General features: G+C 54.0%; 51 protein-coding genes and 1 pseudogene (2 of these 52 running past the window's edge). 25 read left to right on the forward strand and 27 right to left on the reverse strand.

Features of this window, described 5'->3' with window-relative positions; genetic code table 11:
• The 3 genes in view from ABWV47_RS05005 to ABWV47_RS05015 are tightly spaced (at most 50 nt apart) and all read right to left on the reverse strand, a layout consistent with a single transcriptional unit that may run on beyond the window.
• Positions 1-39 carry the beginning of a Bug family tripartite tricarboxylate transporter substrate binding protein gene (locus ABWV47_RS05005; protein ID WP_353308999.1) on the reverse strand. It extends 909 nt beyond the left edge of the window, so 39 of the gene's 948 nt are visible here — the first part of the coding sequence; it begins with the start codon at positions 37-39; its stop codon lies beyond the left edge, outside the window.
• A gap of 12 nt (positions 40-51) precedes the next feature.
• On the reverse strand, positions 52-1,026 hold the full coding sequence (locus ABWV47_RS05010) for an MBL fold metallo-hydrolase (protein ID WP_353309002.1): 975 nt from the start codon (positions 1,024-1,026) through the stop codon (positions 52-54).
• Positions 1,027-1,076: 50 nt separating this feature from the next.
• Positions 1,077-2,552, reverse strand: coding sequence for an FAD-binding oxidoreductase (locus tag ABWV47_RS05015; protein ID WP_353309005.1), 1,476 nt, complete (start codon positions 2,550-2,552; stop codon positions 1,077-1,079).
• A gap of 126 nt (positions 2,553-2,678) precedes the next feature.
• On the opposite strand from ABWV47_RS05015, the gene ABWV47_RS05020 reads away from it, so the two are divergent.
• The 4 genes and pseudogenes from ABWV47_RS05020 to ABWV47_RS05035 form a co-directional block, all read left to right on the forward strand.
• Entirely contained in the window at positions 2,679-3,344 is a 666-nt protein-coding gene (locus tag ABWV47_RS05020) for a GntR family transcriptional regulator (RefSeq protein ID WP_353309008.1), read from the forward strand.
• Between the two features lie 488 nt (positions 3,345-3,832).
• Complete coding sequence (locus ABWV47_RS05025; protein WP_353309010.1) at positions 3,833-6,382, forward strand: response regulator; 2,550 nt, start codon at positions 3,833-3,835, stop codon at positions 6,380-6,382.
• 325 nt (positions 6,383-6,707) lie between these two features.
• The gene (locus ABWV47_RS05030; RefSeq protein WP_353309013.1) at positions 6,708-7,658 is read left to right on the forward strand and encodes a helix-turn-helix domain-containing GNAT family N-acetyltransferase; all 951 of its coding nucleotides are present in this window, start codon (positions 6,708-6,710) and stop codon (positions 7,656-7,658) included.
• Between the two features lie 757 nt (positions 7,659-8,415).
• Positions 8,416-8,710 (forward strand): annotated as a pseudogene (locus tag ABWV47_RS05035) (integrase core domain-containing protein); the annotation flags it as partial.
• An 80-nt stretch (positions 8,711-8,790) separates the two neighbouring features.
• Here ABWV47_RS05035 and ABWV47_RS05040 read toward each other — a convergent pair.
• Genes ABWV47_RS05040 through ABWV47_RS05060 form a run of 5 tightly spaced genes read right to left on the reverse strand, consistent with a single transcriptional unit; the run spans position 8,791 to position 14,235 of the window.
• The gene (locus ABWV47_RS05040) at positions 8,791-10,011 is read right to left on the reverse strand and encodes a hypothetical protein (protein ID WP_353309015.1); all 1,221 of its coding nucleotides are present in this window, start codon (positions 10,009-10,011) and stop codon (positions 8,791-8,793) included.
• The gene (locus ABWV47_RS05045; protein WP_353309018.1) at positions 10,008-10,724 is read right to left on the reverse strand and encodes a TfuA-like protein; all 717 of its coding nucleotides are present in this window, start codon (positions 10,722-10,724) and stop codon (positions 10,008-10,010) included. The genes ABWV47_RS05040 and ABWV47_RS05045 overlap by 4 nt, the downstream gene beginning before the upstream one ends.
• On the reverse strand, positions 10,721-11,938 hold the full coding sequence (locus ABWV47_RS05050) for a YcaO-like family protein (protein WP_353309021.1): 1,218 nt from the start codon (positions 11,936-11,938) through the stop codon (positions 10,721-10,723). Before ABWV47_RS05050 ends, ABWV47_RS05045 begins: the two co-directional genes overlap by 4 nt.
• Before the next feature lie 22 nt (positions 11,939-11,960).
• The gene (locus ABWV47_RS05055; protein ID WP_353309024.1) at positions 11,961-12,509 is read right to left on the reverse strand and encodes a hypothetical protein; all 549 of its coding nucleotides are present in this window, start codon (positions 12,507-12,509) and stop codon (positions 11,961-11,963) included.
• 22 nt (positions 12,510-12,531) lie between these two features.
• A complete protein-coding gene (locus ABWV47_RS05060; protein ID WP_353309026.1) occupies positions 12,532-14,235 on the reverse strand; it encodes a BTAD domain-containing putative transcriptional regulator in 1,704 nt (567 codons plus the stop codon).
• Positions 14,236-14,654: 419 nt separating this feature from the next.
• Here ABWV47_RS05060 and ABWV47_RS05065 point away from each other — a divergent pair, with 419 nt between their 5' ends.
• The 12 genes from ABWV47_RS05065 to ABWV47_RS05120 all read left to right on the forward strand — a co-directional run bounded on the left by ABWV47_RS05065 (position 14,655) and on the right by ABWV47_RS05120 (position 27,991).
• Entirely contained in the window at positions 14,655-15,098 is a 444-nt protein-coding gene (locus tag ABWV47_RS05065; protein ID WP_353309029.1) for a hypothetical protein, read from the forward strand.
• 142 nt (positions 15,099-15,240) lie between these two features.
• On the forward strand, positions 15,241-16,458 hold the full coding sequence (locus tag ABWV47_RS05070) for a hypothetical protein (protein WP_353309032.1): 1,218 nt from the start codon (positions 15,241-15,243) through the stop codon (positions 16,456-16,458).
• 2 nt (positions 16,459-16,460) lie between these two features.
• Complete coding sequence (locus ABWV47_RS05075; protein WP_353309035.1) at positions 16,461-17,078, forward strand: hypothetical protein; 618 nt, start codon at positions 16,461-16,463, stop codon at positions 17,076-17,078.
• 54 nt (positions 17,079-17,132) lie between these two features.
• Positions 17,133-19,043, forward strand: coding sequence for a LodA/GoxA family CTQ-dependent oxidase (locus tag ABWV47_RS05080; RefSeq protein WP_353309037.1), 1,911 nt, complete (start codon positions 17,133-17,135; stop codon positions 19,041-19,043).
• Positions 19,043-20,101, forward strand: a complete 1,059-nt coding sequence (locus ABWV47_RS05085) for an NAD(P)/FAD-dependent oxidoreductase (RefSeq protein WP_353309040.1) — start codon at positions 19,043-19,045, stop codon at positions 20,099-20,101. The genes ABWV47_RS05080 and ABWV47_RS05085 overlap by 1 nt, the downstream gene beginning before the upstream one ends.
• A gap of 17 nt (positions 20,102-20,118) precedes the next feature.
• Positions 20,119-21,447: a peroxidase family protein gene (locus ABWV47_RS05090; protein ID WP_353309043.1), complete on the forward strand. Its 1,329-nt coding sequence runs from the start codon at positions 20,119-20,121 to the stop codon at positions 21,445-21,447.
• Positions 21,448-21,513: 66 nt separating this feature from the next.
• A complete protein-coding gene (locus tag ABWV47_RS05095; RefSeq protein WP_353309046.1) occupies positions 21,514-23,154 on the forward strand; it encodes a hypothetical protein in 1,641 nt (546 codons plus the stop codon).
• Positions 23,155-23,173: 19 nt separating this feature from the next.
• Positions 23,174-24,262 carry a DUF8225 domain-containing protein gene (locus ABWV47_RS05100; RefSeq protein WP_353309049.1) on the forward strand — a complete coding sequence of 363 codons (1,089 nt, stop codon included), beginning with the start codon at positions 23,174-23,176 and terminating at the stop codon, positions 24,260-24,262.
• Between the two features lie 63 nt (positions 24,263-24,325).
• A complete protein-coding gene (locus ABWV47_RS05105) occupies positions 24,326-25,450 on the forward strand; it encodes a hypothetical protein (protein ID WP_353309052.1) in 1,125 nt (374 codons plus the stop codon).
• Between the two features lie 120 nt (positions 25,451-25,570).
• The gene (locus ABWV47_RS05110) at positions 25,571-25,843 is read left to right on the forward strand and encodes a hypothetical protein (protein ID WP_353309055.1); all 273 of its coding nucleotides are present in this window, start codon (positions 25,571-25,573) and stop codon (positions 25,841-25,843) included.
• Complete coding sequence (locus ABWV47_RS05115) at positions 25,840-27,150, forward strand: radical SAM/SPASM domain-containing protein (protein WP_353309058.1); 1,311 nt, start codon at positions 25,840-25,842, stop codon at positions 27,148-27,150. Before ABWV47_RS05110 ends, ABWV47_RS05115 begins: the two co-directional genes overlap by 4 nt.
• Positions 27,151-27,778: 628 nt before the next feature.
• Positions 27,779-27,991 (forward strand): hypothetical protein, encoded by a 213-nt coding sequence (locus ABWV47_RS05120; protein ID WP_353309060.1) that lies wholly within the window; start codon positions 27,779-27,781, stop codon positions 27,989-27,991.
• Between the two features lie 706 nt (positions 27,992-28,697).
• On the opposite strand, the gene ABWV47_RS05125 is transcribed toward ABWV47_RS05120, so the two are convergent.
• The 3 genes from ABWV47_RS05125 to ABWV47_RS05135 all read right to left on the reverse strand — a co-directional run bounded on the left by ABWV47_RS05125 (position 28,698) and on the right by ABWV47_RS05135 (position 30,061).
• On the reverse strand, positions 28,698-29,162 hold the full coding sequence (locus tag ABWV47_RS05125) for a toll/interleukin-1 receptor domain-containing protein (RefSeq protein ID WP_353309062.1): 465 nt from the start codon (positions 29,160-29,162) through the stop codon (positions 28,698-28,700).
• 361 nt (positions 29,163-29,523) lie between these two features.
• Positions 29,524-29,802, reverse strand: coding sequence for an HNH endonuclease signature motif containing protein (locus ABWV47_RS05130; protein WP_249712859.1), 279 nt, complete (start codon positions 29,800-29,802; stop codon positions 29,524-29,526).
• A 34-nt stretch (positions 29,803-29,836) separates the two neighbouring features.
• Entirely contained in the window at positions 29,837-30,061 is a 225-nt protein-coding gene (locus ABWV47_RS05135; RefSeq protein WP_249712861.1) for a DUF2188 domain-containing protein, read from the reverse strand.
• A gap of 197 nt (positions 30,062-30,258) precedes the next feature.
• Between ABWV47_RS05135 and ABWV47_RS05140 the strand changes: the two genes are divergently transcribed.
• From ABWV47_RS05140 to ABWV47_RS05150, 3 genes are read left to right on the forward strand one after another with little or no spacing between them, the layout of a single operon-like run.
• Positions 30,259-30,576: a helix-turn-helix domain-containing protein gene (locus tag ABWV47_RS05140; protein WP_353309594.1), complete on the forward strand. Its 318-nt coding sequence runs from the start codon at positions 30,259-30,261 to the stop codon at positions 30,574-30,576.
• Entirely contained in the window at positions 30,573-31,094 is a 522-nt protein-coding gene (locus ABWV47_RS05145; RefSeq protein WP_353309065.1) for an ImmA/IrrE family metallo-endopeptidase, read from the forward strand. Before ABWV47_RS05140 ends, ABWV47_RS05145 begins: the two co-directional genes overlap by 4 nt.
• A gap of 10 nt (positions 31,095-31,104) precedes the next feature.
• On the forward strand, positions 31,105-32,511 hold the full coding sequence (locus ABWV47_RS05150) for an exonuclease domain-containing protein (protein WP_353309067.1): 1,407 nt from the start codon (positions 31,105-31,107) through the stop codon (positions 32,509-32,511).
• Between the two features lie 99 nt (positions 32,512-32,610).
• Here the strand turns inward: ABWV47_RS05150 and ABWV47_RS05155 are convergent, their stop codons facing one another.
• The 3 genes from ABWV47_RS05155 to ABWV47_RS05165 are packed head-to-tail and all read right to left on the reverse strand — an operon-like array spanning position 32,611 to position 33,834.
• Positions 32,611-32,934 carry a type II toxin-antitoxin system Phd/YefM family antitoxin gene (locus ABWV47_RS05155; RefSeq protein WP_353309069.1) on the reverse strand — a complete coding sequence of 108 codons (324 nt, stop codon included), beginning with the start codon at positions 32,932-32,934 and terminating at the stop codon, positions 32,611-32,613.
• Positions 32,822-33,391, reverse strand: a complete 570-nt coding sequence (locus ABWV47_RS05160; protein WP_353309071.1) for a metallophosphoesterase — start codon at positions 33,389-33,391, stop codon at positions 32,822-32,824. Before ABWV47_RS05160 ends, ABWV47_RS05155 begins: the two co-directional genes overlap by 113 nt.
• A gap of 20 nt (positions 33,392-33,411) precedes the next feature.
• A complete protein-coding gene (locus ABWV47_RS05165) occupies positions 33,412-33,834 on the reverse strand; it encodes a hypothetical protein (RefSeq protein ID WP_353309073.1) in 423 nt (140 codons plus the stop codon).
• Between the two features lie 195 nt (positions 33,835-34,029).
• Between ABWV47_RS05165 and ABWV47_RS05170 the strand changes: the two genes are divergently transcribed.
• Positions 34,030-34,287, forward strand: coding sequence for a helix-turn-helix domain-containing protein (locus ABWV47_RS05170; RefSeq protein ID WP_353309075.1), 258 nt, complete (start codon positions 34,030-34,032; stop codon positions 34,285-34,287).
• Between the two features lie 250 nt (positions 34,288-34,537).
• On the opposite strand, the gene ABWV47_RS05175 is transcribed toward ABWV47_RS05170, so the two are convergent.
• On the reverse strand, positions 34,538-36,820 hold the full coding sequence (locus tag ABWV47_RS05175; RefSeq protein WP_353309077.1) for an adenosylcobalamin-dependent ribonucleoside-diphosphate reductase: 2,283 nt from the start codon (positions 36,818-36,820) through the stop codon (positions 34,538-34,540).
• Between the two features lie 155 nt (positions 36,821-36,975).
• On the opposite strand from ABWV47_RS05175, the gene ABWV47_RS05180 reads away from it, so the two are divergent.
• Positions 36,976-37,407 (forward strand): DUF1489 family protein, encoded by a 432-nt coding sequence (locus ABWV47_RS05180; RefSeq protein WP_353309080.1) that lies wholly within the window; start codon positions 36,976-36,978, stop codon positions 37,405-37,407.
• A 154-nt stretch (positions 37,408-37,561) separates the two neighbouring features.
• On the opposite strand, the gene modC is transcribed toward ABWV47_RS05180, so the two are convergent.
• The 5 genes from modC to ABWV47_RS05205 all read right to left on the reverse strand — a co-directional run bounded on the left by modC (position 37,562) and on the right by ABWV47_RS05205 (position 43,700).
• Positions 37,562-38,647, reverse strand: coding sequence for a molybdenum ABC transporter ATP-binding protein (gene modC / locus ABWV47_RS05185; protein ID WP_353309083.1), 1,086 nt, complete (start codon positions 38,645-38,647; stop codon positions 37,562-37,564).
• Complete coding sequence (gene modB, locus ABWV47_RS05190; protein ID WP_353309086.1) at positions 38,644-39,336, reverse strand: molybdate ABC transporter permease subunit; 693 nt, start codon at positions 39,334-39,336, stop codon at positions 38,644-38,646. Before modB ends, modC begins: the two co-directional genes overlap by 4 nt.
• Entirely contained in the window at positions 39,336-40,136 is an 801-nt protein-coding gene (modA, locus tag ABWV47_RS05195; RefSeq protein ID WP_353309088.1) for a molybdate ABC transporter substrate-binding protein, read from the reverse strand. The genes modB and modA overlap by 1 nt, the downstream gene beginning before the upstream one ends.
• A gap of 217 nt (positions 40,137-40,353) precedes the next feature.
• Positions 40,354-41,970 (reverse strand): hypothetical protein, encoded by a 1,617-nt coding sequence (locus ABWV47_RS05200; RefSeq protein WP_353309091.1) that lies wholly within the window; start codon positions 41,968-41,970, stop codon positions 40,354-40,356.
• 41 nt (positions 41,971-42,011) lie between these two features.
• Positions 42,012-43,700, reverse strand: coding sequence for a DUF3131 domain-containing protein (locus ABWV47_RS05205; protein ID WP_353309093.1), 1,689 nt, complete (start codon positions 43,698-43,700; stop codon positions 42,012-42,014).
• Positions 43,701-43,878: 178 nt separating this feature from the next.
• Between ABWV47_RS05205 and ABWV47_RS05210 the strand changes: the two genes are divergently transcribed.
• Together ABWV47_RS05210 and ABWV47_RS05215 are read left to right on the forward strand one after the other, a co-directional pair.
• Positions 43,879-45,861 (forward strand): ATP-binding cassette domain-containing protein, encoded by a 1,983-nt coding sequence (locus tag ABWV47_RS05210; protein WP_353309096.1) that lies wholly within the window; start codon positions 43,879-43,881, stop codon positions 45,859-45,861.
• On the forward strand, positions 45,842-47,053 hold the full coding sequence (locus ABWV47_RS05215; RefSeq protein ID WP_353309099.1) for an HlyD family secretion protein: 1,212 nt from the start codon (positions 45,842-45,844) through the stop codon (positions 47,051-47,053). The genes ABWV47_RS05210 and ABWV47_RS05215 overlap by 20 nt, the downstream gene beginning before the upstream one ends.
• Before the next feature lie 115 nt (positions 47,054-47,168).
• Here the strand turns inward: ABWV47_RS05215 and ABWV47_RS05220 are convergent, their stop codons facing one another.
• The 5 genes from ABWV47_RS05220 to ABWV47_RS05240 all read right to left on the reverse strand — a co-directional run bounded on the left by ABWV47_RS05220 (position 47,169) and on the right by ABWV47_RS05240 (position 53,796).
• Entirely contained in the window at positions 47,169-48,482 is a 1,314-nt protein-coding gene (locus ABWV47_RS05220) for a DUF3131 domain-containing protein (protein WP_353309101.1), read from the reverse strand.
• Positions 48,475-50,280 carry a glycosyltransferase family 2 protein gene (locus tag ABWV47_RS05225; RefSeq protein WP_353309104.1) on the reverse strand — a complete coding sequence of 602 codons (1,806 nt, stop codon included), beginning with the start codon at positions 50,278-50,280 and terminating at the stop codon, positions 48,475-48,477. The genes ABWV47_RS05220 and ABWV47_RS05225 overlap by 8 nt, the downstream gene beginning before the upstream one ends.
• Before the next feature lie 68 nt (positions 50,281-50,348).
• The gene (locus ABWV47_RS05230) at positions 50,349-51,146 is read right to left on the reverse strand and encodes a hypothetical protein (protein ID WP_353309106.1); all 798 of its coding nucleotides are present in this window, start codon (positions 51,144-51,146) and stop codon (positions 50,349-50,351) included.
• Positions 51,146-52,642: a sugar phosphate nucleotidyltransferase gene (locus ABWV47_RS05235; protein ID WP_353309108.1), complete on the reverse strand. Its 1,497-nt coding sequence runs from the start codon at positions 52,640-52,642 to the stop codon at positions 51,146-51,148. The genes ABWV47_RS05230 and ABWV47_RS05235 overlap by 1 nt, the downstream gene beginning before the upstream one ends.
• 14 nt (positions 52,643-52,656) lie before the next feature.
• Positions 52,657-53,796 (reverse strand): acyltransferase, encoded by a 1,140-nt coding sequence (locus ABWV47_RS05240; protein WP_353309596.1) that lies wholly within the window; start codon positions 53,794-53,796, stop codon positions 52,657-52,659.
• 161 nt (positions 53,797-53,957) lie between these two features.
• Between ABWV47_RS05240 and ABWV47_RS05245 the strand changes: the two genes are divergently transcribed.
• Together ABWV47_RS05245 and ABWV47_RS05250 are read left to right on the forward strand one after the other, a co-directional pair.
• Positions 53,958-54,500, forward strand: a complete 543-nt coding sequence (locus tag ABWV47_RS05245) for an OmpA family protein (RefSeq protein WP_353309110.1) — start codon at positions 53,958-53,960, stop codon at positions 54,498-54,500.
• 831 nt (positions 54,501-55,331) lie between these two features.
• A complete protein-coding gene (locus ABWV47_RS05250; protein WP_353309113.1) occupies positions 55,332-56,165 on the forward strand; it encodes a family 16 glycosylhydrolase in 834 nt (277 codons plus the stop codon).
• Positions 56,166-56,172: 7 nt separating this feature from the next.
• Here the strand turns inward: ABWV47_RS05250 and ABWV47_RS05255 are convergent, their stop codons facing one another.
• Positions 56,173-56,313 (reverse strand): hypothetical protein, encoded by a 141-nt coding sequence (locus tag ABWV47_RS05255; protein ID WP_353309115.1) that lies wholly within the window; start codon positions 56,311-56,313, stop codon positions 56,173-56,175.
• 157 nt (positions 56,314-56,470) lie between these two features.
• Positions 56,471-57,671, reverse strand: the 3' portion of a protein-coding gene (locus ABWV47_RS05260; protein WP_353309118.1) for a methyl-accepting chemotaxis protein. 542 nt of this gene lie beyond the right edge of the window; 1,201 of the gene's 1,743 nt are visible here — the last part of the coding sequence; the start codon falls outside the window, past its right edge — the gene reads right to left on this strand; the stop codon is at positions 56,471-56,473.

Here is a 57,671-nt window from a genome sequence, read left to right on the forward strand (position 1 = left end):
TGCTGTGCTGATCGCCTTTAGTTTTGACGTAAGTTTCATTCGTTTTCCTCCCTAGTTTTCGTCTTTCGTTTGCTTACCTTCTTCGATGGCCAAACGTTCAACGGCACCCGCGCGCAAAAACTCAATTTGCGAAATGAGTCCGTCCGGGTCGACCATCACGTTGGTTTCTCCTTCCGCCCGAGCGGCAATGGCCTGGCGGTCCTCATCAAGATTGTTGGAAAAACCATGGGTTGTTAGGTGCACGTCAATTCCGATGCCCTCCGCTTCGGTCAGGGCACGCACACGGTCGAGGCTTTCGATGAAAGCTTCAACCTGCGGCGGCCCTTCAATGGCGTTTAGCCCGAGCCCACCGATCGTAATGGCGCGGTAAGTGTCACCCGCATCCATTACATCGTAAACAAAAGAGGCTGTGCCCCAAGTGTGACCGGGCGTTTCGACAACGGTGAACGTGTTGTTGCCGAGGGTGACCGTATCACCATCAGCGACAACCATTTCTGGTTCGATCATGTCCCATGCGCGAGGGCCTGCTTGAGACGCCTTGGACGACTCAACCGCTTCGTCCCAGCCTTCTTGCGTCATCACGAAAGTGGCGTTTGGCAACAGTGCCTTAAGAGCGGCGGCACCAGCCACGTGGTCAAAATGACCATGGGTCATGAGAACATATTTGATGTCCGCCAAATCGGTGCCCGTCTTGGCGATATTGTCCAAAAGTGTCGAAGAAAAAGGCCCATAGAGCGTATCGATCAGGACACTGCCTTCGTCGGTGTGAACCAACCACGACGAAACCCAGCAGATCCCCACATAGTCGACATTGTCAAACGGGGACCAAGGCTCAATGTACTGCGCATCCGGCGTGCTCAACCAACGGCCCAGATCCGGCGGCATCTTCCCGGTTTTGCCAAATTCCACAAATCGCCCCAGAATTTCGCCAGACGGGCAACCCTCAAATAAGTTTTGCGCGAAGGTCGGCGTGCCCAGCCCCATCGCGAGTGCAACAAAGAGACCTTTGGTCATCTCCTTTTTCATCGTATCTCCTCCCATATTCCGCGCCCTGTGCCAAAGCGCTGCCAATCCGCTCACTCTGCGGGTATCAATTTGCCTGGGTTCATTAAGCCATCCGGATCAAGCGCACGCTTTATCGAGCGCATCGCGACCAACTGACTGTCTTGCTTAAGATCGCGCATCACACCAAGCTTGCTCTGCCCAATCCCATGCTCTGCCGAGAACGAGCCGTTCAGCTGCATCAACAGCGAAAAGGCCTTCTCCTTCGCACGATCTAGGGGCAATTCTGCCCATTCGTTTCCAGGGGCCGCGCTTAGGGCGTAGTGCAAGTTTCCGTCACCAAGATGACCCACCGTGAGGGGATGAAACCCCATCTCAGACACGTCAGCATCCATTGCCTCCACGAATTCAGCCACAGCGGCCAAGGGGAGAGAAATATCCATGTGATAAGCCGGGCCATTCTCGGTGATGGACTCAAGTATGGATTCTCGCATGGACCACAAGTCGATACGCTGCTGCTCAGACTGAGCAATCATAGCATCAAGGACGATCTCTTCTTCCATCAAGTCCTCTAGCGCCGCGAACACCATACTTTGCAGCCGTGTCTCTCCGTCTTCACCGGTGTCCGCGTCGTCTTTGCGGCTTGACGCCACCTCAAAGAACATACCTGTTTCGGCGGGCGCCTCTAGAGGGCGACGTGTCTCGGGAAATGCCCTGCAAATAACATCAACTGCGGCAGCTGGCATGTATTCATAGGCTTCGACCCCGCCGCCAGTGCGATCCTGCAAGGCATTCAGCACCCTTGGTGCATCTTTCAACGCAGCAAGAGATAGAAACCCGGTTGTGCGCGTTAGAGGCAATGCAGACAGCTTGAAGACCGCCGCGGTAATAATGCCCAGCGTTCCTTCGGCACCGATTAGCAAGTCCCTGAGATCATATCCCGTGTTGTCCTTACGCAGCCCAGTCAGCGAGTTGAACACTGAACCATCAGGCAGCACAGCTTCGATGCCAATGCAGAGTTCGCGGGTCGTGCCGTATTTCACGACGTTTGAGCCACCCGCATTGGTCGACAGCGCTCCCCCGATCATGGCGCTGCCTTGGGCACCGAAAGTCAACGGAAACACCAAGCCAGCACTCAGGGCGTGCTCTTGCGCGGTTTGAAGAACGACGCCCGCCTCAAGCGTGATGGTGCGCGCGCTCTGGTCCAGCGAGCGAACCGCGCTCATGCGCTCCAGCGAGACAACGATGCCTTCGCCTTCACTGACCGGAACGCCACCTCCGCAAAGACCGGTGCGCCCCCCAACGGGGACAATTGGCGCGCCATAGCTACGGCACAGCTTTATGACTTCTGCCACCTCAAGAGTGTTCTTGGGCCTGACAACGGCAAATGGCATTGCTGAATACTGCCCTGTCCAATCTGTGCCGTAAGGTGTGGCCAGCTCCGCCCCTCCCATCATGACATATGATGAACCGACGACCTCTTCGAGACGCGCCAACAGCTCTTCCGGCGATCGCATCGTTAAGCCCGGGGCCACATACGCATCCCACATTGACTGTCCTCCATCATCAACGATTCCAAAACTACCATGGTACATTGTGAGCCCGCCTGTCAATTGACTTCTACCATGGTAGAATGGTACTTGAGGAAACCCCTAAAAATCATCATTCGTGGGCTCATGAACAAATACTCTGAGCAAAAATCCGTGACCGAGTTGACCGCGGAAAAGATTCGCGAGGCGATCATTCTGGGATCGTTTCCACTTGGGACGAAGCTGTCAGAACAGAAGTTGGCCGATCTCTATGAGGTCAGCAGATCGCCCGTCCGCGAGGCATTGGTGCTGCTGCAGATCGAGGGCCTTGTGAGGATCTTCCCGAAACGGGGATCCTTTGTCTTTTCGCCGGATGAACGGACGATCGTAGACCTCTGCGAACATCGCAATGTCTTGGAGACAGTATCACTTAAGCTGGGAATTGAGCGCAACCATGCCAGCCTTTTGAGCGGCTTGGAACTGGGCATTGATCAGATGCAAACCGCCATTGAGACCAAGAACACGAAAGACTATTCCCTTGGGGATCTAAAATTTCACCGCACAATCATTGCAAGCAGTGGCAACAGATCCATGATTGCTGTCTACGAGACCACGATCGGGAGGCTCATTGCGCTGAGAACCCATTTGTTCACCGTCAGTGGCGTTCAGACCGACCGCTCCATGAGCGAGCATATTGAGATTCTCAGAGCCTGCGAGAAGAAAGATATCGCAAGAGCACAAGCCATATGTACTGAGCATATCAATCATCTTGCCGAACATGTCGCCGACGCAAATCTAAAGTCTACTTTTTGAGTGCGCCCAACTGAAACGCCTCGATCGCGCCCCCCCCGGTTCTTTAAGTGTCGCTAAGCCCTCAATGCACGCGACCATTTTGCAATCATGCGAAGATGTTTCGTTTTCCCGCCCCGCCCTGTCAGAATTCTGAAAATGGTCATCCAAACGAAATTGCCCTGACGCAAATGCGCCGTGGAACGGGCTGGCAATTGGCCCCACACGCTCCTAAGCCCAACCACCAATTCGGCTTCTTTTGGCGCCTCGCCAGTGACAGAAATTGACACCGCCGTTGACAATAAACTCTGCATTGTCCGAACGCCGATTGGTGCCACCGCCAAAAACCGGCTGTTTTGCTTCCAAAATTTGAATATGATCGTTATCTATCCATAACCGTATCTAGATGTATGATGGGTTGAATACATTGGATAACCAGAGCCCGTCGGTGTGGTCCTTGCCCATGCCAGTGCTCATTCGCCGCAAACCTGTCGCGGCAGTCTGGAGACGCATTGTTCGCATTTGCCCTACAAAGCCTGACAACGCTGCTGCTGGCAGGCGCACTGGTCTATCTGCTCTTCATATCCGAGCGACTGCGAAACCGAAGACGGACACAACAGGCTCTGCTGGGCATTATCTTTGGCATTATGGTGATCTCGCTCGGCATGAATTCCTTGGTGTTGGAACACATCAGAGCGCCGTTTGATGCCAAGTCCGGGCCGCTGATATTTGCAGGCTACCTTGGCGGCCCAATTGGGGGCTTGATTGCTGGTCTAAGTGGCGCGCTCTACCGGGTTTCGCTTGGCGGCCCCTCACCCGTCCTCGGTATTTTCATGAATCTGGCCATTCCGGCAATCGGCGTAGCGCTCAGCTACCTACGTCCCCTGCGCAACTGGCCTGAAATCAGCCGCTCTGATGTTGGCATCCTTTCAGTGGCCTTTGTTCTTTTGCACGCCGTGCCGCTTTGGTATTTGAGCAATTTCAGCGCGGCACCCAACCCAGTTTCAAATGCACTGATTGTTGTGGCTGGCTTCAATGTGCTTGGCCTGCTGTCCATCCTGCTGACTTGGCAAATCCTGAAATACGCCCACCGCTTTGCAAGCGATGCAAACCGCGCGGCAGAACTGGCAACCAAGCTCGACCTGGCAATGCACGCGTCAGGTATGGGGATGTTCGACCACAAAATAGGCGAGCCCGGACCCGTTTTCGATGAAGGAATGATGTCCATCTATGGGCTGGACAGAGAACCAGGTGTGGTTCCCTTGCAGGAATGGACCGCGATGATTCACGCGGATGATCTCCAAAATCTGAAAGAAGAAATGGGGAAAATTTGGGACGGGGTGAGCGCTTTAAACCGCGCCGACTTCCGTCTGTACCGAACGGATGGAAGTCTGCGGTATGTCCGTGCGAATTGGATAACTGAGGTCGACATTGATGGCACCGTAACACGCATCACCGGCATGTATACGGATCTGACCGATATACGCGAGACTGAATTGCAACATAAGGCGTCGCAAGGGCGCGTCGCGGTGATCGCAGAAAGTTTGCCTGGCGTGATACTCGAATCCGAAAGCTCTAATTCTTCGAAGCCAAAACTTTTGTATGTCAGTCCAAAATGCAAATCGGTCTGGGGCGTGCCGGACACAGATTTTTACGCCGACCCATCGTTGTTCTTCAAGATGCATGACCGCGAAGACTACGACACATTCAAATCACTTCTGAGAAAGTGCATCGAGACCGGTGAACCGTTCTTTCACCGCTACAAAATATTTCCACGTAACGGACCAGCCCGATGGGTGGATTACCACGGCAGCTCTTCGAGGCAAGATGGCAATGTGCGGGTACAGGCCATTGTTCTTGACGCAACACGTGAGGTTGAGGCGCAGGAGCAAGCGGAAAAAGAGCGCGAGATTTCGAGACGGGCACAGCGGGTGGAAAGCATCGGACAGCTGACCGGCGGCGTGGCGCATGATTTCAATAACCTGCTGGCGGTCATTCTGGGCAACCTTGAAATGCTGCGTGACAACGACAAACCTTCTGCCCAGAAAGAAATGATCGACACGGCCATCACCGCAACGCTACGCGGAGCCGACCTGACAAAGAACATGTTGTCTTTCGCGCGCAAGGCACCGTTGATGCCGGTTGTTGTGGACCTCAACGATGTTGTGCGTGAGGCCAAGAATTGGATGGGCCGCACCTTGCCGGAGAGCGTGGTGGTCGAAACCTCGCTACTGGCCGGGCTGTGGCCGGTTGAGGTCGATCGGTCCTCGTTAGAAAGCGCTTTGCTGAACCTGACATTGAACGCGCGCGATGCGATGGAAGGACACGGGAACCTGACCATCGAGACCGCCAATGTCCGCATTGACGAGGCCTATATCGATGCGCGCGAGGAAGATCTGAAACCAGGACGTTATGTGATGCTGGCGGTCAGCGACACCGGATCAGGTATTGCGGAAGACGTCCTCAGCTCAATTTTCGAGCCGTTTTTCACCACAAAACCCCCCGGCGTCGGGTCCGGGCTTGGCCTGTCGATGACCGTGGGGTTCATGCGGCAATCGGAGGGCACCGTGCAGGTCTATTCCGAAGTCGGTGTGGGGACCACGTTCAAGCTGTATTTCCCAGCGGCGAAGGCATCGGAACAACCTCCTGCCAAGGCTCAGATAGCCAAAGAAGGTGAAGTGGGCACTGGAAGCAAGCTGCTGCTGGCTGAAGACGACGACGCAGTGCGCGATACCTTGGTCTCGGTTCTGAAACGGGCTGGCTACCACGTGACGGCGGCCAATTCCGGCGATGCGGCATTGGTGGTTTTCGAAGAAGATCCGACCTTTGACATGCTGCTGACCGATATTGTCATGCCGGGCAAGTTGCAGGGCACTGGACTTGCCAAGGCCCTGAGAGAGCGCTGGCCCGATCTGCCGGTCCTTTTCATGTCCGGCTACGCAAGCGAAGCCACGGTGCATGGAAACGGCTTACGCGCCGAAGACATCCGCCTGATGAAGCCTGTCCAACGCGCCGAGCTTCTGGCAGCCGTCGCCAAGGTGATTTCGAAACTCAAAAACTAACGCCACCATATAAACCACAGGTCAGAAAGACCGTTCAGAACAAGTGCGAAAAATGCCCTTTCACAGTACAAGATTTCGTTCTGCTCGTCTGAACTGTGCGCCAAAACACAACCTTTAGACACCGGACCGCCAATCAGTTGTGCCAAGGGCTGAAGGCCCGGTTTTGCGCGGACCACCAAGGGTCGCGCGTCCGCACCGAACTTCTGGCTTCCGCATATTCATTAGGTACGGCATGTCGGCTTGGAGTCCTTTTCGACCGTTTTTGCCATGCGCAGGGACAGCGGCAATCGGTAGACAGATTGCAAATTAGTTGTATTATACAACCATGAATCAGTCAGTTTCCATAGCGCGCATCGACACCATGCGTGCAGCTTCACGTGACATCGTGCGACAGCTTGGCTTCATGCAGAAAGGTCTGGCCGGAACCACGCTGTCTCCCTCCGCCGTGCATACCATCATCGAGGTGGGTTACGGCACCGTTAGCAATGCAAGTGCTCTTGGCGACATGCTCCATTTGGAGAAGTCGTCCGTAAGTCGCCTTGTCCAGAAACTCACAGATGATGGCTTGATCGAGGGGACGCTAAACCCCGCCGACCGACGGTCTCGCCAACTTGGGTTGACCAAAGACGGCAAAGCGCTTTTGAAATCGCTCGAAGACTTCGGTCGTCAACAAATGAAGGCGGCTTTTGCGCACCTTGCGAAGGACGATCTCACAAAGGTCGAAACTGGTTTGACGCTTTTCGCCAGAGCCCTGCGCGGCGAAGACTGCCGCGTTTCCACACCCAATGCCGTGGAACTGCGCGAAGGGTATTGCCCGGGTGTGATTGCCGCCGTCGTTGGCTTGCACGCCTCATACTACGCGGCCAACTATGGGTTCGGTGCGGTCTTTGAGAGGAAGGTTGCGACCGAAATGTCGGAATTCATGGGGCGCATCGCGCGCCCTGCCAACACGACATTCTCTGCCTTTCTCGGTGGAACCCTTCTTGGCTCTGTATCGCTTGATGGAGAAGATCTCGAGGAAAGTGTCAGCCATCTCAGGTGGTTCATCGTCAGCCCCGACGCGCAAGGCATGGGTATCGGCAACCTGCTTCTTGAAAAAGCAACGTCATTTGCAGATGCAGCAGGTTTCGATCGGACCCGGCTCTGGACGTTCAAAGGCCTCGATGCAGCCCGTCATCTATATGAAAAACATGGCTTCGAATTGGTCCATGAAACCCGCGGCACGCAATGGGGCACGGAAGTCATTGAGCAAGAGTTCGAGCGAAAGCGGACCTAACTCAATGGCACATGAATGGCCGCATCGTACGCCGCGCAGACACCCAAAATTGTTGCGTCTGACACGGGGTGTCACAGTGCGCGACAGGGCATATCCACCAGTCAAAACACGCGAGAAACACGTCAAAGAAAGCCTGTAGCGGCGCATAGGACAGTCGAAAGACAGTCTTCCCGCAAGGCTTTCATCACAAACCAAAAAACGGCGCAGGATCCGTCCTGCGCCGTTTTCATTTTCACTCTGCAACTCAGTGCGTCTTAGAAATCCCGAAAGCTTATGGTGTAACTCTCGGAATTTCTATGAGGTGACTGACTGTAAAAATGACCCATAGTTTGCCCATTTTGTCTCGTGTAACTCGTTGTTTTTGTTGTGGCCCATACTTTAATGTTACTCATTGGCGCCCATAAAATACACATAGCATGCACATTCAGTACAAGTACGGTTTCTTATCGCAAATTGAGCCCTAGGCTTGCGCTGAGAGATGTTCTAGTGCCTCACAGCCCACGAAGTCGTCCTCACGCATCAGTGGAAATCAAAGAGCAGCTGTTGTGAGGTATGCAGCATCCTGATTTTCGCCACATGGAAGCTTCCGTTCTCAAACAACTTCAGCTGCCGCAAGTGCATCCTCTTCTGCATCATGAAGTCGAAGGCAAAGCCCTAGCACTTTTTTGAGATTGGTTAGGCCATGCCCTAAATTACCCCGCAACTCCGGCTAAGCTTGGAGATAGATCGCAACACTGCCTAACCATACGGACTTCAGTATTGGAAGTCTGGCAAACCTCAGCAGAACGATTTCATCGAGTCATTCAATGGCAGTCTGCGCGACGAGTTGTTGAACGAGGGAGGAGATGTTTGACAGCCTCGACGACGCGCGGCACAAGCTGGCGCTATGGCGATAAGACTACCACAACGTCAGGTCGAACTCATCGCTCGACGGCCAGACACCTGCAGAAGCGCGCCAGACGCTCGAGCTATTTAAGGACTCCGCGCCCGACGCGCTTGCCCACACCAACGACGAAGACTATGAAACCCAGACCCGCAGACTCTCGTTATGAATTGGGGACATTCGGGGACTGGCCAATCCTAATCAGATAGTCCCTTAGCCATTGTTGAAGTTTCTAATTCTGGTCTCCGCTCAGTTTTGGTTACAAGTGCCGTGCTGACCACCGGCACTTCTGCACATTTCAGCTAACTCTCGCAGACTTGAGAAATAGTCTTCGAATGCCTTAGCAGCGTCTTCAAAATTCCCATCTTCATCCGGCCAAAGAGAGATATGACTGTGTTCACTTCGTCGCGATAGAGGCATTGTTGTGTTGGCTGCAAGCCTCAGAACTGAGCAATAATTTCTTGTCACAGGTCTTGAAGACAAAGAGATGTCGTGACAACGACTGCAGCCATCAGCTGAAGCAACCGGGTCGGGATTACACCAATCGTTGAGGCCAAACTCCACGAAGTCAAAATCGTCGTTCTTAGTTTTTCCAGATTGGAAGATATTATGGAGCGTTGTTCCCGGATGTAGCAACAACGGATTGTCTCCGATGTGGCACGTGCTGCAATTTTCTGAGTCGTTAACGTGAGCCATATCGTGAAACTCGCTTGTCAGTGTTTCTTCGGGCAGCATTCGTATAGGTTCTTTTTCGCCGTCCACGTATTTTAGGTTGTCAAAGAAGCAGGCTTTGGAGCGCTCTTCGTCCATACAGATTGTTCCAATTGGAATGTCGCCAGTCAACACACGCTTGAAGGCAACGCAAAATCCATCGGAAGTTGATTGGCCATTGGTATCGATCCCATGAAGCCAAATGGACATCTCTGTGGCTGTAGTGAAGATCAATGTAGTGTCATTGCTGATATCAATTTCCTCGCTCCAATCGCTTGCCCCGATTGGGCCGGGCACAGGCACACCCGCTGCTCGGCAGTTGGAGATGTATTGATCCACAAGCTGAGGATGGAGATCGTCTCGTTCTTCGACGCTAACTCCAACACCAGTTCCACTCTCCTCTATCCTGGAGCGAGACAGCCCAGATCGTTTAACAAGTCCCCACGCCAAGTCGATGTGTTCCTGCGCCAACGCTTCGTCGGTTACATCGTAAAATGATGCAATAAGCTGTGAAAGCGTCGGCAAATCCACCAAAGTGTTGCTATCAAAGTTCAGCTGCTTCGCGTCATCCGGTAAAGCGAATTGAAGGCAGGAGGCAACTTCTCTTAGTTTATTCGGCAGGTCTTCTGGCGTTACTTCAATCTCTTCGCCTGTTTCTAAGTTGAAGACATGACCATAAGCCATACCAATTTTGCACTCTTGCGCGAACGCCGGAACCGCAAGAAGCATGATTGGGAGAATTTGAAGAAAAAACCTCATAATGAAATATCCAACTTCTTAATAAGTGCTGACATGAACGTCGTCCGCTCATAGGAAATCGTTGGAGGGACGGGTGAAGAAGTCGATGCTAAGGTGTCTAGAAGCAGCATGGCATCTCGCGTTTTAACTGCATGGCCGAGTGCTGCGATTTGCGACTGAATCGACGCGCGCTGATCTGCATTATCCAATACTCGAAGCAGCAGACTTTCCCACGTCCGCTTCTTGAAATACATCGACCGCCCAGTGTTAATAACTAGCTCTGCGATCTCAGAACCAAAAGCTGGTGTTGTACGAAGCCGGGTAACAACATCTTCCATTTCAACAATCGATAGATTCAATGGTGGATAGCCAAGTTCTCGCGGACCGTGGATGACTGCGACATCAGCATCGGACACCCGCTGTCCACTGGCATACTCGGTAAAAACTTGGCCAAGACCAATCATGCCGAAGCGCTGCAATTCTGCAGCGCGTAATGCGCCCATACTAGAGGCACCAAATACTGCGCAGCCGCGATCTAACGCTTCAAGAATCTCTTTGTGCCAGACTGCTGGCCCTTGCTCGAAGCCGCCGTCAATTATCCCAATGGTCTTTCGGCCTTCCGCAACAGCCTTTAGAACATCACCACAATTGGCTGGCGGTCGTATGTCAATGGAATTGAATTCTCTGGTCTGGCTACCATGAAGACTGGGACCTGCAAAAACGACAGGTCTCATTTCGACAAAAGCCCATCCAGAAAACGCCGGGCAGCGGCTTCTGGCATGGCTCTCCCTGGAATATGTTCAACAGACATCAAATCGTCCGCTAACACTCGGACAATCTCAAACGCGTTTGGAACGCCGCCAAGCGAGAAGGCATAAATTCCTTCAATGCCCTTGGCTCTTAGCGCCGCAATCAATCGCCCGAGCTCGTAGCCAGAATCGATCTGCGAGCTCTTGCGTTGCTCTACAATAACTGCTGGGTAGAATCCGGTTGCGACTTGAGACGATGTTACATTGTACTCATCCGAACCGAGGTCTTCTCGTGAACCCGCAACAAAAGTTAACCTGGTTTGGATGGCTTCGAGCAGCGCAGCTAGCGCGGCGTCCTCGGTACTGTCTCGACATGCCACGCCGCAGAACAGAGGATGGGCCTCTGCGGATTTTGACATGAGTGCAGCGACAACAACAGGAACGTCGAAACCGGTCCTCGGTGACATGAAACGAGCTTCCAATCCTGCGCGCTTGACCATTCTGACGATTTCTGGGAACGGATGATGAGGCTCGCAATGAAGCGTCATAGATGAATCGGGGTCACTTCTTCGAATCGGAAAGTGCTGTGCTGCAAGAAAAGCATCGTCCTCAACTAGCTCGCGCAACCCGTGAAGCACAGCGCCAGCTATGTTGCCGGCTGCTGCTAAACCGTTGGACGCCATTAGATAAATATCTGGATTCCAGGGAGCTTCGGCAGTCATGTCCATACCAATCAGGTTGAACGGCGCGAACACCTCTTCACCACTCAAAAGACACTGCCCTTTAACCCAGGCAACTTCTTCATCTGGGTGAACCCGGCTTGCCGCGCAACGCGGTTGACGAGCAAGCGGAATTATCCGATGGCCACGCTCTACCATACGATCTGGGGTTTCGACTAAGGCACAAATGTCAGACGCCTTTTCGGCAAAAGCTTGCTCCAGGGATTCAAAAACCGCCGATAGCCATGCCGCGTCATCAGTTACCCCTTTTCCAGTTGCAACAGAAAGACCGCGTGACATTGGGCGAATTGCGCTCCAAACAGGCACGCCAATAGTGTCGAGACCAGTCTGGTCAGCGACCCGCGAGATGCCAAAAGTACCGAGGAGAGGTTCGATGTCTTCCCGGCAACAGAAACTTGCGGGTGCGGGTTGGCCCAAGGCGAGCCGTAGTTGAAGATCGTTCAAGGCCTTAATACCCATGTTCGCCGGCCGGACCACCACCTTAGGGTTTCGTCCAATGATCTGACTTATCGAGGTTTTCCTCACTGATATCGCCGATGGCATACTTCTGTGGGCTAGATGAAACAGTCGCCGGCTTCGGGGTCGTACAGCCAGAGTTCTTATCGAGATAAGTACCGATCTGCTCCCCTAACGTACCAACTGATCGTCCTCTGGCGACTAAATCGCAAACGTCATCTTGGTGAATGGCGACGCAGAAATCTACGTCATAGACACCACTTCCGGACGCAATGTGTTGTGCGACGGTATCGGCGAAATGGATCTCGCGGAAGAAATTGGCTTCGACCTCCCGCTCCACAGAACCGTGACCGTTCCTCTCGATGTCTGAGTTGTAGTCGACCAAGTCGCTTATATCGACACCGCGAAGCTGTGGCAGAAGGTGTCTCACGATGGCAGCTCGCCCCTTGTTACCAAGTCCTTCAGCTCTCAAGTCAGCCTCAGAATAATGCACGACCATCACCGGATCAGTGATAACAATTGTGAGCCCTTTTTCGGTGTCTCCAATGACAAAAATTTTTGCTGGTACCGCCATAGTCTTTCTCCTTCTGAATGAATCACTTAAGTCCTGCAAGTCGCAGGCCTTCGATAAAGGGTTCTAAATCGTCCGCCGATCGGTGTGGTTGCAACCTCGTCATTTCTGCGGCGGTTTGGTTTGGATAAGTTTCAATTAGGCGCCTTCCGTAGTCACGAGCCTCAACAGTGTTTCCAAGTTGCCCATGACATGCCGCCAAAAGCCGGAGAACCGGCTCGTCGTTTTCTAGCCGGTCGCAAAGCTCGATTGCGTGATCATAATCTGCTTTTGAAAAGGCGATGCTTGCGCCTGCCCACCAATAGTGCTCTGGGGGTAGTGGATTGAGATCGAGTGCTTTCTCGAAAAGCTGCCAGGCATGATCCGGCGATCCGACGAACCCTAAGGCATCGCTCTGGTCAAGCAAGATATCCGCCGAGTTTGGGTGAAGTTCGTGAGCGGTTTCAAAACAAGCTTCAGACGTATCGAAGTCGTGTTGATAAAGGCTGACCATCGCCTTGCGCCAATGCCCAGTCGAACACTGTGGACGACAGAGGATTGCACTGTTTGCAAGTTCCCTCGCTTCATTTAGCAGTCGCGGTTCGTTGCCTCCGGTCAACAACCATTCAAGATAGAGCGAGAATGATACTCCTGAATAGGCTTCGGAATGGCTTGCATCATCACGGAGCACCTCGAGAAAATGCCTGCGTGCACGGCGTACACTCTTTAAGTCACATTTCTTCAGCGACTTCTGTCCCAAAAGGAAGTTTAGGTAGGCAGAACTAGGCTGTTCGCGTTCAGTCTCAAACAAACTTTCAAGTGTTGAAGTTATTTCGATAGCGACGCGATTCACGAGGCGTCTCCCAGTCGAAAAAAGGCCGATCTTGGCAAGACCAAACTCATCGCCCCACAAGATTGTACCCTTCGACATATCAACCAGTCTGGCGGAAAGCACTCCTAGTTCCGGACCAGGAACGATCTTGCTATAGACTGTATAGTTTGCTCGCAATTCGCCATTTTCTTCAAGGACACCGCCATCGCTCTTCGCCTGAAAGCTGCTATGCGCAGCGAGTGTCGTAAACCGGCGATCTCGTGACATCTCGTTTGCAAGGTCTTCAATGAACGAGCGCACAAGTGCTGTACTCAACCCTCCCTCACCAATCTTTGCCGGAGCAAGAATCGCGACTCTTGGCGGTTTAGCAGGTGATGCCTCTCTCGGCTTAGCTGTCGGACATGGTTGCACACGCATCCGACTCCGAGTTTTTGCAGGCATCACGGTGTCCAACACAGGCCCAGCTTCCGCAGCCCTTTTTAACATTGCGTCAAACAACCGAGCTACTTCGTTGTCTTGCCCCGCCGCACGATATGCCGCCATCAATGCACGGTAAGTCTCCTCACGATCCGCTTCTATACCGAGCGCATGCTGTTCAATGTCCATTAGATGGGCTGAATTCGCCCGGCCATATCGAGTTAAATTTGTTAGCCCAGTTTCGATTAAGGAAAAGTAGCGATTTGCAAGTTGCGCCCTAAATGCTGGAATAGCCTCCTCGAGACAGCAGTTGTCAAGATTGATACCATCCAAAACAGATCCTCGATAGAGATCCATTACGCGACTGAATTCATCAGCTGAAGTTATCTCATCAAGCGATTGGAATTGGACCAGATCAATTTCTGTACAGCTGTTAGGGATCCAAACGGATACATTGTCGAATGCAATGCAACCTCGCAAATCAGGCTTAGCCAACTGCATTCGTTTCAAGAGTTGCCGAAGATTTGCAAGGTTTGCCGAGTCGCTGGAATTGTTCCAAATTTTATCCGCGATTGCTGCCCTAGAAAGCCGATGACCAGGACTCATACATAACAACGTAATCAGTGCGTATCCTCGACTGGGGAAAGACGCAGAGTACTCAGGCAGTTCAGCACTTGGCTGGCCGAGTACTCTAATAGTTGTGGACGCAGGAACGTTGCGACGCATGACCTCCCCCAAAGCAACCCACGGTAACAGTCACATAAATCCGAGCACACGACAATCTTCATTGCCCGTCCATGTCACGCCGCTGTCACGCCGCGTGCCTTAGCCATAAGCAAGGCACATTCGTTCAAACGTAGTGAAAGCTTATCTCGATGTCGCAACAATTGACCCGAAATTTCGACATAATCGAAACACTCATGACTGAAGATATTGGGCTTGTTGCAAGTGAACTTCTCTTCTTTGAAAATCAGGTGTTTTACCCAGTAGGTTCGTTGCTCAACTCGTTCGTGAGCCAAGTTTGGCTCGGAATGGGAGAAAAGAACTCATCTACAGCAAGTGACCTTCTCTTTGAGATGTGCCAATCGTCCGACCAGCCTTCTGGCTACAATCTCTACGAAATTGTGCTCAGAACTGGCAAGGGCGCTGCCTACGGTGGCTGGGTTTTCGGGTCAGATTTTGAAATTTCTGATAGATTTATTTCTGGACATCGCATCATTCGAACTTCGTTCAGGGGAGAGCTGCTCGATTTTGGATTCGCGCCAGATACCGGGCAATACAAACTTATATCTGGAGACCTGAAAGGGCTGTCGACGGGCGAGATACGAGAGTTGGCAAAATCACGTCAACGCACGCCTCGATGACTAATTACATCTCAAATACAGAGCGCGATCGAGCTGCGCGGATCGCGGCTAATCGACTTGGTTTAGCTGTGCGCGGACAAGCATCTCTAAAGCGAGATTTTGCACACAGAGTCAGACATAGAGTTACTTCTGGGAGAAGAAAATGAGCACATTTGGTCTCAATGCCGCAGCGAACAGACGAAGCGTATTCTCCGGAGCTTCGGGTGGTACTGTAAAAATTGCCGGCATCGAAGTCGTCCAAGCAATTCAAAACCTATCACACGATGTTAGATTAATCGCACAAAAGCGCACCGTCGTAAGAGTCTATGTTAAACCTAACAGTATGCCGCGAAATGTGCGCGTCAGGGCCGAAATCGCGATTTCATCTTCGAGCGGCGGGCCTGAGAAATACATTGTTTCGCAAAACATAATCTCATTGCGATCTACGGGTCACACAAGCCTGGAAAATCAACGCAACAACGAGAGAGAAAGCCTAAACGTCGAGATTCCCCCAAGAACAGTTGGGCCGCTCCATGTTCGGGTTAATCGCATTATTCCAGTCGCGATGGGTGACGATGTTCCAGTTAGCAATCCTAACGACACGGTAGAAGTGAATTTTGTGTCAGCACCGCCCTTGCGAATTAGAGTCTTGGGCTTGCGATACAATGACAACCGGCTCAATCCGCCCCAGAGTTTTGCACCCGATGCTTTGCATTTTGCATTACTGCGGTCTTATCTGACCCGCGCCTACCCAGTGCCCGGTTTGGAGTGGTCGCAAATCGTTGTGCCCATCGGCAATGACGTCGAACCGCCATTTAGTGACGGTACACAAAGTGATCCTTTGTGGCAGACCTTAGCCGCGCGGGTTCTACTGCGTCTGCAGTTGATCCGGCAAGCAGATGTCAATGCCGGAAGAGATCCTCGGACACACTATTACGGGCTAATTGCTGACGACAGCGGCTTTTTCCGCGGACGTGCGACGCAAGTGGCAGCTTTGGCTGATCCGACAACGGTGGCTATTGGACCCTCGGGTCGAAATCGCTTCTCATGGGATGATGACGGCTCCTATGCCGACTGGTACGGCGCTCATGAATTGGCACATACACTCGGTTGCCGTCATCCAGGTCATTGTAATCAAGGTAGAGACCCGCTTTCGAGCTTCCCTTATGCAAATGGGCGAATTTCGGACGCTTTAGAGGGATGCGTCGGGTTTGACACCGGCGATCCCGACCTCGGGCTTCCTATGAGGGCTCTGCCACATCCAAGTAATAGCGATTTCATGACGTACTGCGAAAACCAATGGGTGTCGCGGCACACCTACGACGAGATCTTTGATCGGTTGCAACTTGAAGACACTCAGTTTGCGCCAGCGAACGTTTAAAAGTGGGAGAAAGCAATATGAGAGCGACATGGATCCAGGCCGTCGGAACTTTTAACCGCGCAGATAACTCGGGCCAATTTGTTTCGGTACAACGCGCCAGTGAAAGCAGTGTTTCAGAGGATCAGAATGCGAGTAGCCTGCACATTTCGGTCGAAGATGATGGTGGAAAAAAACTGGCGGAGATCCCGGTCTCGCCAGCATTTGGCAGTTGTGATGACGTTGTAGACGTAGGTACTTTTCAAGTATTTTTTAAGCTGCCGAAAGATGCCAAGATATTCCGTCTTGTTCATGAAGACCTTGAGATTGCAATTTATTTCACGTCAGCACAGCAACCAACGGCGCCGGGGACAGAGGCTCTTGGCCTTGGACCGCGGACGGGTCACTCAGTGCCTTTAACTCAGGCCGGATCACCCGATCCAGATGCAACATACACGGTGCAGGCGCGCGAAAAAGGAAGCGACCTTTGGCAAACGCTGGATATCGGACTGGACCGCCCTGACGCAGGGCAAATTGACCTGAACCAATTCCCAAACGCTGAAGCAATTGAAGTCCGAGTGCTCAAATCCTCCGGCTTTGATTTGGAGGAGATCGATAGGGCCGAAATCGGTTTCAACGAATAATTGGCCCGTCTGCGTTTCGCGATGCCAAACCGATACATAAACTGAGGACAACACATGCTTTCCGAGGATATCCAGTCGCTTTCGATACATCCTGCCCTTGGGATCGCAAGGATTGGTAACGCGCCAGACGATTGGTTTGCGGCCGCCGAAGTGCGAGGCGATGTCGCCGATGACCCGGGCGGATTTCGCGACAATAATGGTCGGATCAAACGACAGGTACCACGTTTCCGAGTCTACGCGACCCTTAAATCAGGTGAAGTACGAGAAATCACTGCAGCGGATGGAAAGCTGACTTGGCGCGTAGACGTCGCCAATCTCAAAGCAGGATGGTACCAGTTTGAATTCGCAATGGATCTTGATCCATCCTACGTTCAAAAGCCATCACAACGCAATGCAGCGATAACAGGTGCGGCACGCGAGAGCCTCAACATTAGACCGTCTTCTCGACAGATATCTGGTCCAAACGAGCAAGGGCCTCAATATCATTTCGACGACGGAGCGTTCTTTGGAAAGACTGTCCGTCTTGGTGAGTTACGCACCGATGAGGCTGGCCGTTTGCTTTTCTTTGGTGGCTCCGGTGTGTCCGAACATCGGGTGCCAGGTACGCCGCCAACGACATTTGCAAACAATGATGGCTGGCATGATGACATCTGCGATGGGCCAGTGCGGGCTAGTTTCGAGATCGACGGACAACGTTTCGAGGCGACTCCTGCACACGTAGTGGTCGCTCCGCCGAACTATGGACCTGGCCTGTTTGGTGTTGTCACCATGGATGACGTGGTGCGCGACTTGTACTATCGCCTGGAGTGGTGGCCTCATCCAACTAGTACGTCTTTTACGCGCGATGTTTGGCCGATTTTTGATCGAATGACCGCACATCAATGGGTCAATGACGGGATTTTGTTGCTGTCTGGCCAGGGCTCGCCCTTGGATGCGCGTGATCCTAAGACCATAGCCCGGATGTCCGATGCTTCTACTACGGAGGCAGGTTTTCGTGAAGCTGTGCTGGCGCTTTTTCGGCCACAGCCACCAGAGGATCAGGCGGCAGGGTTGCCCTCATTTTACGGAGACACTTTTGGTGATAGTGTCGACGCTGCTCTGGAATATCTGCAAGTAACAGAGACTCAGTACGATCATCTAAAACGCTGGGCTGCAGGACAATTTGACTCCGATTGGATTGACTTTCCAGAATTGCCGGATTTCGACGAGCTGACTCCAACACAGCAAGTAGAAGAACTAGACCGCGCGGGATTGCACGAATGCCTGGGCGGTCCATTCCATCCCGGTATCGAAATCACGTGGCCATTCCGATTAGCAAGCATGTGGGAAGCTCCCTATCGGCTTCGTACTTTGCCCGAAGGCGACGACGTCCAACAGGACTACGGCCCGACCCTTACACGCGAGACTGCGCTGTCCAAGGATGGCCCGCATGGGGCATCCGGGCCAGGGTCTTTGACGCGTTGGCTGGGTGTACCTTGGCAAACGGATGAGGCATCGTGCAATTCCGCCGCGCTTTACACACCTAGCTTATATCTTTCTTCACCAAGTTTTTGGGGTGCACGGGTCCCAAATCTGGTGCTGTCTGCTGAAGCTTTTGAGATCGCGACTCTACCGGATCAACCTACGTTGCAACGTCAACGGCACTTTTCCAATCGTCGTCTATGGCTGCGCGACATTCAGGGGCGCGGCTATCTGGAGCGGATCAACAACATGGTGTCGTTGTGGTGGCAACTAGGGATGGTGGAAGCGAAATCGCCACCGCCAGGAATAGATCTCCCAGATCCCTGTTTCGTCGAAACAGGGCGCTGGCCGCTTTTTTCGCAAGGTGATTTTACCCTGTCCTTGGTCCGCGATGTAACAGCGCTCTATGGCAAAGCTACGCTTGGGGACACAGCTGGTTTGACGCCAACCGATACGCCAGAAACAGAGCCGACCTTCAAGCGTTTCAATCGCGGGGAAGTCTGATGACCCAGATGCGATACGATGTAGCGATTGCAGGAGACGGGCCTGCTGGTCTGGCAGCAGCAATCGCGTTGTTGGAGCGCGGTTTCTCAGTAGTTAACGTTTCGCCTTCTTCATCAGACCAGCCTTCGCGCGCTGAGATGTTGCCTCCCGCCGCCGACCCAATCATTACACGGCTTGGCATCGCGGAGTTACTCGATGAAGCAGTGCCATTGCGACCGGCCCTGGGTCTGTGGGCGAACCCCTACCCCGAACGGTCGTTCCTATCAGCACAGCGATCGGCAATCAGCATCAACCGAAACATGCTGTCTTCGCTAATGCGTAAGCGTGTCAAATCTTGCGGTGGTCATTTTCGAAATGGCCGGTTACAAGGTATATCCGGTTCGTCAGGTGAATGGCAAATTGCAGTGGGGTCAGGTGTGGTTCTGCGCACGCGGTTTGCCATTGATGCAACCGGAAGGCCTGCCCATTTGGCAAGGCGGCTTGGGGCGCGACTGCAGTTTGGCGCTCAATTGGTGGCACGGACTATGTGCCTACCTGAGAGAGTGCAGTCGCAACTTGTCATAGAAGCTACCGAAAACGGCTGGTGGTATGCCCTGCCATTTCCGCGTGGGGGTATGTTGGGTTTCCTGGGGGAGCCACAGATAGAGCCAGACGTACCGACGCTGCTGCCGATGCCGGGCGATTTTGCCATGCATGCAAAATGCTGGGACGCTCGAAATGCGGTTTTGAACCGCTGCACCGGGCCCGGTTGGTTAGCAACTGGCGACGCAGCAACGGCCTTCGACCCAATAGCATCACAAGGGCTCTTCAACGCACTATCTGGCGGGTTTTTCGCAGGGAATGCGGCGGCGTGCGCGTTGACTGGTCAACCGGACGCACTTGAAACCTATGCTCAATTGGTAGCGCGGACAGCATCACATACACATCACGCGATGCCGCAACATTATGCAACCGCGCATGGGCATTCAGATTTTTGGCATCAACGACGTGCAGCCACTTTCTCGCTGCCCGCAAAACTGCACGGGCGTAGTCAAAGACAGTCCCTCAATTCAATTTAACCAAGGAAAGATTGCAGATGAAAAGTATCAGACATGGGAGTGTTGCCGACGCCATTTTTGGCGTCATCCAGACCCAAGAGGCCGCCGGATTGGCACTGAGTGGTCCCGGCTCAAGCCCGGTATTTGGCCGTCTGGCGCAGCCCGAGATCAACCAACCCGATGAAGCACAACTATTAACCCTCGCTGACAGCATGAACGAGGGAGCCACCGGTGCTGGTCAAGACGCTGACATCCCGGCGGGTATCACCTTTTTGGGTCAGTTCATTGATCATGATCTGACCCTCGATATCATGTCGCAATTGGGCAAGCCTGCAACCAACATCGTACCGAACTTTCGCACACCAGTTCTAGATCTCGACTCCGTCTATAGGGAAGGTCCGGAACAATTCCCTTATGCTTATGATCGCAATTTTCATTTCGTGGTGGGCACGGCGCAAAACCCCGGTGATTTACAACGAAACGATGCAGGTGTCGCGTTAATTGGCGATCCGCGCAACGACGAAAACATGTTCATATCCCAGTTGCATGGTGCGTTTTTGCGCTTTCATAACCAACAGTTGGACCAGGTGACCGGTGGAGGCAAGGCAAGTGAAGAGCACTTCTTGCATGCCCAAGAAACCGTGCGCGCAACATATCAGAGCATAATAACTGATGAATACTTGCCAGCAATCATTGCCGAACCTGTACTGACACCACTTATGGATGGGTTCTGGCAAGGTGCGTTACCCGGGCCGGTTGATTGGTCCAACACGCCAGCTATATCACTGGAATTTGCTGCTGCAGCGTTCCGTTTCGGCCATTCGCAAGTGCGCTCGGGATATCAGGTGAACAACGATAAGGGGGCGGGCTTATTCGAACTTGGCGGCTTTAACCCAGTACCACCAGATAGCAACGTTCATTGGAACCTATTCTTTGATTTTGGCGATGGCTCATTTCAAAAAGCTCGCAAAATCGACAGCAACGTCTCTCAAGCCCTATTTGAGATGCCAGACCGCGTAGCGGGCAAGGATGGGCCATCTTTACCGTTCCGTAATCTTGTGCGTGGTCAACGGACTTTCCATCTGCCCTACGGAGAAGATCTAGCAGATGCTTGGGGCATGCCATCCAAGACCCACGACAAGGTCAAAGCAGCGGGTCTGAGCAAATCGCCATTGTGGTTCTACGTACTCGCGGAGGCCGAGGATTCCGGCGGGAAGTTAGGGCCGGTCGGCGGCACGATTGTTGCTGGAACATTGCTAAACTTACTGCTGCGCGATGCCAATTCGATTGCTCATTCCGATCGCCCCAAAGAACCAGGTCAGATCACGAGATTAGTCGAGCCCAGTCTAATAGAGACCTCGGTATGAGCAGGTCGAAACGCATTATACACGTGTCGAAAGGCCTACCCGCCCCAAAACAAGGGAGGACCGACGATGAACGAAGCGCTTTATAACAAACGCATATTGGTCGAGCCGGATGAGAAATTCGCGAAAACGCCTCTTTCGCAAGGCGCGGCTCCAATAGCAGTTGCGCCGGTTTTGCGTATGGTGGTTGGGTTGGACCCGTCTCCAACACCGATGACACAGGCGGAATTGGATACTTTGGGCGATCCTTTTGCATGCTTGATCCTACTTCACGACGAGCGTCCCATGACTGTCGACGCTTTGCTAGATCGGTTTGACATCTTGTCGTCCGATGCAGCTTTGGCCAGGTCGGCAGTTCCCAAGGAACAAGTGTTTTTGCTGGGTGAAGGTGGGCAGATCCCGTTTACCCCTACCACTGCAACATTGGCCCGAGCGCTCCGTTTTGTAGTCGCGCGCACCAGTTCCGCTGGAAATCTCATCCTTATGAGTGTCGATGACCAACCTATGTCTGAAAACGGGCTGATGCAGGTATTGTCATGGGATCCTGACAAAGGCGCCTATAATTTCTATCAGCGCCGGACCGGAACCTGGTTTTATTCCGGTGACAGTACTCATGCGCTGGCCTCACCGACCCGAGGTCGAGGTCCGTTTGATGGCCATGTCAACGGTTCGCTTGTAATGAAAGAGTTGCGTGCGCCGTGGCTGCATTGGGACAGCCAAGCGGTACCAATCCCGCCTGAAGCTTTCGCGCCCGATAGTCCGATCCTCAATCACCGATTGATGGCCAACACGGTCGGAGCGGAAGTCCTCGAAACAGAAATCATCCAACCCGGCATCGATCGTTGGACGAATGCGCGTTTTGATCTTTCAATTCAGGGCGTTGAACTGCGGAACGCTGATACGTTCCTTCGGCAATTGGTTGAGACGACTGCTGTAAACATCGTTTCCTCGGATCGAGAATTTCGTGAGGTCGCGGACGGTGTCAAGGTCAATGTACCTTCTGAAATATTACTGAACATTGAAGCGTGGGCGCGTCTGCTTGATCCACTTACTATCCGAGGGCGCGTTCAAATTGACGGCGGACATCTGCTACAGGCTATCGACAGTCTTGGCCTTGCGCTTGAGGACCGTGAAACAGGCTTCCGCCAACCGGGCGAAGCATTCTTTTGTTTGGCGTGCCCGTCGCCGGCCTTTGAGGATCTAAGCACCATTTTCGGCCTTCTAGACCATGGTGTGCTTAGTACCGGATTGGTTCGGGCTATCCTTGCTGTGGACTTCTGCAACCCGATCCAGTCTGTCCGCCGCTCTTCTCTGCTCCGCCATATGCCGAAGACCGGTGTTTTGGGAGATGGACCGGGAAGCTGCCAGGCCAAGATCCTCGACGCCTTCTCTGCCGAAGCTGCAGCGCGACCAGATTCAGATGAAGCGCAGGTCCTCGATTGGCTGGGAACAGGCGATGACGACGCCCAGCGAGCACGGATCGGAGGCGAGATTGCCGCCTACTACGATGCCGCCAAGCAAGCAATGCAAACCCAAGAAGGCGTTATGGATCTTATGCGTCTGATTGTATCGCGGCGGCGATATTTCCGGACACTTGGTGTGTCCGAGTTCAGCATGACCTTACCAATCGACACACTCCCAATGGATATGGCCCCAGTCATGATGGCGCCGGATGCGACGATCTTCGAACAGCCCGACCTAATTGGATAATTTATTGGAGGATACCACAATGGCATTCAAATTTACTCCACCCGGCGACTTGACCGATATGAACGCGGCCGCAGCCGAGGACTGGCATAATGAAGTCACCAGCTATTTCAACGCCTCGCGCGTCCCCCCTCCAATCAGCTTTGGAGGTTCCCGCAACCAATTCTTCAACCCTGCCGATGGTATTAGCGCGGACGCAATCGAGAAAGAAATCGGATGGGCGGCCTTTCCACGCCCTCTGTCCATTGCCTCTGCCACTGATGAAGAACGCTGGTTTCTGGCTGAGGAAAACCGCCTCGAACAGGTGGAATATTGTGAATGGAGTACCACTCGAGATTCCAATGGAAAAGTAACAAAAATTTCCTTTACCTGCGAGGATCGGAATTACTTTCGCATCTTATTCCGGCGGCAGCCAGATGTGGTCTTAGCCCTATATCGTGAACATGTGTCACCGGATGTGGAGATGTCAGACTTGATGGATGGGTTAGGCAATTACATTCCAGCCAACCGATGGAATGCCAACAGCTCAGACGGGGCCATGCACATGATTGGACAACCCAATACAATTGGGGCTGCGGTCGAGCTTGTGGCCGGAGCCTCCGTGGTACGTAGAAATGCTGATGGCACACTCAAGACCGGCGCGCGCGAATTGATCCTCTGCGGTCGCTACGGAGACGTCGAGCGGCACAGCGATCCTACTATCGGAGCAGAGGCAAACGAGCTGGCGCGCGCCGGCCATTTTGTCTCGGTGGCAAATCCACCGCAGCTCGCCTTTGAATCCATTTCTTTTGCAGGTTGGGACGTGCCGGACGGCGTCGCTCCCGAAGCATGTTGGAGCTATACGCGAGGGTCTCAAGGACGCGCAGTGCGCGGTGTACTTCAGGCACCTGAAGGTGCGTCTTTCGTCATAGGCGACATCAAGATCGACGATAAGGAAATCCGTTTCGGCGGGCAGGTTGCAGATGGCATCCGGATCAAGGTTACAGGCCTTGCGCATAGGTTGGGACAGGCCCTCATAGAACCGGAAGATGGCTGCCTTGGCGATCCCGTGGTCGGCGGAGCGACCCCTACTCCGGAAGTTGGTCAGCTAAATCGTCTGCGCCGCATTTGATTTCGCAGATTGCCGGTTGGCCTGACCGGCAATCCAAACATCGCTTTTGATACAGGAGTGCAAATGCTCACATCCATTGCAATCTATCCGCCATTGGCCTTCGCACGCGTCGGCTCCTCAAAGACACCTTGTGCGGCATTTTCTTGGCGCTCCGCAAAACTGTCGCCTGATAAACCAGCCTCGACTACACTTCAACCGGAGGAGACGTTGTCTTTGTCCGAAGATGGTACAGTCTCTGCATCGGTGCCCAATGAGGTCATTCTTAAGGATGAAGGAGGTGGTTTTCGTCCTGTATGTCCCTTCTTTGAACTTTGGGGGTCATGGGAGGAGGATGGAAATACGTTCGACGGCCCTTTGACACCCGAGGTGCTCGAGCGTTTCGGACTGACGCTAAGCGACTTAACCTGGGGCGTGGCTATCGGAAACCTAAAGCCATACCACATCACATTGCGTGAGAGTGATCGCATTTTAGCAAAGCGCGAATTGTCCGGTGATGACACGGCCCGTCATGAGATCTATGGCACTTCGCCTGAGGGGGGCGAACCCGTAATCGCGCATCCTACGGGAATTCCTATGGGGGCGGTTCAGTTATCGAAACCTGATGATGCGTTCCCCGAGCTTAGGCTGCGCTTCTACGCGCCTGAAGGCGTAGTATACGGTCCACCGGATATCGACATGCGGATCGACAAGGCGCTGGCAGCCAACCCGGATGAAGAAAACAACATCTTGCCCTGGAGGGACCTGAACGTCCCTGAGGATCGACAAAGAGTGAATCCAAATTCGTCATGGGCAACCCATGACATGCAAACGACAGTTGTCCCGCCTTTGGGCGCTGGTGATCCTCGTCTCAATCCTAGCGGCCTTGTCGCTTCAATCCTTAACCGGGTAATAGGTCTAGTTGACGATGTTGGCGATGGCTTGGTGACCTGCCGGATCGGTGAATTGACAGCCCAGGCCCGGATCGCTGTGGGGCCACCAGATTTCGCGCCCATGAACCGCCCCATCGTCTCACTGCAAGATGGGCTAAGTGACCGCGAAACCCGCCAATCGGCCCGCGATGAAACGATCCCCGACGACGAACTAGAGACACTTGTCGCAGACATCTTCGAACGCGCATTGGAGACCTCTGACCTGATGAACAAGGACGCGCAAAACTATCGGGCACGGAATACAAACCTTAGAAGCTAAAGAAATCCCGCCGGCGAAAGACTGGACCTGCCGAACCCGTCCCTCGATTTCGAAGCCAGCCCACATAGCACACTTTGGCCGACGATCGACCAAGCGGCCTCGTCCGACCCAGCCCACCCCGTGACACCACAGAGCGTAGACGCAATGCCAGTGTCAATGTTGGGACAACGCAAGCACCGTCGTTACAACGCCATAGAATACTTCCGCGATAGGCTTCGCGAAGAACCCGGTCTGATCGAGAAGTGGATTAGAATCCCGCGCGCCCCCGAGCGGTTCTATGACCGACGAATGCCTGCTTTGATGCGCGGGTCGGACAGTAACGCGATGCATCTGACCCGTCGTCAATATGATTTGATCCAACTGTGGGCCAAGCGCCAGAGAGAGGGATCATGAGCACGCTGCACCCTTTCCGTAGCCCCCAAGGAGCACATGTTCTACTGGTGGACGGCAGCCGCATCTATGACGTGGATGAAAAAGGTTTTGAGCAAGCACTTACGGGTTCAGTATCGATAGGATTACGTCAAGCCACGCAAAACAACTGCATTGATGAAGCACCTTATCAGCCCGGTGGGTTGCGAGCGCTGTCTCTCAACATCACGCAAGGCTGCAATATGAGTTGTAGTTATTGTTATGCGGATGAAGGTCGTTTTGGTGCCCATTCGCGACTGATGTCGGTTGAAACGGCCCGCAAGGCCGCTGAACGTTTCATTGCTCAGGTGCCACCAGGGCAGGATGCGATGCTAGGCTATATGGGGGGCGAGCCGTTTCTCAATTCGCGTGTGCTGCATGAGGTTACACACTTCGCAGCCGAGAGCGCTGCGCAGAAAAACATCGCGCTACGTTTTTCTGTAACAACAAACGGCACGCTTTTGCGCGATGAGGATGTCGCCTTATTGGGCGACTATCCGTTCAGTGTTGCGGTCAGCTTGGATGGCGGACGCGCCACAAACGACCTGCAGCGCCGAATGCGTGGCGGACACAGCGCTTATGACCGGATCATAGCTGGGATTGGCAAGTTGATGTCAGCCCCACGTCGCCCGCGCCACATATCGCTGCGAGCAACTGTGACCCCGCGGTCTGGCGATCTGGTCCAAATGCTCGAGGACATGGTGGCACTCGGCGTGGATGAAGCAGGCTTCGCACCAGCGCTTGTCTCGCCCGATCCCAAAGACTCTTTTCAAGCTGCTGATTTTGAAAAATTGCTGACAGGTCTGATTGCCTGCGGAGAGCGCGCAAGAGAAGCACTACTGTCTCGCAGACGTTATCCGTTCTCAAATTTCGAAACCGCGCTAGGGGAAATCCATCGGGGTAGCCACCGCCCATATCCCTGCGGGGCAGCTGCAGGCTATGCCAGCGTCAGTGCCGAGGAAGGGCTCTTCGGCTGTCACCGCGCGATCGACGATCCAGCCTTTGCTATCGGTTCGCTCGACGAAGGAACGGATCGCGATGCACAGCGCACCTTTCTCACAGAACGCCACGTGCTGCGACAAGAGCCTTATCGAACCTGCTGGGCTCGCTTCCTGTGCGGCGGCGGCTGTCATCAAGAGGTACTGGCACGCGGTCGTGTCGGATGTGACTACATTCGGGGTTGGCTAGAGTTTTGCTTGTCTTCCTATGCCGTCCTATCCAATCGCATACCTGCCTATTTTGATGCCCCTGAATCATATTTCGATACCGAGACCTTGGAGCAGAACCAATGAGCGAAGATCTAACCACCCGCAAAATCTATCCTCGCAACCTAACTGCCCGCGCTGAGAAGTGGGTGCGTGGTAACCCGATAACCGTGCGGCCCGAAAGCGGTGTGGACAATAGCTTCCCCGGCTTGGAATTCGACCAGCGCAACCTCGACAAGAGGTTTTTTCCCGGCCTCGAGTTCGAGTTCCACACCAGCCTTCCGCCGATCTTAAGGTCGGTCGACGATGCTCGCGCTGGCAGAGCGTTGCCGATTGATCAATCAGATACCGGAGAGATCTTTCCCGAAACAATCTATCTATGGGCTGTTTTTGGAACCTTCGGTACAATGGTAGGCCCACAGCAGCGGGTCGAGCGGTTTTCATTGCAAGATAGCACCGGAGGGTTTGAAGCTTGGCGTGTCGTTCACGACCTCGAACCCGAAAGTGTGGCAGTCCTTCTCGCACCGCGGTCCGCAGAAGGCGGGATCGCGTTAGGCGCTGCCGCCCAGCTCGAGGCGGAAAACGCGCTTCAAGGTGGCACCGACCTAGTTCGCCGCGACGAGACCAATCGTCTTGTTTTTAGCGCCTGCCGACTGCACGTGTTGGAACAGTTGATAAATTCCAAGGTCAGGAGGCACCGATTGCGATCTATTCGATGGCAACGTCAAATCATGCGGATGCGCCAAGAGGCATGGAATTTCTTTACAGCGAGAACCGCTTCAACGTGGCCATTTCTCGGGCGCAGTGTCTGGCCATTTTGGTCGCGTCGCCTCAGGTTTTTGAGGCTGATTGTAAGACACCACGCCAAATGCAGTTGATCAATGCATTCTGCCGGTGTCTTGAGATGAGTCAGGAAATCGAGACTTGAAGCTTTCACAAGCTGCAACAACGCGTTGGCGTCAGACCAAAGTGTGCAGCAGCCCAATTACGCATGCTTCCCGTCATGAATGTAGAACGACAAGTCGGCCCCTTGCTGACTTCCAGTACGAGGTCAATTGCTGCAGCGCAGCTTCTCCAAGCCTGCCGTTCATTCGCTTCCAGACAGAGAGCCAAATACATGTCCGATGTCTATCTATCAAACCGTCCCTTTGGTTTTCCCAAGCGTGGAGGAAGGGATCGCAGCTTGTGCGTGGTCTTAGGTTTAGGCTTTTTCAGCGGGTTGGCCTCTATCTCTCGCCGACCTAGTTCGGTTATCCGATAGCCACAAGTTTCGAACCATTTGTTGATACCAGCCTCGATCATCCTCCAACCTTCAAGATCGGAAAGCGTTTTATTACCGATACCGGGCGATAACTTGTTGCGAGAGACAAATATCAACTCCCCGTTACTGCGAGAATTCTCGTAGTCGCATTCTTCGCGTAGCTTTCGGAGTGCATCGAAGTGCCGCTTGGTAAGTTCGGGGTTCATCTCTAAACTCGCCACTTTTTGAAAATGAATGTCGCAGAACGAACGATAATGGAGCGCAGGCCCGCTGCAAACTCACCGCATATCTCAAGGCCCCATTTCAGATTGAGCCGTTCTCGAAAGCATGGTTCCCGGGAGATTTTGGCTTCCGTTTCGTGCCCATGACCCGACTAAACGGCTACCAATTCAGCGATTTTTGTCGCGACTTCGGCCATCGTCTCTTCAGCGGTACTCAGACCGGCTCGGGAGGCGAGCAAGAGGCTAACCTTCTCAAGGTCTTCATAGGTCGTTCCATGTGCAACCGGGATTAGCCGCTCGCGCCGAAGGAGTGCCGAAAGCTCTTTGTCTGCGACGCCTTCAGCGGGAAGGCGCCTTAGCATGGCTGGAGTCACCAGAACGATGCCGACACGCGAATTCACCAAACCTTTGTCGATAGCACGCATCATCGGCACACCTAGGCCAAGATCTTTCTCGCTGAACCATACGCGGACACCTGATGCTTCCAACAGATCATGCAATTCCTTCGCTGATCCCTGCCTGTCGTCCCACGCGTGGCAAAGAAACACATCTCGAAGGTCAGGCTGCGAGACTGCTAGGCTCTCTACGTTTTCTCGAACTGGTGTAAGTGTTCGCACTTGGGCCGGTGTATAGACAACAGACGAACCTGCTCGTGACCAACGTGGCTTCGCGGTGCCATTGCCTCCACCACCGCCACTTCGCCTGTTTCTTGATGATGAGTAGGATGGGGTGGAATATGACGCGGTTGAATAGGAACTATATCCCCCATAGCCGCGAGAACGACCACCACGACACGCAGGGCAGTTCGCGGCGCCACTAGCGGTACGGTGGCCATTTACTGGTGCTGTGCATTGTACCATATTCATCCCTTATCTTGGTAGGTGCATGGAAGTTTCGGTTTATTGACTGGTATTTACGAAATTGGCCCCAACTTGGTAGGATCAGCTCAATTCGCGTAGATTCATCGTTTGCGGGCAATCACCAAAAGCTCCGACGCTTTGACTTGGCTGGCATTTTATCTGACTTTCGGCGATTGGCAGCCGTTTGCAGCGCTTGCAGGTTTCGCCGACTGTCAGATCCTCCCTTAGAAGACGGCTTGATGTGATCAACCTGCCAACCCATCGGGCTATTTCTACCATATGCAGCCTTGTAGATCACATTTCCCTTTGAATCTCTTCTATATTGATTTGGGTTTTTCCCGCGAACAGGTGCCGCTTTCCCCCAGACGTGTTCGATATCGCTTTTCTTGATCGGCATAGCCGTTGTCCTTTTGTTAAATTTAGCCTGCAGGTCAACCTTTGGGTGGGTAGGGATCATTGCCATGTGAGTCTCGGGCGCGGATCTGACCATTGCGTCCGTGAATAAGAAGCTCTGACCCCTGATTTTGCGAGATGCTCCGTCCCGCATCAATTGCTTGCTGCTGTGTTGCGTGGACTGATGTCGCCCGCTGGGCCCCAGCCCCGCGAACTGCCCATCCATTTTCATGAGGTACAATATGCTGGTTTCGTTTCGACATTTTCTTTCCTTCTTTCAGTCTGATCCGAAGTTTTCGAATCTCATGATCGGAAGTTGCATGGTTAACTGGAAGTTGTCAATGTAAACATTTATATGTTTACTATGCAAACATTTGTTTGCAATATTGACACGCTTAGGTTTCACAAGGTAACAGTGTCTATGTCCAGAAATACAATCTATATGGCCTTTGGAGACAATATGTCGTCAAGGCGAAAACAGCTCAACCTGACACAAAATGACCTAGCAACGCGGACTGGTCTCTCACGTGCGTCGATAGCAAACATGGAGCGAGGCCACCAAAATGTCGCGCTTCACCACCTGTACGCCATAGCCTCGGCCTTAAATGTTGCGAGTGTTTCGGATTTGTTGCCTTCGTTAAAAACAGTTGCGAAAACTCAAGAGGAGGACGATATGCTACCAACAAATGAAGCCCTGTCAGACACAAGCAGAGCAAGCGTCAACGATTTGATTAGAAAAGCTTTGAAACAGGGTGACCAAAAGAGACAGGGACGATGACGCCCGATAAGAAACGGGCAAGGGAAGCTGCGCAAGTGGTGCTAGAGGAATTTGGCATCAAACGCATTCCCGTACCCGTTGAGCGAATAATAAAATCCAAGAATATTATGCTAGAGTATGCCCCGCTTGATGAAGAACTGTCCGGAATGGCGCACACTCAAGATGGGATTTCTATAATCGGCATCAATGCCTTGCACCATCCAAACCGTCAGCGTTTTTCGGCAGCGCATGAGTTGGGACATCACGTTTTACATGCAGCAGAGATAAAAGAAACAGTTCATGTTTCCAAAGGCCTGCGCGCATTGAGGCGCGATCCTGTATCTTCTCAAGGCAGCGACCCTTTGGAAATTGACGCCAATACATTTGCTTCGGAACTCTTGATGCCTGAAAAATTCTTACTCGAAGAAATTGGACCGGATGGTTTGGATATGGAAGACGAAACAAGTGTTGAGAAACTGGCAAAAAGATTCCGCGTTAGTGTTGCAGCAATGAAGTTCCGCCTAGGTGGTCTGATATGAGGTAATTTTATTGGCCTTTGTATTCTTTGATACTGAGACAACTGGGCTCCACAAGGGCTTCGACCAGATCGTCCACTTTGCAGCGATCAAAACCGATGAAAATCTCAGTGAGATCGAGCGGTTCGAGATCCGTTCTAGGCTTAACCCGAACGTTGTTCCACACCCCGAGGCATTAGCAGTCAACGGATTGCCAATAGAACAGCTCATCAACAAAGAGCAGCCATCTCACTATGAAATGATGCGGAATGTGGAGGCGAAACTGTATAGTTGGTCGCCTTCCATTTTCCTCGGGTATAACTCTATCAAGTTTGATGAAGAAATGCTCCGGTACGCGCTATTTCAAACTCTTCATCCAGCCTATTTGACCAGTTTTCATAACAACGGAAGAAATGATGTCTTGTCATTAGCTTTGGCTGCTTACGCCATCGCCCAAGATGCTATTGCAGTCTCGTTGCGGGACGATGGGACACCCATCTTTCGCCTCGCCGAGTTAGCAGCAGCAAATGGAATATCTGCAAGCAGCGCTCATAACGCGATGTCTGATGCAGAAACAACGCTCTTTCTATGTAAGAGAATTATGCGGCAATGCCCGGAGCTATGGCAGCGCTTTGTGCGCTTCTCGAGCAAAGCAGCTGTTTCAGAGTTCATTTCAACTGAAGAAGGATTTCTTCTGACAGAGATTTATAAGAACAGAGCCTATCACACGCCGGTTGCGTTCATTGGAGAAGACCCAAACCCTGGAAATGGGCGACTTTGCATCGACTTGCGGTTGAACTTTGATGAACTTGCATCATTGACCGCTCAGGAGCTGCATGCGTTTCTGTCGCGCAAACCTTGCCCTATCCGAAAAATCCAAACAAACACGGGTCCAACTTTAACCCCTCTCTGGGAGGCCGAGGAAGGCTTGCTGGGAGACCTTGGCATCGACGCGTTAGAAGATCGAGCCAGTACGATAGCTGATGACGACAAGTTGAAGCATCGGTTAGTTGAGGTTTACTCAAATAGCCGCGAACCATTCGCAGAACCCACACATATCGAAGAAAAACTGCACGGCATCTGGCTAAGCGATGCAGACTCAGCGCGTGCACGCCAGTTCCATAAGGCACCATGGCCTGACAGGTACGAAATCATCCAGGCTATGGAGGATGAGCGGTTGCGCGAATTTGGAACGCGCTTGATATTTTTTGAAGCCCGCTCTTGTTTGCCTAAAGAAGTCGTTGACCGACTAGATCGTGAGACTGCAGAGCGGCTGGCACATCCAGACGACAAACCAATGTCATTGAAGCGGTGTCTCGACGAAATCCGTAAGTTGGAAGAGACCAGAAATGGCGATCAGCCGATGCCTGACATTTTGAATGGATTTCGAGAATACGTCACGAACCGCAAAGCAAGGGTTTCCGCATTCTTGAATGGATGATGATTAGATTGACAGTGGACAATCAGGTCACGAATGAATGTCCGCTCTTGCATGCCCCTCTCAACTCTTCGCGAATGCAGCGAATGTCGGCTCTCGCCCTCACCGTGGATGCTCTGTCTCCTTACCTAAGGTGGCGGAGTTTAGCGCGCGTTGCATGGCATCAAAGTGTTCGCCTGACATCATCACAAAGCGAGATTTTCCGTACCTGGTGATCATAACGGGTTCACATTGAACCGCCTCCAAAATTTCAGAAGTGCTGTGCCTCAACTGGGTCGTTGAAAAGACCTTCATATCTTGCCCTCGTTGCGATCTAAGTGTTGAGTTTCGCCCTATGCTCAACATCGCCCCAATGCTTGTTCGGCGGCAACTTCTTTGCCCGGCGCGCAATGTCGGCAAAGGTAACCGGCATAAAGTCCCACACATCGACGCCGACATTCACAGAATTGCGAGACCCGCGCCAATTGTCATGAACATGGCCAAAGAACTGTAGTGCACCTTTGCGAGCGTGGTTCCAGGTAATCATTGGGTAGTGGCACAATGTGTTGGACTGGTTTTGGGGACCATCCTGCAATTCAACGTAGTGTGAGATGGAATCCCAGGGGAGTTCCAGTGTTGGCTTGAAATCATGATTGCCAACGACCAGATGACGCTCAGCGCCCGGCAACTGATTGAATATCTGCTCGACATAAGCGCTGTCCTTGGCTTTGGAGCCAAAAGCGAAATCACCAAGAATCCAAAGTTGGTCTTCCGGGTTAACCACATTCCACATGTTTTCCAACAACGCCGCGTCCATCTGTGATGCTGACTTGAAGGGGCGGTTGCAGAAGCGTATGATGTTTTCATGACCAAAATGCGTGTCGGCTGTGTACCAGATTGTCATTGAGTGTTCTCTCGGTCCAATTAACCCGCCAGAGCGCGAAATTCTTCGGGTGTGTAGTCCAGCTCCAATAACTTCAAAAAAAGCAGATCCAGAGGCAATTGTGTCTCCATCCAATGCACTCTTTCAGCGTTGATGCTTAGATCGAAACCGCCAAATTTGTTCAGGGAAATGCAAATTTCACGTCCGTTTAGAAAATCCCAAAGGAGCTCGGAAAACGAACCTTCCCCACTCTTTGGATGTGTCGAAAGGCCCGAACACTGAGCAAGGATTGTTGGTAATACGTCTATAAAAACAGTCCATACCTGCTGTTGCTCCTGCAGCTTCAATGTTCGAGAATTAGAGGTCGGCTGCTGTGCTGACGACTTTAGCGCCAGTACAGGTGCAAACTTCGACAAGATAGCTTCCTTGGTGTTTGAGGTATCGCCTGCATGCACGCCTGTCATCTCAACACCCACCCTGCATGTCGTCGATGGCGGCTGAATCCAGAGAGCTTTGCGAAACACCCAAAGCGCGAAACAGGTCCGCAGGGGTTATATGTATTTCTAACATCACTACCCACCTTATATGTATGATCTGATTTTTAGATAATCTGAAAATGAGATTACTGGAAGTGTCCGAAGCATCTTACGGACACTCAATTGACCAAAACACTCCACACCAACGGACATTTGGCGCTCATTGAAGCGCTCATTTCTGCCCGTAAATCCCAAAATCTCTCACAAGCAGCCTTGGCAGAGCGGTTAAGGTGTCATCAATCGTTCGTCGCACGGATCGAGTCGGGGCAGCGGCGTATTGATGTGCCAGAATTGGTGATCATAGCGCGGGCACTCGATATTCCTGCGGAACACTTTTTCGAAGCCGTCATTAAGGCAGTGCCACCGGGTGAACGGATTTAACGACCTGATTTCGTTGACTAATCACGAAATCCACAAAAGGCATGTACGACTTTGGACGTGACCGAAACATGATTTTTTGCGTCCAAAATTAACTCAAACCCCATACTCAAAATAGAGACGGCTTCACCCGAAAGCATCGTTGTGAAGCCGCTCAATGTACAACCTATGTGTAGATAGTGGACCCCAGTTAGAACGAAATGGGCAAACTATGGGTCATTTCACACTGACAGAGCAGCACCCACCTACCGGCTTAGCCACACTTGCTGAACCCGCAGCTTGGGCATGTCATGCACCCTTCGACCATCTGCAAGCCAAACTCACCGCAGCTTGGACACGCCTTGCCACGCGGTGCTTCGCCAACCGCCATAACTTCAGCCTGAGGATCAGATTTCAGCCCCATCCCCTCGCCTTCAATAAAGCCGATCGCAACCATGTGGCGCTCAAGCACGCCGCCAATTGCGGCCAGAATGGAGGGAATATATTTGCCTTCCATCCAAGCGCCACCGCGCGGATCAAACACCGCTTTCAGCTCTTCTACGACAAAGGACACATCGCCACCGCGACGGAACACCGCCGAAATCATCCGGGTCAGCGCCAATGTCCAAGCGTAGTGCTCCATGTTTTTGGAGTTGATAAACACCTCAAACGGGCGACGGTGACCGTTGATGATCACATCGTTTACCGTCAGGTAAATCGCGTGTTCGCTGTCGGGCCACTTCAGCTTGTAGGTCGCGCCTTCAAGGCTCTGTGGACGCTCCAGCGGCTCAGACATGTAAATCACTTCACCGCCATCGGCCACGTGATCCGCAGGCTTCTCGCCCGGCGCGTCTTCACTTGTCTCGCTCACAGTCAAAACCGACCCGGTCACATCGTTTGGACGATACGTGGTACAGCCCTTACAGCCGGTGTCCCATGCCTGCATGTAGACATCTTTGAAGCTTTCAAAATCAATGTCTTCAGGACAGTTGATGGTTTTGGAGATCGAGCTGTCGATCCATTTCTGTGCTGCTGCCTGCATGCGTACATGGGCCGCTGGTGCCAATGTCTGTGCGTTCACAAAGTAGTCTGGCAGCGCTTTGTCGCCAAACTTGTCACGCCACATCTGTACGGCGTAATCCACAACTTCTTCTTCTGTGCGGCTGCCGTCTTTCTGCAAGACCTTACGGGTGTAGGCATAAGCAAACACCGGCTCGATACCGGAACTCACATTGCCGGCATACAGGCTGATGGTGCCGGTTGGCGCGATAGACGTCAGCAACGCATTGCGAATACCATGTTTGGAAATCGCCGCCTTCACGTCCTCGTCCAGATCCTGAACCAGACCACCATTGACGTATTTGTCTTTGTCAAAGAGCGGGAACGCGCCTTTCTCTTTGGCCAGATCGACGGACGCCAAGTAAGACGCACGTGCAATCGCTTTCATCCACGCTTCGGTCTGCTCCGCCGCTTCTTCCGTGCCATACTTCAATCCCAGCATCAGCAACGCGTCTGCAAGCCCGGTCACACCCAGACCAATCCGACGTTTGGCTTGGGCTTCTTGCGCCTGTGCGTCCAGCGGGAATTTGGACGCATCCACCACGTTGTCCATCATCCGCACCGCCGTCGCCACCAACTCGGTCAGCGCAGCTTCATTCAGTTCAGCCGCCTTTTCAAACGGATCTGTAACCAAACGCGCAAGGTTGATCGACCCCAACAAACACGCACCATAAGGTGGCAGCGGCTGCTCACCACACGGGTTGGTCGCCGCGATCTGCTCTACATAGTTCAGGTTGTTGCGCTGGTTGATACGGTCAATGAAAATCACACCCGGCTCTGCGTAATCATACGTGCCCTGCATGATCTTGTTCCAAAGATCGCGCGCCTGCACGGTGTGGTAAACTTTGTCGCCGAAAACCAGCTCCCAAGGGCCGTCCGCCTTCACCGCTTCCATAAACGCATCTGTCACCAACACTGACATGTTGAACATGCGCAACCGAGCTGGATCAGATTTGGCCGTGATGAAATCTTCCACATCCGGATGATCACACCGCATCGTCGCCATCATCGCACCACGACGTGAGCCCGCAGACATGATTGTGCGGCACATCGCGTCCCACACATCCATAAAGCTCAAAGGACCGGAGGCATCCGCCGCCACGCCCTTAACGTCTGCACCGCGCGGACGGATGGTGGAGAAATCATAACCGATACCGCCACCCTGCTGCATGGTCAGCGCCGCCTCTTTGAGCATGTCAAAGATGCCGGACATGCTGTCAGGCACGGTGCCCATCACAAAGCAATTGAACAAAGTCACATTGCGCGCGGTGCCCGCCCCTGCGGTGATACGGCCGGCTGGCAAGTACTTAAAGTCTTCCAACGCCGCGTAAAATTTATCTTCCCAAAGCGCGGGGTCTTTTTCAACCTTCGCAAGGTCACGCGCAATGCGCCGCCAACTGTCCTCAACCGAAAGGTCGATCGGCGTGCCGTCTGCCTCCTTGAAGCGGTATTTCATGTCCCAGATCTGCTCTGCGATGGGGGCGGCGAAACGACTCATCGATGGATTCCTTGATTTTCTTGCTGCGCGTTGAAGGTTATTTAAGGTATAACGAAACGGTGAGCACGCACAACGACAAAATACACTATTTGGGGGTTGAGGGCGAACTCAGCACTAGATAGAGTGTTCTGCGTGCATAACTCTGTGGGAAAGCTGTGGATAAAACCGTCCATCTCGTAAAACTATCCGTGGGTTCGGAAAGTCCTGAAACTCTTGCTGCTTGGCAAGAGGCAAATGCCCCGCGCTTCCCCGACGGCAAGCCCCGTCACGTCACCCGTATGTGGCCCAAACGCGAAACAGAGCTGCTCAACGGCGGGTCCATTTATTGGGTGATCAAAGGGTCAATTCAATGTCGTCAGCGTATCTTACGGCTCGACGAGGTTTTTGGATCAGACGGCATTCGCCGTTGCGCCATTGTTCTCGAGCCAAAGGTCCACTTGACGCAAGCAGCGCTCAAACGTCCATTTCAGGGCTGGCGATACCTCAAGGTCGAAGACGCCCCCGCAGACCTGCCGGAAAACCGCGCCAACGACGACGTGCTGCCGGACGAGCTGAACCGCGCTTTGGCCGAAATTGGGGTGCTCTAACTCTGATTGCCGTACGGTCCGTTAAACTCATGCCATAGGTGTGTTTTCACTATGAACACCGTTCAGATACCGACGGAAAACCGACGCGATACCACGTCCGCCTTCGACTCACCGTCACGCGTTAACACTCTCAAATGAAAACAGAATTATTAGGCTATCGCGTGCCAATATCTTGTGGTGCAACCGAGACCGACTTCACCACTGCATAACACGAAACACCCTCCGACAACCCCAGTGCCGCAGCCGACCGCCGCGTGATCCGAGCCAAAACCCGCCCGGCTTTGGTATCCACAGAAACAATCGCGCCCGGCCCCTCGCCCGCGCGCACAGACTGCACCGTGCCTTCAATAATATTGAGTGCAGACAAACCCTTGGGGCCCTCTGTTGACAAGATCACGTCCTGAGCAGCCACCCGCACGCGCACCTTATGGCCCACCGCATGTGGCAGTTGCGGCAGCATCAACGGCACACCATTTGCGCTCAACTCAGTAAGCCCGTCGTCATGGTGTTGCGCCACCGTTGCCTCCAACACGGCCCCCACGGCCCGAACGCCCATTGGCGTAAAGCTCGGATCAGACAGCACTTCTGTCGCCGCGCCCACACGCGCAATCTTTCCGCCCTGCATCGCCACCACAGTTGTCGCCAGTCGCGCCACCTCCGCAATCGAATGCGTAACATACAGAATAGGCAGCGAAAATTCGTCCCGCAGCTGTTCGAAGTACGGTAAGATTTCTGCCTTGCGAGGCTCATCTAAGGCCGCCAGTGGTTCATCTGCCAAAATCAACTTGGGGCGCGCCAACAAAGCCCGCCCAATCGCCACACGCTGCTTCTCTCCACCAGACAATTCTGCCGGACGCCGCTGCAACAACGCCCCAATCCCAAGGATGTCGACCACCTGATCAAAGCTGACAACCTCCCGGCGCTCTCGTGCCAACCCATTGCCATACAAAAGATTTTTACGCACATTCAGATGTGGAAACAGCCGTTCCTCTTGGAACACATATCCCAGACCACGCTTGTGTGGCGGCACCCATACGCCTGAGGTTGTGTCGCCTAGCACCTCACCATTCACCACAATCCGACTTTGCTTCGGTTTACTCAACCCCGCAACGGCATTGATCACGCTGGTCTTGCCTGACCCCGAGCTGCCAAACAAAACCGTCAACCCAGCAGGCACCTCAAACGCAACATCAAGGTTAAAGCTCTCAAAATCCTGCTTTATCTGGACAGAAATGCTCATGCCTGCCCCACCCGTTTCGCGATCCGGCGCGCGATCACCTCAGACAGTATCAACGCCCCCGCAGCCACAACAATGCTCACGACAACCAGCCGCATTGCTGCGTTCTCTCCGCCCGGAACCTGCAAAAACGCATAAATCGCGCTCGGCAAGGTGCGGGTCTGACCGGGAATGTTGCTGACAAATGTGATTGTGGCCCCGAATTCGCCCATCGCCTTGGCAAAAGCGAGAACCATCCCGGCCAAAATGCCGGGCAACATCAAAGGCAATGTGACCGTAAGAAAAACCCGCACGCGCGACGCACCCAATGTGGCCGCTGCCTGCTCAAGCTTTGGATCAATTGCTTCAATCGACAATCGGATTGAGCGCACCAAGAGAGGGAACGCCATCACCGCTGCCGCGAGCGCCGCCCCAGTCCAGCGAAAGGCGATAACAATACCCAGTTGCTGCAACATGCCCCCAATCGGCCCTTGAGTACCGAAGGTCACCAGCAGCAAGTATCCAGTTGCGACTGGAGGTAAAACGAGTGGTAAGTGCACCAAAACATTGACAACTTGCTTCCCTGAAAATTGCCATCTGGCCAGCGCATAGGCAACCAACACCCCCGGCAGCAAAGCCACGATCATGGCCCAAAACGCCACCTTCAACGACAATCCTACCGCAGCCCATTCTTCGGGACCCAGCCACTCCATCAGCGGCTCTCCAAAACGCGAAAGCCGCGGGATTGAAACGCGGCGCGCGCCAGCGATCCATCCCAAAACTCCATGAATTCCAAGACTTCCGGCCGATCCCTGCCCTGTACCATGGCCACCGGGTAAACAATGTCATCATGGGTTTCCTCTGGAAAAACACCCAGAGTGCGCACCCTGTTCTCCGCCGCAGCATCGGTCACATAGACCACGCCTGCCTGCGCCTCCCCCAATGCCACCAGAGCAAGCGCAGCGCGCACATTGTCCACCTGCGCAACAAAGGGCGCAACCTCAGCCCACACGCCGAGCGCCTCAAGAGCTTGTCGCCCATAAATTCCAGCGGGCACGGCCTCAGTTAAGGCCATTGCCATGCGCCCACCTGACAAAAACGCGGTGGACTTAAGACTCTCAAATCCTCTAAACTTCGTCGTGGATCTCTCAGGAACGACGAGCGCCAAACTGTTGCCGTAACTGATTTTTTGACGCGTTTTGTCAAGCAAACCACGCCCGCGCAAATGAGTCATCCACGCCACATTTGCAGAAACGAACACATCTGCGGGGGCGCCATATTCGATTTGTCGCGCCAAGGCCGACGACCCCGCAAACGACAAAACAACCTCATGCCCGGTTTCCACTTCAAAGACCGCGGCCACCTCCTCCAGAGCTTCTTTCAGACTGGCGGCCGCAAACACGACCACTTCACCGGCTTGAGCCGTCGCAGCCCCACATCCAATCACCACCGCAGTCACTGCGACTTTCAGGGCAACAAGGGGTGATTTGGACGACATTGGAGACCACGACATATTTGCGTCTTTTCATGGGGATATAGAATGCCGCCCCCGCAACGCAAGCCTTTTGCCGCAACCGCATCGCGCCTTCCCCTCTGATGGCTGGGGCTGCGATGCCTTCCAATTCTTCGTTTCACGACATCAGAGTTCGTTTTGACTGCTATGGTTGGCTTTGGCGTCGCGCCGTTAGCAACGCCTAAATGCCGCAGCTGCGTTCACCCTCAACAGAGGCTCATTGAGTGGCCGCAAAGTGTTGTAACACCGGCAAGGCTGCGGATCTGAAATAACGCGACAGGATCACATAGTCCTCAACCGACACATTTTGGGCGGTACTGCTTATATCCCCTGCCCGCACGGTATCAGCACCTTGCGCCAGCTCTGCTTCAAGCTCTGATAAAATTTGGTCAACAAGCCCATTCTGATATAGCATCGGCTGAGCGTTTGTTGAGCCCGTCCCCCGCTGTGTTTCCGCCGGCACACTCGGATCAAGCTCCGGTGTGGCAGGCGTCGTCTGATCGTCCCTCTGGATCGCAACCGCCAATATAGACAGGGCTGTTTGAGGATCTAAACCGATAGTGTTGATAAGGTAGTCAAGCTTTTTCACCTCCGAAGCACTGTCTGACATCCCTGCCATTTGTGCAGGTGACGCTTGTCCATAACCCGTCGGTGACGGTGCTGCCTCTACTTGCAACTGAGGCAATGTATTGGGCGTTACAGCCGGAATAGGCAGAGTGCCGCGTGGGGCGCTCACTTCCGGCTCCCCCACCCATGCCGCATCCGCCTTTAACCGCTCAAGCTGAGCTTGAATGCCGCCAACAACAGCCACAAGGTCGGACATAGCCTCGGTGTCTTCCTGTATTGCCGGTCCCCGTGGCGCACTCATAACGCTCTCCCCTGCAGTCCGCGCATTTCCCGTCTGAATTTGAAGGATCAAGTGCTTAAGCGTCTCAATATCTGCACGCAGAGCCTCAGCGCTTGCGTTTTCGCGAGGCGATCCACCCACGCCCAGCCCCGGCTGGGCAGGCTGGTGTGGCGCGAAGGGCTGTATTGGCGCCTGCTGACCCTGAGGATGTTGCACCGGCAGCTGTTGCACGGTCACAGGCGCTGTGCTTGTCGCGGGCGCGATGCCCGCCACCAAAGCTTCCGCATAGCCTGGCGCGATCACCTGCGGCTGCGGCATGGGCGAATTCCACGCCGCCGGCTGCGTCATTGTACCAGAGGATATCCTATCAGCGTTTGGAACCGGCCAACCTCTTGGCAAAACAGAGTAATCCTGATTGGCCGCGATCCAACGCAGATATGCTGTGACGGCCGAAAACCCTTTGAGCGACACGCGCACAACCTCACTGTTTCCTCGGCGCGCACTCAACTCACCACCAGATCCCAGCAGCAATTCAAGAGGCACATCCAATGGCTGCAAAATGCGCTCCGGCACCTGAATTTCAGACACCCCCTCAGAGACAAAAAACAAATCACCGGAAAGCGCGTTTTCCAACTTCACTTGAAGCTGACCGCGGTCGGTCAAAAACACCTCAAGTCCTTCTTTGCGCGCGGCACAGGCGTAGGTTCTGGGTCGGCAAATGACCTCAAAAACATCCACATCCAGGCGCGGAGTTGGCGCAAACCTTGCATATCCATCGGGGTCAAAGCGAAAATAGACCCCCTCAACCAAACCCTCTTGAAAACTCGGCCAGCCAAACGAGCCTCGCAGCGCTTGACGTGCTTCACGAGCGCCAATCGCAAAGGGTATTGCCGTGTCCAAAATTGCATTCTCGGAGGCAAATGCCTCGGGTGTGCGTTCGGCATTGGCCGCGCCCTGTGCCAACACAACCTTGCCAGATAGTCCCATGGCTGCCACCAAAAAAAACATTGTTTGCAAAAACTGTCGCATCAGAAATCAGCCTTTTCTTGTACAGAATGACGAAGTGCCGGGAGCCATTCATCTTTCTGGGGGGGATCCGGGTAGTTGCGCATAAGCCGAATATCTTGGTCGCGAAACGCCGTGTACCAAACTTCTGTATCACCGGTGTATGGGGTCAAAATTGTGCCCTGAACCTTATGCAGAAGCGAGGTCAGAATGATGCCGTTATTGTTGGCCGTAAAAATCGCAACCCGGCCCTGCCCTCGCTCATAAAGCCCCTCAAACATTCCGTTTTCCGGATCATATAACTCAATGATCGCCTCATATAGCACGTCGGTGTATTCCGTATCCCAAAGCGCCCACAATCCCAGTGCCGCCTTTGATGACACCGCAGAATGATCTGGCACATAGTCCCCGCGCGGGGTCACCGTGTTCCACGGGTAGCCATCTGAAAAAATCGTATCATAGGTGAAATAAGGTGGCCCCTTCACATTGTGCTCTGAGCGGGCAGTCATAAATCCCGTTTGGCGCCAGCGATTTTCCTGAACTTGATAAATGCGATCTGCAAACTCTGCGCGCCAGCCATCGGTGTGCTTCCACTCAGGGCTGCTGTCATCAAAAGGCATGTCAAAGCCAAGCTCCAACCCATCTTGCAAATAACTCTCTGTCACAACGTAGTTTTGTGAATGGAAAACGCGTGGGTCCCGACCATCATAAGGCACCTGAACCCCAAAAATAGAGGCGGTCAGAAAAGGTTCCGCACGGTGCGCAAGCCGAGGGCGAAATCCCCACAACGCAAATCCCTTGGCCGCATATTCTTCGTACCCAAGCCGTCCCTCTTGGGCATAGACCGTCTCATCGGTCTCTTTGTCTACATAGGCGCCAAACAGCAGCCCCTCATCGTCCACCACATTGCGGAAATCCCACTTGAGCAGCACCGAGTCGATTGTGTTTGCCAGATAGGGATACCGGTTCTTCAAAATCCGCATCCACACCAAAAACCGGCCTATGTCCAACGCGGAGAACCCTATCTCTCCCGGTTTGTTGGTATAGTCCACTTTTGCGCCGGTCTTGGTGTGATACACTTTGTTTGGCATTTCTTTGCGAAACAAATCCAAACCTTTTATCGTGGTCAGGAGGTGCGTGATCCGGCGATCAAATTCTGGCTTCTCAATCAAACACAACTCAAAAGCAGACACCACGCCAGCAATATATGAGGCCGTATCCCACAACGTGGTTGACGGATAATTACCAACCGAATTGGCAAGACCCGTTGTTTCCTGTGTAAACGTCTCAAAGTAATGCCAGGCAACACGCGCTGCACGCAGCTCACGTTCGTTCAAAAAACCGCGTCGGTCTCTATACTTACGTACATAGGTATTGTGTTTGTCGTACCCATGCGGCACGCCAATCCCACGATCCAATTTTGCAAAATAATCCGGTGCCATCTCACACATTCGCGGCGGCTTCACACGGCGCGGCTCATCCCCAATCATGCTTGATGTGACACTTGGCAAATTGCCACGCATAAGGGCCGGAATGTCGTCATAGGCGCCGCCGGCAATGATCGGGATCACCTCTTCTTCTTGTGCCAAGAACACTTTACGCGCTGAAAGACCCACAGCGTAGCTTGCCCCACCCAAGGCGACGACCGCAGCACAGAACAGCCCAACACCCCAAAGCGGTGACCGCTTGCCAGAACCAACAACACTCTTCATCAAACACACTCCTAACGGAATGCGACTATCAAACCGCAAATCCGTTAATATTTAACAACCAAATCCCCTTCATCCAAAAAGAGACAAAATAAGAACATCAAAATAGAGACAATAATGTGCACATAAAGTTTCTTAACCGTTTTGGATTACAACAGAGGTGTTGTTGAGGTTTTTGGTTATGTCTGATTTATCTACCGAACGAGAACTCCCTGATTTGTCGCTAAACTTTTTGAGCGCCACGGAGGCGACCTCCTTGCCCTTCCGTGATCGCACAACCCCACTTTGGGCCACGGCGATATCTCTTTTGTTCTCTCTGGGCGGTGGCGTGTGCCTACTGGCCGTCGCGGTGTTTGTGGTGTTTTTTTACGATCAAGTGGCCCTAAATGGGCAATTGATCCTCGCACCTTTGCTGATGCTTGGGACGCTTGTGCCAATTTTGGGGATTTTGATCTTTGAAGTTGGACATGCCCGTGCACTGGCCGGGTTCCGACACATTCGCCTGCGCAACACCGTGACAGGCAAAGCCATCGTTGGCTGTCTCGCGGGTTCATCACTCGCGCTCCTTGATCCGATCTTGGCGGCCCCTTTTGTAGTTGGGGCCTTACTCAGTTGGCTGTTATGCTCTGTGGCGGCGAATTGGATGCGGCGCGAACCCATGTGGGACTTTGCCCCGCAAGAGGCTGCTGGATTTTTGTCAGGGCGTGACCAACGTGCGGTTGAGCTTGCCAATGCTGCGCGCGCCGACAGTGCATTATTGGACTCCATTCACAAGGCGCTGGCTTTGTCCGGGCTTACAGGTGGGTTTGCTGTTGCCAGCTGGCTGACAGCAACAGAGGTGCTCAATGTGGCTTCCATCGCAACGATTGCATTGATCACCTATTGGTCGGTGGACGCCTTTGCGGCCTATTTTCGACAACGCTCACATGCCGATCCGGAATCTTTGGGCCGCGCAGAAGAGGTGATACAATTGCCGCCGCCTTACTCTGCGGACCAAGATATGGCCGATACCGCACTTGTGGTCAGCCATCTATCGGTGCATGCACCGGATGGCACTGCCTTGCTGTCTGACGTGTCGTTTCGTGCGGAACCCGGTGCGATAATCGGGCTTTCTGGTGACAGCTTTTCTGGAAAATCTTTATTGCTGCAAGCCCTACATGCGCCGCAGGATCTGGATGGTCTGACGGCAGAGGGGTATGTTGCGCTACATGGCACACCTCTGTGGTCCCGACAGGCCAGAGATGCGGCATTGCCTTCTGTTTTTGTACCGCCTGACCCGCTGTCTGTTCCGGGTGGTGGGGCCAAAAATCTGGCTTGTTTTGCTGGCGCCGCACAGCTGGACAGGGCCCGGCGTCTGCTGCAATCACTGGTCTTCACTGCAGACACCGTAGAACGCATCGTCACCGCCAAAGACGTCCATCACCTTTCGCGCACCGAGCAAAAGGCGCTGTCTCTGGCACGAGCATTGGCTTTGCGCCCCTATCTCTACCTGATTGACAGACCCGAAGACGGCGCCAGCGAGAGCCTGCTGGGGGCTCTTGGCGACAAACTCAAATCAGAAGCGCGCCTTGGCCACATAACATTGATCATCACCGAAAACCGTCAGCTTCTTGAGCGCTGCGATCAACTTTTGATGATGCAAAACGGCCGCGTGATCGAGTTTGCTCCAACTGCGGAAATCAGGGCCCGCCTGTCATCCGGATGGAGCCGATTTGTCACCGATCGCGATCTCGACAACGAGGAGGCATTGGATGCTTGGGTTTGCAGCCAATTCCGACGCGAAGGGGACGAGGCCAATCGCCGATCGGTCTGCATGATCGCCAATGAAATGCTCAGCGTCGCCTGTCAGGCAATGATCGATCCAACAGAAACAGACAAAACCGTGTCCTTTGAATTCAAACACTTTGTTGGCCAATGTGAATTGAGGCTTGTGGATAGACGCCTAGCGCTCTCCAGCGGTGCGATGAACAAAGCACGTGTGGCAGCAGACACATCCGTTGAGGGCGAACGCCTCTCTCCTTTGGCAAAGATCATGCGCGACAGCTTGAGTGTGGCAACCGACATCACCGACGATGGGGGGCATTTGCAGGTGACCATCAAAACCTATGACCCGCGACTTTTGGAAACCCGCAAGGTAGGCAAAGATGCGACACCCAAAGCTTAACATGCGCCCCCCCCGTATTCTCTACCCTTTGCAGATGATGTGGGTTTTGTGGGCCACGCTGGCATGCACGGTACTTGCGATGAGCGCATGGATATTGGCATCTCACATCCTGGTGTCTCCCACGCGCAGCTATACTGGTAAATTCGAAAGCACTGCCCAAAGCATGCCTGTTGTCTTGCCAGCCGACGTGTCGGTGCGCACGATGATGGTGACAGAGGGGGCCGACATTCAAAAAGGCCAAAAACTGGCGCGGTACGACCAAGTTGCACTGCGCGATCTGATCACTCTAAAGACGCAAAAACTGGCGCGCAATCGCATGCAACGCGCTTGTTTGTTAGATAAAGAACAAGTGGCGCTCTCCGTGCGCACTCTTGACCTCTCTTCTGACGATGGCGCGGGTCTGCGCGATGCCACAGCTCTATCTGCGTGCCTGAACACCCATCGGCGCAACCGTCTGGAACGCGAAAAGCTGATGTATCTGCGTGATCGATTGCGTCGCCAATCCAGCCTGGCTGTGCAAGAGCTCACCGCGCGTGCCCACGCCACATCTGAGCCCGTACGCTCTATTCTGAAGCTGCGGGCGGCGCTGGAACAGATTGCTTTGCAAACCACCATTCGGAACACCGAATTTGACTTGGCTCTTCTCACGGAGGCGCAGCATAGCACGCTCCTGGAATCCATAAGCTCTTTAGAGGCTTCTGCTGACGCCCTGTCAGCGGATTTAATCCGGCTTGAGGCCTTACAAACCTTTCCTTGGCTGCGCGCGCCGCAAGCCGGCCGAATAGAACGGGTGCGTGATCTGTCGGGTGATCAACCGCACGCGGTTGCGCTGGTTTTGGCGCAAATTCACCAAACAGATGTCAAAAGTTACGCCGCTTACTTCGATGTCCCACACGCGCGTGCCAACCTTCTGACCGAAGGTGCGCCTTTGGACATCTCTCTGGCCGGATTGCCCCCCTCACAACGCAATCTCCAAGGCATTGTGCAATCTATTGTCCCCGCCTCTGGTGCACAAAGTACCGACACACGCATCGAAATACGCATCCCCGCAGATACGTTACCGCCGACAACGGCGCGCGCATTGTTTTCCTTGCCAGATGGGACACGCTCAACCATGCGTGTGAGCCTGCCCTCCAGCACCTTGTCCGACGTTCTGAAAGCCGCTTCCAAACCTCTGGCCGCTGCATTTTGATATACCACGCGTGACGAGACACGCTCTGATGGCATAAACCATCACTTTCACCACCGCTTCAAACAAAAAACCGGACCACTTTGAGCCCGGTTTTCTTGACGCATGTGTCGTTTCCTCACCGAAGTAGCGGACCCTTGTGTTTGAAGTGCAACGCCTCCAGAACAACCGCGTTGCTGTTCAATGTCAGTGCTGAATTGATCCGCCCATCAGCTTCATATCGTCCCGCCATCCAACCCTTTGGCCCTGCCAAATCGACCATGGTTGCACGGACCTCCTGCGTATAGGCGGTGCCATACAAAGCATCCCAGCCGATGGTCGCTTTTAGGCTGACCGTGCGCAAATCGGTGTGATTGTCTCCAGCTTCAGTCAGAACAGACCAGCTCTCGCCATTGCCAAACACCGTATTGTACAAAAAATGGGGTGCCTGATCGATGTGGTCCTCTGACACCATCGTGGCCTGGCCCGTCGCATCAAACCGCGCTTCTTGGGCGCGGTAGATACGGCTCGCCAAAAGCTGCGCCTCTTCGGTCAACCCGACCTCAAAGGCCTGCAAAAGATAGGGCTCGCTGAGAACCGGCGTGATCGCGCCAAAGCTGCTGGCCCGTCGACGGTCAATACCCACGTCAACACCGCTCACCGTTTCCCACGCCAAAACAGGTCGCGCTAGACCGGCGCCTAAGACATCCAACCCCCAAAGCGCAGCAGCGCGGGCTGCATATTGTTCGTACCCCATGCGCCCTTCTTGGTGGTATTGAGTGTGCCCGTCTTGTCGGGTGCTGCCCCAGAAACGACCCTCCCGCGCCATCGCTGCCAAATCCCATTGCGCCAGCAAAGCGCGAATGCGCGGGCCATAAGTCGGCACATTGATCTCAAATACACGCAGCGCCATCAACAGCCGGGCCACATCCAACGCCGACCAACCAATGCCCTCCGGCGCGGCCACATTAGCATAGTCCACCATCTTCAGACTGCGTGTGTCATAGGCCTTGTTCGGCAGCCGTCCTTCAAACAGCTCCATGCGCTCCAAACCGGCCATCAGAGCCGCACTACGTGCCAGAAAGGTTTCATCATCAATCAGACCCAACCCTTCCGCAGCCATCAGTGCCAACAAATGTGATCCCTGATCCCACATTGTCGCGTTCGGGTGATCGGAAATGGAATCGACAAAACCTGTTTCCGGCCGATAGTGGGCCTCAAAATACGCCCAAGCTGTCGCCGCATCCTGCCAATCCTGCACGGACAAACCGCGTGCGGGTTTCGGCACAAACTGCGCGCCACTGGGCAGCGCCATCACCGCCGACTGGCGCATAAACTGGCCCCACCCATCAGATCCAACAGCAATGCCCGCCGTCAGCAGCAAACCTGTCACAAAGGCCAGACTCCCATGACTGCGTCGGGGGCGGCGGCGATAGATTGGTAGATCAGACATGAACATCCTCCAATGGAATGGATTTGGTGCAGGAGAGGCGCGGAAGGCGCCATGCAGCTGCGGCCATCAAACGGGCCACCAGCATCATGTTGCAGGTAAGCCAAAACAAATTCACCCACAGAAGCGCAGCGCTAAACCCAACGTGCCCTTCAAGGGTGCGCCAAACGCCAATACCTCCCGCCACACCCATAACAATCAATACAACAAAATGGGGCATCACATGGCGCATGCCCGTCCCCGCGATCGGCAATTTAGGCGTCGGGGCAAACCGCGGACGTTGTCCGCGCAGCACACAGGCCAACGCATGTAAGTGCACCGGCAATGCCGCGACCGACAGCACCCGCCCCGGCCCCATCGCATGCCCCTTACACGTCGTCTGCATGGCCACCTCTCCCAGAATGACGGCCGGCAAAAAGTAGCAGAAAAACTCCACAGAATAGGCCTCCACCGGCGTGATCCCTGTTACCAGCGACACCATTGGTGCCAGCAACAGGATCGGGGCCCACAGCACGCTGAGATAAGACCAAAACGTCGCGCCATAGTGCAGTTTTTGCCGCCATGACAACCCGCGCCGCCAAAGTGGATTGTCCCGCAAAGCGATGTCAAATGTACCTCCCGCGTATTTCAGCCGTTGCCCCGCCCACGCATCCATGCTCATCGGCGACAACATACGCGCTTCAATTTGCGGATGGTAAACGCTGGTCCACCCAGCCACGCGATCCTCATGCAATAAAATCGACGTATACAAATCCTCAGACACGTGAAATCGATAGGGTTCAAGCACATGTGCCCTCAAGAGCGACGCTGGGGGGCGTGAGGTGAACTTGCTGCTGCGCACCAAGGCCGCAGCTTTGCGCTTCAGGGCGCCGTCAAACACCGCCTCACGTCGATGAATGGACCCTGCGCCACAACAAAACGAGGCCCCATTGCGATTGCGCCGCCGCTGGATCACATCAAAGAAGACACTTGGATCTGCGAGAAATGGGTCGGTTCCCACCCGCTGCAGCCCGGTGAAAGTTGCACAAACGCGGCCGAACAGTTGCGGCACCAAGTGATGAGGCTTTGCACCGAATTTTTGCGCCACCCACCGGGGCCAACTTTGTCCTTCGGGCAAGTCGTAAAACCAATGCGGCGTTTGCACCCACGCCACTTTGGGATCGCGAAAATAGCCCAGTGTGTTTTGCAAAAATGTGGGCAAAAGACGTGTGTCTGCATCGCATATAACCACAAAATCGCCAGAGGTGTGCATCAAGCCATTGCGCAGATTGCCTGCTTTAAAGCCTTCGTTGGTGGCGCGTGCGAAGTAGCCAATGCCCTGGGACGCCGCCAGCTGCGCCATGTCCACGCGATTTCCATCATCCAGCAACCAAATCCTTACCCGCGTATGATCAGGCACACGCAGGGCCTTTGCATCCCTGATCGACGGGCCGACGACAGACACCGGCTCATCAAAAGTTGTGACAAACACATCCACGCTCACCGGTCCAGATGTGCCATCAAGCTGGGCTTGAGATCGGTTCTTCGGTGGCGCTTGCTTCGGAGTGTCCCCTTCGTCCCAAATATCAAAAGCCACCAACGCCGTGCCAAAGAAAAACAACGTTTCCGCAAGTGCCACCAACACAGAAAACCCCAACGCCTCCGGGTTGAGAGAATGCGCCCAACGCCAACAAAGATACAAAGCGCCCGCTGCCAGGCTGGCGCCTGTCCAAAAGTGCCACAGGGTCCTTTGTCGTTCTGAGAGCGGAGGATAAAACGACGGCCGTCGGTTTTCAAAGACCTCAAAATAGGGCGTTTTCATGTGATCTGGTCTCTTTTGGATCTTGGCGTCAACATCGGGTAACTCGTCATGCGCGGCGTCACTTAATCTCAATGGGAATTGACCTCCCGATGGTCCTGCACAAACTGATCCACCACCCGCAGGATGGCATCCACTTCATTGCCGCTGTGACCCTTTGCTGTGCTCCCCGTGGAGTAGGACCAAACACCTGCCGCAACCTTGATGCGCAGATCTCGCGCCAACAGCACCTCTTGGGACAGGCTGGCGAACACCGAGTACTCGTAGTCGCAAAGGTCTTCCGGGTCGGAGAAGGAAAAGTACAGGTTAAGCGTGGGTTGCCCCGCCAGCATCGCGGCCTTGTCTTTTGGCACCACCCGAATACCGGCCAGCATCAAGCGTTCTACAAATTGCCGATGCAGATCACGACCAAAATCGCCGCCAAATCCCGGGGGTGGCTTCAAGGGAGTCAAATCCAGATGCAGCGCCTCGACCCCGCGCAAGACCTCTCCTTTTACGGATCTGGGCAATGCAAGCGGATCAAATCCAAGCGCCAGCTCTGGCTGTCCCCCCCGGCACACACCCGGCGCGTCCGGATCATCGTTGGGCAATGGGTCAGCTTTGCGTACCCCGTCAGGCACGCCAAACAACCGGTGAATGAACCCGGTGTTGTTGGTGTCAAGCGCGCGACTGGAATAGCTGCGCATCTCGGTGCATTGTGCCCCGGCCGGGCAATGCGCACCAAAAAACTTCACGCGCTCCCAAAGAATCCAGAACCGGTCCTCCACCAGAGGCGGCGTCTGCCCCAGCGCGGAGCTGACCCAAAGCAGATACACCACCGCCAGACCGCACAGCCGGGTGCGCCATTGTGATAGACTTGAGAGCTGCATCACATCCCCCCAACCATCTGTCGATGGGGCCAAGACCGTGAAACTGGATCAGCTGCAGCCGGCACCACGCCCTCTAGTGGGATCTGACACCGCACGTCACCATTGGCAGTCCTGTGGTCAAGGGCCCAAGTGCCCGCAACAATCATTTCATCCACCCACGTTCCCGCGCGCACAGCTGTCTTGGGCATCACAATGGCGCGGCGCACCAGCGTACGCGCCTCCACATAGGCACCTGCGCCAATCGCCGTTGGTCCTTCGAGCTTGGCTCCGGCTTCGACCACCGCATCCGCGCCAATAAAACAGGGTCCGACAATCACCGCGCGCGGCGACACCTGCGCGCCTGCGGCGGCCCACACATGACGCCGAATTTCTCGCCCGCAGGGTTCCACGCCGGGGATCAGCCCCCGCAGTCCCCGCGACGTGGTGCGGTAAAAGTCACGCCCACAGCCCATATCCACCCAGCTGAAGTTTGCATCATAGACCTGCATGTGACCGCCAGCGGCCAAAACGGCGGGCATCAAGTGCCTCGCGATATCTTGGCCCATGCCCCCGCTCAGCCGCTGCAACGCCCGCGGGTTCACAATATAAATCCCGGTGCTCGCCAGATGCGATCGGGCCGCCTCTGGCGTTGGTTTTTCCACAAAACCAGTGATCCGCCCGGACACATCCGTTTCGATGATCCCGTATTTCTGAACGTCCTCAGGGGCCACCTGCTGTACCGCAATGGTCACTTCGGCACCCGTCCTGCGGTGTGTGTCCATCATATCCGCGAGATCCACATCACTCACGGCATCACCACACAGCACCACAAAATCATCATCAAACGCCATGCGCCGGGTCTGCAGCGCCAGAAGCGTGCTGGCAGATCCCATCGGCTCCGCGTGCCAATCTGAACCGACATACCGCCCCTCATTGAGAAACTGCACACTGCGGGATGCGGAGCTTTGAATATGCGCGTGAAACTGTGGCCCCAAATGCCCGGGATTCAGGATAAAATCTCGAATGCCGAACTGACTGAGATGCGCCATCACATGATCCAGAACCGGCCGTCCCAGCAGGTCGAGCAACGGCTTCGGGGTCTGATGGGACATCGGCGCCATGCGACTGCCTGTGCCAGCCACCAGCAACACAGCCTTCACCCCAGACAGACGTTTGGCCCGAAACGCAGGTGTCTGCAGGGCCTGCTCGCGGGTCTCAAACAGATCAAGCAGGCGCGACACGGCACAGCGATCAAACTCCCGTCGCACGGTCTTTCGCGCGCCAAAAAATCCCAAGACAACCTCACGCGGCATTTCGCTCTGAAACTCCACCAGAGCGGCCAGCCCCGACCGGGTGATCCGACGCACCGCGCTCAAATCCACCAAGAGCGCCCCACGCCCCTGCGCTTGCGCCTGAAGCTGTGCTTGACGCAATGTACCAAAATCCGCAGAGGTCAGCCGTCCGGTCACAAGTTTTAGGACCGATATCGTACCGTGATCGTCACTCATTGTGAGCATTGCATTCTCCTTGTTCAAACTTCTTGTCGGCCCCGGCCCAACGCCACAGGCGGAAAAGGGCCAAGCCCCACGGTCCATGCGCCACCACGCCACCGGCCCAACATCCACACCAACAAAGCTGTCATCGGCGCCGTCCACAAAAATTCAGCACAGATCAGGCGTGTGGGAGACCACGCACTGTCACGCAATGCGATCTCCGCTATGTCCAAAAAAATCGGATGACACAGATACAGGCCGAAGGCGTATTTTGAGACGTGCGACATCCAAAGTGGCCAGGATTTGTGCCCCAAACACATGCAGATCAATAGCAATCCCACCGGCATCAGGTAGTCGGCCCAATACGCACTCGGATCGTCAAACACCCAGTGGCCGGTGCGGACAACTGTGACCATGGCCCAGCTCTTAAAGGCAAATAGACCGGCCCCGATCAGTGCGATCGGCCCCAACCAGCTGACCCGCTCCGCAACAGTGCTGCGTTGCCACAGACCCAAAACGGCAGCAGCCGCAAACCCATAACCTGTGTAGGTCAACACTTTCACCAAGCGCACCACGTAAGGCAGCCACTCCGACCCCCAAAGCGCCGGGTAAACCACAGCCTCTAACGCGGATTTCATCCCCAGAAACACCACCACCAATAGCCCCAGAAGCGGCGCTTTCTCTGCGCATCGAAACAGGGGGTAAAAGAGAAGCAAACCAAACAAGGTTGGAATGAAATGCATGTGATACTTCACATCCCCTAACAGCAGAAATCCTGCCCACCCTTGCCACGAGATCACGCGCGCCCACTCAGCGTCGCCATAGCCAAACGCGTGCGCCTTGATCAGTCCGTAACCAGCGTAGAACACCGTCCAGAAGGCAAACGGCACCAACAAACGCCGGGCCTGTTCCCGCACAACTGCGTTGTAGCCACGCGGGCGCCGTGACAGAGCCATAAGCAACAACAAAACCGAGATCATCAGAAACAACTCAGTGCGGGCCGTATAAAGCACCGTACGCAGCAGCATTGGAACGAGCCGCTCTTGCGGACTCACCTCGGGAAAGGGCTGACCATTGGAATCCGCCGTGACATGTAGTCCAACCATGGAAATGCCAGCAAACAGGCGCAACGCGTCAATCCACGTGTGCCGCCCGGCCATATGACCTTCTGCAACCATGCAGCTCACCAATTAAAAACAAACAATACCCGCTTATCTTGGCAAAATAAATTCAACAAATCGTAAAAGAAAAACGGAACCTCCTCCAACATCTCACCTTATGGACACCGTTTATATAAAATAAACTCTTGTATTGGAGAATTTAGTCGAGGAGACTTTTTATGCGGTATTCTTTGTTATCTATCTTCCCCTCTCTTTGCCTTTTATGTGTCGCCCCGCTTTCCACGCATGCGCAGACCGCAGAGGAGACGTGCGCCCAAATTGGACAGACCAATGGTGCGCAATCTACAATTTGTGGCGCGGTCTCAGGCGCCTTGCAAACAGATGCGCGCGCGCCGTCAAAGGGGCCTGTTTCTGCTGAGGTTGAGGAAAGCCACATTTTCTTCACACGCGGTGGCACCTCACTGGATGAGGGTGCGCGCGCCCAACTGACCGCGTTGGTTGCCGTTCTAAACACGGATCTTATGCGCACCGCCTGCCTGCGCCTGATCGGCCATTCCGACAGCAGCGGTGGACGTGCCACAAATGACGCTCTTGCACTCAAACGAGCGACAACCGTGGGGGACGTCTTACGCGCCGGTCTCGACGATCCTTCCCGCGTCAGAGAGGTAATCTCTGCGGGAGAAAGCCAGCCTCTTCCGGACCTACCTTCGGTATCCCCGCAAAATCGCAGGGTCGAAATACGCGCAAAGACATGCTCTTAATGTAAATTCGTCCAAAGAAAGCTATGGGACTTGGTCAAAACACATCTAAACGCGAGACGTTCCATACCTCCAAAGCTCACGTGGACATGGCGTGCCTGACCCCTTCAAACGTATGGAGCGCTGACATCATGGGCACACATGCAGGCAACGGTCTTCCGTTGTCCCTATCTGACATTTAGAGCGGGTACACTCGGTCACCATTCGTCCTGTGTTGCCGTGACTGTGCTGAAACCTACGATGTGTTGGCACGCACATGTCAAAGGCCCTTCCGCGCGATCTGGTCTGAGGACGAGACGGGACAAGGCTCACATAAAGGTCGGCACGGGCTAGGCACGGGCCAACGGTCTAAGACCATCACACCAACAGTAAGGCAACAGGCTCCTGGCGCCATCGCTGCCAACGGTCGCGTGGCCCCTTGGCGCGCAGCGAAGCCTGTCCTCCCCCATATCTCTCGCTCACAAAAAAGCGGGCCGTCACCGGCCCGCCTCTCTCAAATACACACGACATCTCAAATGGCTTATTCACAAAAATTTCTTCAGCGCCGGAGCATTTAATCAGATCATTCACAGCAATATATTTTACGCGCACCATGTCATATATTAGATTAACGCATTTCGAATTTCATCGCTCTCAAATGTTCTATTTCGACATCAATACCTACATGGAACAAATATAGAACACTAGAATTGATATAATATTAATGTGGTCACCTGAGTGCGCTCCGCGCCTGCATTAACCATTAACTCATTTTGTGCTTGCCTCGAATCTTCAATTTCTCGATCACAAGGTTAATGGTTAACTGCATTAACCTTAATATTGGGTGGGGACCTGATGACAACCACATCGCCGTCTTGGGGCATGTCTCGTTTGCGGGCTACATGTGTCCACAGCTTTCTCGCGCTTGCGCTAGGTGCGGCTCCTAACATCGCCATGGGAGCAGAGCCGCACCCCACCCTGCAGGAAACTTTTGAAACCCATATTCCGCACAACTGGAGCGTCGCCAGTTATAGGTTCACACATCCCGCCTTCGACACCGACTGGTCCAAGGAAAATTTGCGCGTTTCAAGTGGTTTGCACCTGTCCTTAACACCGCAGTCTGGGCACAAGAACAGGTTTGTCGGCGCGTCTCTGCGGCACAAGGAGCGCACGCATTTCGGCCGCTATGAGGTGACCATGCGCCCGGCCAGAGGCGCGGGCATCGTAACCGGTTTCTTCACCTATACCGGGCCGTATTATGACACCCGACACGACGAAATCGACATAGAATTTCTTGGGCAGGACACCACCCGTCTACATGTGGCTTGGTTTGTTGACGGGGTGCGTCACAACCGCTTCATTCCGCTCGGGTTTGACGCGGCCACCAAACCCCGCACCTATGCTTTTGAATGGCATGCAGACCGCCTGCGATGGTTTGCAGAAGACAGATTGTTGTTTGAAGTCACCGAACACGATGCACCGCTGCCAAAAGAGCCGAGCTACCTGTTCGCCAATCTTTGGGCCGTGGACGAAAGCCTGTCCGTTTGGGCCGGCCACGCGCCGACAGGTTCGTCAGCGCAGGCGTTTGTTGGAAAGATTACATTTGCACCGTTTGACAGGCCCATCGCCCGCGGCGTCACACCTAACGCGCCAACACGTTTGGCACTGGCACGTCCCAAGCGTCCCTAAGGCCGCCTTACTTTGAATGCCCAAACACCGCAAACATCGCCGCCTGCGAAGACGTAAGATCAGGCCGTGACCCTGCGCGCCCTGTTGCAGCCATGACCACCACTGACATCACGGTGAGCGCGCAGAACACTTTCAAACGTCCACTCATCACACCGCCTCCCCATCATACCCTGAGGACACCAAACCCATCGCAGGTATACACAGCATGGTGGGGACATCTAACAAACAAGTCAAAACCATGATCTCGTCTCCTTTCTGGAGCTAAAAAGCCCGGGGCACATGATGCGCCCCGGGTGATCTAAAGTTTAGGCCGAGCGCTGAAAGCTCACTTCATCCTCTTCGTAGCTGGTTTCTGGCGAGGCACTCGCAACCGAGGAGGGACGGAAGTTCGCCACCAATTCCGCCAACTCGCCTGCCGCGTCTTGCAGAGTGCGGCCTTGCGCGCTGGATCTGTCCACCAACGAGGCATTCTGTTGCGTCACACGGTCCAGATCCATCACCCCAGCATTGATCTCGGTGATCGCGGTTGCCTGATCTCGCGACCCTTCCGCGATCCGCACAGCCAGACCACTAACTTCCTGAATTTTCTCAATGATCTCTTCAATTGCCTTACCAGCCTGATCGACCAGATCCACGCCAACCGCGACTTGATCTGCAGAGGTGTCAATCAGCTCCTTGATCTCGTTTGCACTGGTCGCAGAGCGCAGCGCCAAGGACCGCACTTCAGACGCCACCACAGCAAACCCACGGCCACTGTCACCGGCACGTGCGGCTTCCACACCTGCGTTTAGCGCCAATAGGTTGGTCTGGAACGAGATGTCCTCAATCACACGGTTGATCTCGCTGATCTTGCCCGCACTGTCTTTGATGTCCTGCATCGCATCCACAGCCGACTTCACAATATCACCGCCACGCAGGGCCTCAGATTTTGTGGCATCCACGGTGGTTTCCACGGATTTGGTCTGGTCTGTGGCCGCCTGTACAATGTCCGTGATCTGGCTGATCGCAGCCGCGGTCTCCTCCAGCGTAGCTGCCTGGCTTTCGGTGCGTTTGGCAAGGTTGTGCGTGCCTTCCGCCATAGATCCGGTCTCTTCCTCAATTTGAGAAATCGTTCCTAAGACCCGACCGATCACATCATCCAACGCCTCAGCGGTCTTGTTGAAATCGGCCCGCAGCATTTCATAGTCTTCGCTGAAGACATGGGTGATGCGGTGGCTCAACTGACCCTGCGCCAAATGGTTCAAACCATCCGCCAACTCACCAACGATCTCAGATTGTTCTCGTGCGGAGGCTTTGGATTTCTCCTCAAGCGCTTTGTTTGCTTTGGTGGCATCGACAAATTCGACAACCGCGCGCGCCAACCGTCCCAGCTCATCTTTGCGCCCAGCGCTTGGCACTTTGCTGCTTGTGTCGCCTTCACGCAGCGCAGAAATCCGATCCACGATGCGGGCCAACGGGCGTGTCACACCAGATGCGGCGATATACACGATCCCGGACATCACCAGA

The sequence above is a fragment of the Shimia sp. NS0008-38b genome (assembly GCF_040370365.1).
Lineage (GTDB): Bacteria > Pseudomonadota > Alphaproteobacteria > Rhodobacterales > Rhodobacteraceae > Shimia.

Bases quoted from the DNA above. Each gene is read 5' to 3' on its own strand.
- modB (WP_353309086.1), bottom strand. From the start codon at position 39,336: ATGGAGTGGCTGGGTCCCGAAGAATGGGCTGCGGTAGGATTGTCGTTG.
- ABWV47_RS05045 (WP_353309018.1), bottom strand. From the start codon at position 10,724: ATGAGACCTGTCGTTTTTGCAGGTCCCAGTCTTCATGGTAGCCAGACC.
- ABWV47_RS05145 (WP_353309065.1), top strand. From the start codon at position 30,573: ATGACGCCCGATAAGAAACGGGCAAGGGAAGCTGCGCAAGTGGTGCTA.
- ABWV47_RS05240 (WP_353309596.1), bottom strand. From the start codon at position 53,796: ATGGTTGCAGAAGGTCATATGGCCGGGCGGCACACGTGGATTGACGCG.
- ABWV47_RS05175 (WP_353309077.1), bottom strand. From the start codon at position 36,820: ATGAGTCGTTTCGCCGCCCCCATCGCAGAGCAGATCTGGGACATGAAA.
- ABWV47_RS05220 (WP_353309101.1), bottom strand. From the start codon at position 48,482: ATGTCTGATCTACCAATCTATCGCCGCCGCCCCCGACGCAGTCATGGG.
- ABWV47_RS05255 (WP_353309115.1), bottom strand. From the start codon at position 56,313: ATGAGTGGACGTTTGAAAGTGTTCTGCGCGCTCACCGTGATGTCAGTG.
- ABWV47_RS05165 (WP_353309073.1), bottom strand. From the start codon at position 33,834: ATGACAGGCGTGCATGCAGGCGATACCTCAAACACCAAGGAAGCTATC.
- ABWV47_RS05200 (WP_353309091.1), bottom strand. From the start codon at position 41,970: ATGGGACTATCTGGCAAGGTTGTGTTGGCACAGGGCGCGGCCAATGCC.
- ABWV47_RS05050 (WP_353309021.1), bottom strand. From the start codon at position 11,938: ATGGGTATTAAGGCCTTGAACGATCTTCAACTACGGCTCGCCTTGGGC.
- ABWV47_RS05245 (WP_353309110.1), top strand. From the start codon at position 53,958: ATGCGGTATTCTTTGTTATCTATCTTCCCCTCTCTTTGCCTTTTATGT.
- ABWV47_RS05205 (WP_353309093.1), bottom strand. From the start codon at position 43,700: ATGAAGAGTGTTGTTGGTTCTGGCAAGCGGTCACCGCTTTGGGGTGTT.
- ABWV47_RS05230 (WP_353309106.1), bottom strand. From the start codon at position 51,146: ATGCAGCTCTCAAGTCTATCACAATGGCGCACCCGGCTGTGCGGTCTG.
- ABWV47_RS05140 (WP_353309594.1), top strand. From the start codon at position 30,259: ATGTCGTCAAGGCGAAAACAGCTCAACCTGACACAAAATGACCTAGCA.
- ABWV47_RS05105 (WP_353309052.1), top strand. From the start codon at position 24,326: ATGCTCACATCCATTGCAATCTATCCGCCATTGGCCTTCGCACGCGTC.
- ABWV47_RS05095 (WP_353309046.1), top strand. From the start codon at position 21,514: ATGAACGAAGCGCTTTATAACAAACGCATATTGGTCGAGCCGGATGAG.
- ABWV47_RS05115 (WP_353309058.1), top strand. From the start codon at position 25,840: ATGAGCACGCTGCACCCTTTCCGTAGCCCCCAAGGAGCACATGTTCTA.
- ABWV47_RS05090 (WP_353309043.1), top strand. From the start codon at position 20,119: ATGAAAAGTATCAGACATGGGAGTGTTGCCGACGCCATTTTTGGCGTC.
- ABWV47_RS05080 (WP_353309037.1), top strand. From the start codon at position 17,133: ATGCTTTCCGAGGATATCCAGTCGCTTTCGATACATCCTGCCCTTGGG.
- ABWV47_RS05085 (WP_353309040.1), top strand. From the start codon at position 19,043: ATGACCCAGATGCGATACGATGTAGCGATTGCAGGAGACGGGCCTGCT.
- ABWV47_RS05155 (WP_353309069.1), bottom strand. From the start codon at position 32,934: ATGTGTGGGACTTTATGCCGGTTACCTTTGCCGACATTGCGCGCCGGG.
- ABWV47_RS05015 (WP_353309005.1), bottom strand. From the start codon at position 2,552: ATGTGGGATGCGTATGTGGCCCCGGGCTTAACGATGCGATCGCCGGAA.
- ABWV47_RS05210 (WP_353309096.1), top strand. From the start codon at position 43,879: ATGTCTGATTTATCTACCGAACGAGAACTCCCTGATTTGTCGCTAAAC.
- ABWV47_RS05010 (WP_353309002.1), bottom strand. From the start codon at position 1,026: ATGAAAAAGGAGATGACCAAAGGTCTCTTTGTTGCACTCGCGATGGGG.
- ABWV47_RS05130 (WP_249712859.1), bottom strand. From the start codon at position 29,802: ATGCCGATCAAGAAAAGCGATATCGAACACGTCTGGGGGAAAGCGGCA.
- ABWV47_RS05040 (WP_353309015.1), bottom strand. From the start codon at position 10,011: ATGAGGTTTTTTCTTCAAATTCTCCCAATCATGCTTCTTGCGGTTCCG.
- ABWV47_RS05065 (WP_353309029.1), top strand. From the start codon at position 14,655: ATGACTGAAGATATTGGGCTTGTTGCAAGTGAACTTCTCTTCTTTGAA.
- modA (WP_353309088.1), bottom strand. From the start codon at position 40,136: ATGTCGTGGTCTCCAATGTCGTCCAAATCACCCCTTGTTGCCCTGAAA.
- ABWV47_RS05120 (WP_353309060.1), top strand. From the start codon at position 27,779: ATGGCAACGTCAAATCATGCGGATGCGCCAAGAGGCATGGAATTTCTT.
- ABWV47_RS05055 (WP_353309024.1), bottom strand. From the start codon at position 12,509: ATGGCGGTACCAGCAAAAATTTTTGTCATTGGAGACACCGAAAAAGGG.
- ABWV47_RS05250 (WP_353309113.1), top strand. From the start codon at position 55,332: ATGACAACCACATCGCCGTCTTGGGGCATGTCTCGTTTGCGGGCTACA.
- ABWV47_RS05020 (WP_353309008.1), top strand. From the start codon at position 2,679: ATGAACAAATACTCTGAGCAAAAATCCGTGACCGAGTTGACCGCGGAA.
- modC (WP_353309083.1), bottom strand. From the start codon at position 38,647: ATGAGCATTTCTGTCCAGATAAAGCAGGATTTTGAGAGCTTTAACCTT.
- ABWV47_RS05100 (WP_353309049.1), top strand. From the start codon at position 23,174: ATGGCATTCAAATTTACTCCACCCGGCGACTTGACCGATATGAACGCG.
- ABWV47_RS05070 (WP_353309032.1), top strand. From the start codon at position 15,241: ATGAGCACATTTGGTCTCAATGCCGCAGCGAACAGACGAAGCGTATTC.
- ABWV47_RS05060 (WP_353309026.1), bottom strand. From the start codon at position 14,235: ATGCAGTTGGCTAAGCCTGATTTGCGAGGTTGCATTGCATTCGACAAT.
- ABWV47_RS05160 (WP_353309071.1), bottom strand. From the start codon at position 33,391: ATGACAATCTGGTACACAGCCGACACGCATTTTGGTCATGAAAACATC.
- ABWV47_RS05030 (WP_353309013.1), top strand. From the start codon at position 6,708: ATGAATCAGTCAGTTTCCATAGCGCGCATCGACACCATGCGTGCAGCT.
- ABWV47_RS05215 (WP_353309099.1), top strand. From the start codon at position 45,842: ATGCGACACCCAAAGCTTAACATGCGCCCCCCCCGTATTCTCTACCCT.
- ABWV47_RS05235 (WP_353309108.1), bottom strand. From the start codon at position 52,642: ATGCTCACAATGAGTGACGATCACGGTACGATATCGGTCCTAAAACTT.
- ABWV47_RS05225 (WP_353309104.1), bottom strand. From the start codon at position 50,280: ATGAAAACGCCCTATTTTGAGGTCTTTGAAAACCGACGGCCGTCGTTT.
- ABWV47_RS05135 (WP_249712861.1), bottom strand. From the start codon at position 30,061: ATGTCGAAACGAAACCAGCATATTGTACCTCATGAAAATGGATGGGCA.